At 40.2% G+C, this 41,346-nt stretch carries 48 protein-coding genes, 1 tRNA gene and 2 pseudogenes (1 of these 51 cut by a window edge); 19 read left to right on the forward strand and 32 right to left on the reverse strand.

Features of this window, described 5'->3' with window-relative positions; all coding sequences use genetic code 11:
- The 6 genes and pseudogenes from HYI04_RS05965 to HYI04_RS05990 form a co-directional block, all read left to right on the forward strand.
- A pseudogene (locus HYI04_RS05965) lies at positions 1-273 on the forward strand (2-dehydropantoate 2-reductase) (it extends 746 nt beyond the left edge of the window).
- 120 nt (positions 274-393) lie between these two features.
- On the forward strand, positions 394-1,350 hold the full coding sequence (locus tag HYI04_RS05970; protein WP_010326473.1) for a MoxR family ATPase: 957 nt from the start codon (positions 394-396) through the stop codon (positions 1,348-1,350).
- 16 nt (positions 1,351-1,366) lie between these two features.
- A complete protein-coding gene (locus tag HYI04_RS05975; protein ID WP_010326474.1) occupies positions 1,367-2,266 on the forward strand; it encodes a DUF58 domain-containing protein in 900 nt (299 codons plus the stop codon).
- Between the two features lie 10 nt (positions 2,267-2,276).
- Complete coding sequence (locus HYI04_RS05980) at positions 2,277-4,268, forward strand: DUF3488 and transglutaminase-like domain-containing protein (RefSeq protein ID WP_010326475.1); 1,992 nt, start codon at positions 2,277-2,279, stop codon at positions 4,266-4,268.
- Between the two features lie 43 nt (positions 4,269-4,311).
- Positions 4,312-4,388 (forward strand) — tRNA-Val (locus tag HYI04_RS05985).
- A 143-nt stretch (positions 4,389-4,531) separates the two neighbouring features.
- On the forward strand, positions 4,532-5,557 hold the full coding sequence (locus tag HYI04_RS05990) for a site-specific integrase (protein WP_010326476.1): 1,026 nt from the start codon (positions 4,532-4,534) through the stop codon (positions 5,555-5,557).
- 34 nt (positions 5,558-5,591) lie between these two features.
- Here the strand turns inward: HYI04_RS05990 and HYI04_RS05995 are convergent, their stop codons facing one another.
- The 3 genes and pseudogenes from HYI04_RS05995 to HYI04_RS06005 form a co-directional block, all read right to left on the reverse strand.
- The gene (locus tag HYI04_RS05995) at positions 5,592-5,870 is read right to left on the reverse strand and encodes an HTH domain-containing protein (protein WP_010326477.1); all 279 of its coding nucleotides are present in this window, start codon (positions 5,868-5,870) and stop codon (positions 5,592-5,594) included.
- A 75-nt stretch (positions 5,871-5,945) separates the two neighbouring features.
- A pseudogene (locus HYI04_RS06000) lies at positions 5,946-8,580 on the reverse strand (toprim domain-containing protein).
- A gap of 92 nt (positions 8,581-8,672) precedes the next feature.
- Entirely contained in the window at positions 8,673-8,864 is a 192-nt protein-coding gene (locus HYI04_RS06005; RefSeq protein WP_010326480.1) for a hypothetical protein, read from the reverse strand.
- A gap of 92 nt (positions 8,865-8,956) precedes the next feature.
- Here HYI04_RS06005 and HYI04_RS06010 point away from each other — a divergent pair, with 92 nt between their 5' ends.
- Both HYI04_RS06010 and HYI04_RS06015 read left to right on the forward strand, forming a co-directional pair.
- Entirely contained in the window at positions 8,957-9,298 is a 342-nt protein-coding gene (locus HYI04_RS06010; RefSeq protein ID WP_010326481.1) for a helix-turn-helix transcriptional regulator, read from the forward strand.
- Positions 9,299-9,318: 20 nt separating this feature from the next.
- Positions 9,319-10,257: a putative phage abortive infection protein gene (locus HYI04_RS06015; protein WP_058952068.1), complete on the forward strand. Its 939-nt coding sequence runs from the start codon at positions 9,319-9,321 to the stop codon at positions 10,255-10,257.
- Between the two features lie 13 nt (positions 10,258-10,270).
- Here HYI04_RS06015 and HYI04_RS06020 read toward each other — a convergent pair whose 3' ends face one another.
- Both HYI04_RS06020 and HYI04_RS06025 read right to left on the reverse strand, forming a co-directional pair.
- A complete protein-coding gene (locus HYI04_RS06020; RefSeq protein ID WP_010326483.1) occupies positions 10,271-10,486 on the reverse strand; it encodes a hypothetical protein in 216 nt (71 codons plus the stop codon).
- A 172-nt stretch (positions 10,487-10,658) separates the two neighbouring features.
- The gene (locus tag HYI04_RS06025; RefSeq protein WP_010326484.1) at positions 10,659-10,853 is read right to left on the reverse strand and encodes a hypothetical protein; all 195 of its coding nucleotides are present in this window, start codon (positions 10,851-10,853) and stop codon (positions 10,659-10,661) included.
- 315 nt (positions 10,854-11,168) lie between these two features.
- On the opposite strand from HYI04_RS06025, the gene HYI04_RS06030 reads away from it, so the two are divergent.
- The 5 genes from HYI04_RS06030 to HYI04_RS06050 all read left to right on the forward strand — a co-directional run bounded on the left by HYI04_RS06030 (position 11,169) and on the right by HYI04_RS06050 (position 15,053).
- Positions 11,169-12,209: a hypothetical protein gene (locus HYI04_RS06030; protein WP_058952067.1), complete on the forward strand. Its 1,041-nt coding sequence runs from the start codon at positions 11,169-11,171 to the stop codon at positions 12,207-12,209.
- A gap of 107 nt (positions 12,210-12,316) precedes the next feature.
- Entirely contained in the window at positions 12,317-13,348 is a 1,032-nt protein-coding gene (locus HYI04_RS16900; protein ID WP_010326487.1) for a CydX/CbdX family cytochrome bd oxidase small subunit, read from the forward strand.
- Between the two features lie 3 nt (positions 13,349-13,351).
- Positions 13,352-14,110, forward strand: coding sequence for a hypothetical protein (locus HYI04_RS06040; RefSeq protein ID WP_010326488.1), 759 nt, complete (start codon positions 13,352-13,354; stop codon positions 14,108-14,110).
- 13 nt (positions 14,111-14,123) lie between these two features.
- Positions 14,124-14,441 carry a hypothetical protein gene (locus tag HYI04_RS06045; protein WP_010326489.1) on the forward strand — a complete coding sequence of 106 codons (318 nt, stop codon included), beginning with the start codon at positions 14,124-14,126 and terminating at the stop codon, positions 14,439-14,441.
- Positions 14,442-14,780: 339 nt separating this feature from the next.
- Positions 14,781-15,053: a DUF4236 domain-containing protein gene (locus HYI04_RS06050; RefSeq protein WP_035330444.1), complete on the forward strand. Its 273-nt coding sequence runs from the start codon at positions 14,781-14,783 to the stop codon at positions 15,051-15,053.
- 479 nt (positions 15,054-15,532) lie between these two features.
- Here HYI04_RS06050 and HYI04_RS06055 read toward each other — a convergent pair whose 3' ends face one another.
- From HYI04_RS06055 to HYI04_RS06185, 27 genes are all read right to left on the reverse strand, one after another.
- A complete protein-coding gene (locus tag HYI04_RS06055; protein ID WP_155115398.1) occupies positions 15,533-15,694 on the reverse strand; it encodes a hypothetical protein in 162 nt (53 codons plus the stop codon).
- Entirely contained in the window at positions 15,691-15,891 is a 201-nt protein-coding gene (locus tag HYI04_RS06060) for a TraR/DksA C4-type zinc finger protein (protein ID WP_178896008.1), read from the reverse strand. The genes HYI04_RS06055 and HYI04_RS06060 overlap by 4 nt, the downstream gene beginning before the upstream one ends.
- A complete protein-coding gene (locus HYI04_RS06065) occupies positions 15,884-16,159 on the reverse strand; it encodes an ogr/Delta-like zinc finger family protein (RefSeq protein ID WP_081241753.1) in 276 nt (91 codons plus the stop codon). Before HYI04_RS06065 ends, HYI04_RS06060 begins: the two co-directional genes overlap by 8 nt.
- 142 nt (positions 16,160-16,301) lie before the next feature.
- On the reverse strand, positions 16,302-17,609 hold the full coding sequence (locus HYI04_RS06070) for a contractile injection system protein, VgrG/Pvc8 family (RefSeq protein ID WP_010326492.1): 1,308 nt from the start codon (positions 17,607-17,609) through the stop codon (positions 16,302-16,304).
- On the reverse strand, positions 17,606-18,046 hold the full coding sequence (locus tag HYI04_RS06075) for a phage tail protein (RefSeq protein WP_010326493.1): 441 nt from the start codon (positions 18,044-18,046) through the stop codon (positions 17,606-17,608). The genes HYI04_RS06070 and HYI04_RS06075 overlap by 4 nt, the downstream gene beginning before the upstream one ends.
- A 5-nt stretch (positions 18,047-18,051) precedes the next feature.
- Complete coding sequence (locus HYI04_RS06080; protein WP_256732932.1) at positions 18,052-20,583, reverse strand: phage tail tape measure protein; 2,532 nt, start codon at positions 20,581-20,583, stop codon at positions 18,052-18,054.
- A 59-nt stretch (positions 20,584-20,642) separates the two neighbouring features.
- Complete coding sequence (locus HYI04_RS06085; protein WP_081241752.1) at positions 20,643-20,759, reverse strand: GpE family phage tail protein; 117 nt, start codon at positions 20,757-20,759, stop codon at positions 20,643-20,645.
- 17 nt (positions 20,760-20,776) lie between these two features.
- On the reverse strand, positions 20,777-21,115 hold the full coding sequence (locus HYI04_RS06090) for a phage tail assembly protein (RefSeq protein WP_010326495.1): 339 nt from the start codon (positions 21,113-21,115) through the stop codon (positions 20,777-20,779).
- Positions 21,116-21,177: 62 nt separating this feature from the next.
- Complete coding sequence (locus HYI04_RS06095; RefSeq protein WP_010326496.1) at positions 21,178-21,693, reverse strand: phage major tail tube protein; 516 nt, start codon at positions 21,691-21,693, stop codon at positions 21,178-21,180.
- Positions 21,694-21,731: 38 nt separating this feature from the next.
- On the reverse strand, positions 21,732-22,907 hold the full coding sequence (locus HYI04_RS06100) for a phage tail sheath protein (protein WP_010326497.1): 1,176 nt from the start codon (positions 22,905-22,907) through the stop codon (positions 21,732-21,734).
- Positions 22,908-22,996: 89 nt separating this feature from the next.
- Positions 22,997-23,284 (reverse strand): hypothetical protein, encoded by a 288-nt coding sequence (locus HYI04_RS06105; RefSeq protein ID WP_010326498.1) that lies wholly within the window; start codon positions 23,282-23,284, stop codon positions 22,997-22,999.
- A gap of 10 nt (positions 23,285-23,294) precedes the next feature.
- Entirely contained in the window at positions 23,295-24,671 is a 1,377-nt protein-coding gene (locus HYI04_RS06110; RefSeq protein ID WP_010326499.1) for a phage tail protein, read from the reverse strand.
- A gap of 40 nt (positions 24,672-24,711) precedes the next feature.
- The gene (locus HYI04_RS06115; RefSeq protein WP_178896009.1) at positions 24,712-26,790 is read right to left on the reverse strand and encodes a hypothetical protein; all 2,079 of its coding nucleotides are present in this window, start codon (positions 26,788-26,790) and stop codon (positions 24,712-24,714) included.
- Complete coding sequence (locus tag HYI04_RS06120; protein ID WP_010326501.1) at positions 26,783-27,388, reverse strand: phage tail protein I; 606 nt, start codon at positions 27,386-27,388, stop codon at positions 26,783-26,785. The genes HYI04_RS06115 and HYI04_RS06120 overlap by 8 nt, the downstream gene beginning before the upstream one ends.
- Complete coding sequence (locus HYI04_RS06125) at positions 27,385-28,296, reverse strand: baseplate J/gp47 family protein (RefSeq protein WP_010326502.1); 912 nt, start codon at positions 28,294-28,296, stop codon at positions 27,385-27,387. Before HYI04_RS06125 ends, HYI04_RS06120 begins: the two co-directional genes overlap by 4 nt.
- Positions 28,293-28,637, reverse strand: a complete 345-nt coding sequence (locus HYI04_RS06130; RefSeq protein WP_010326503.1) for a GPW/gp25 family protein — start codon at positions 28,635-28,637, stop codon at positions 28,293-28,295. Before HYI04_RS06130 ends, HYI04_RS06125 begins: the two co-directional genes overlap by 4 nt.
- Complete coding sequence (locus tag HYI04_RS06135; protein ID WP_010326504.1) at positions 28,634-29,263, reverse strand: phage baseplate assembly protein V; 630 nt, start codon at positions 29,261-29,263, stop codon at positions 28,634-28,636. The genes HYI04_RS06130 and HYI04_RS06135 overlap by 4 nt, the downstream gene beginning before the upstream one ends.
- A gap of 94 nt (positions 29,264-29,357) precedes the next feature.
- On the reverse strand, positions 29,358-29,798 hold the full coding sequence (locus HYI04_RS06140) for a phage virion morphogenesis protein (protein ID WP_010326505.1): 441 nt from the start codon (positions 29,796-29,798) through the stop codon (positions 29,358-29,360).
- Between the two features lie 10 nt (positions 29,799-29,808).
- Positions 29,809-30,336 carry a phage tail protein gene (locus tag HYI04_RS06145; RefSeq protein WP_010326506.1) on the reverse strand — a complete coding sequence of 176 codons (528 nt, stop codon included), beginning with the start codon at positions 30,334-30,336 and terminating at the stop codon, positions 29,809-29,811.
- The gene (locus tag HYI04_RS06150) at positions 30,333-31,187 is read right to left on the reverse strand and encodes an N-acetylmuramidase family protein (protein WP_010326507.1); all 855 of its coding nucleotides are present in this window, start codon (positions 31,185-31,187) and stop codon (positions 30,333-30,335) included. Before HYI04_RS06150 ends, HYI04_RS06145 begins: the two co-directional genes overlap by 4 nt.
- Positions 31,184-31,456, reverse strand: a complete 273-nt coding sequence (locus tag HYI04_RS06155; RefSeq protein WP_010326508.1) for a phage holin family protein — start codon at positions 31,454-31,456, stop codon at positions 31,184-31,186. Before HYI04_RS06155 ends, HYI04_RS06150 begins: the two co-directional genes overlap by 4 nt.
- Positions 31,453-31,812 (reverse strand): putative holin, encoded by a 360-nt coding sequence (locus HYI04_RS06160; RefSeq protein ID WP_010326509.1) that lies wholly within the window; start codon positions 31,810-31,812, stop codon positions 31,453-31,455. The genes HYI04_RS06155 and HYI04_RS06160 overlap by 4 nt, the downstream gene beginning before the upstream one ends.
- Before the next feature lie 2 nt (positions 31,813-31,814).
- Positions 31,815-32,024 carry a tail protein X gene (locus tag HYI04_RS06165; protein ID WP_010326510.1) on the reverse strand — a complete coding sequence of 70 codons (210 nt, stop codon included), beginning with the start codon at positions 32,022-32,024 and terminating at the stop codon, positions 31,815-31,817.
- Positions 32,021-32,473 (reverse strand): head completion/stabilization protein, encoded by a 453-nt coding sequence (locus tag HYI04_RS06170; protein ID WP_010326511.1) that lies wholly within the window; start codon positions 32,471-32,473, stop codon positions 32,021-32,023. Before HYI04_RS06170 ends, HYI04_RS06165 begins: the two co-directional genes overlap by 4 nt.
- A gap of 95 nt (positions 32,474-32,568) precedes the next feature.
- Positions 32,569-33,252 (reverse strand): phage terminase small subunit, encoded by a 684-nt coding sequence (gene gpM, locus HYI04_RS06175; RefSeq protein ID WP_010326512.1) that lies wholly within the window; start codon positions 33,250-33,252, stop codon positions 32,569-32,571.
- A gap of 7 nt (positions 33,253-33,259) precedes the next feature.
- Positions 33,260-34,270, reverse strand: a complete 1,011-nt coding sequence (locus HYI04_RS06180; RefSeq protein WP_010326513.1) for a phage major capsid protein, P2 family — start codon at positions 34,268-34,270, stop codon at positions 33,260-33,262.
- A gap of 17 nt (positions 34,271-34,287) precedes the next feature.
- Positions 34,288-35,109 (reverse strand): GPO family capsid scaffolding protein, encoded by an 822-nt coding sequence (locus tag HYI04_RS06185; protein WP_010326514.1) that lies wholly within the window; start codon positions 35,107-35,109, stop codon positions 34,288-34,290.
- A gap of 220 nt (positions 35,110-35,329) precedes the next feature.
- Here HYI04_RS06185 and HYI04_RS06190 point away from each other — a divergent pair, with 220 nt between their 5' ends.
- From HYI04_RS06190 to HYI04_RS06215, 6 genes are all read left to right on the forward strand, one after another.
- Positions 35,330-35,509, forward strand: coding sequence for a hypothetical protein (locus tag HYI04_RS06190; RefSeq protein WP_029574996.1), 180 nt, complete (start codon positions 35,330-35,332; stop codon positions 35,507-35,509).
- A 209-nt stretch (positions 35,510-35,718) separates the two neighbouring features.
- Positions 35,719-37,503: a terminase large subunit domain-containing protein gene (locus tag HYI04_RS06195; protein WP_058952066.1), complete on the forward strand. Its 1,785-nt coding sequence runs from the start codon at positions 35,719-35,721 to the stop codon at positions 37,501-37,503.
- Positions 37,503-38,510 (forward strand): phage portal protein, encoded by a 1,008-nt coding sequence (locus HYI04_RS06200; RefSeq protein WP_010326516.1) that lies wholly within the window; start codon positions 37,503-37,505, stop codon positions 38,508-38,510. The genes HYI04_RS06195 and HYI04_RS06200 overlap by 1 nt, the downstream gene beginning before the upstream one ends.
- Before the next feature lie 249 nt (positions 38,511-38,759).
- Positions 38,760-38,921, forward strand: a complete 162-nt coding sequence (locus HYI04_RS06205) for a hypothetical protein (protein ID WP_155115399.1) — start codon at positions 38,760-38,762, stop codon at positions 38,919-38,921.
- A gap of 2 nt (positions 38,922-38,923) precedes the next feature.
- Positions 38,924-39,385: a type II toxin-antitoxin system YafO family toxin gene (locus HYI04_RS06210; RefSeq protein ID WP_010326517.1), complete on the forward strand. Its 462-nt coding sequence runs from the start codon at positions 38,924-38,926 to the stop codon at positions 39,383-39,385.
- A gap of 90 nt (positions 39,386-39,475) precedes the next feature.
- Entirely contained in the window at positions 39,476-41,041 is a 1,566-nt protein-coding gene (locus HYI04_RS06215) for a putative phage abortive infection protein (protein ID WP_010326518.1), read from the forward strand.
- The last annotated feature ends 305 nt before the right edge of the window (positions 41,042-41,346 follow it).

Consider the following 41,346-nt stretch of genomic DNA (forward strand, 5'->3'; position numbering starts at 1 on the left):
CCCAATCCATTATTTAAATTATTAAGTCGTAAAATGTTGGCAATCGATCCACTAGCCCGGTCGTCTATGCAAGATGATTTAATTGCAGGTCGCCCCACAGAGGTCGACTGGATTAATGGTGAGGTTTTAAAACTTGCAGAGCAATGTGGTAGACAGGCTCCAATCAATGCACGACTCATAGAATTGATTAAGCAAGCAGAGAAATCATCTCTATCATTTTCAATGAGCGCAGATGCTGTAAAAGATCAGTTGAAATCGGCATCGAAACAATAGCTTGAGGTGAGGTAAGTCATTCATACGCAAATCATTGAATATTTATAAGGATCATCTTTGAGTATGGTTGAAAAACCTGTATGTTAAACCTTGATTTATATTTTGATTGGGGAGAATAAGGTGCTTTGGGGAAAAGAGAAAACGGTAGAAACGTTGCAATATGACATGCTCGATGAATCACAGTTAAGTATTTTTTATCCAAAAATCCAAGAATTCCTCAATCAAGTTAATCAAATCGTTTTAGATAAAAATCAACAAACCCAATTAGCCTTATGCAGCCTTTTAGCTGGTGGGCATATCTTATTTGAAGACTTGCCTGGTTTAGGCAAAACCACATTGGCCAGTAGCTTGGCCCATTTGGCTGGTCTTCAATTTAAACGGATTCAGTTTACCAATGACATGCTGGCAAGCGATGTGATTGGGGTGAATATGTTTAACCAAAAAGAACATCTGTTTGAGTTTAAGCAAGGGCCAATTTTTACTCAAATTTTACTCGCAGATGAAATTAACCGCTGTAGTCCGAAAACGCAGAGTGCGCTCTTAGAGGCGATGGAAGAGGGTGTGGTGACAATCGATGCAAGTCGTTATGTACTACCGCAGCCTTTTTGGGTAATTGCAACGCAAAACCCACTTTTTCAAAGTGGAACTTATGCACTACCAGAGTCACAGCTCGACCGTTTTCTTATGCGTTTATCTTTGGGTTATCCATCCCGTCAGGCAGAAAAGGCTTTATTGCAGCAACAATCCCGTCATGACTTGATTCAGCAGTTGATGACTGTATTTTCTGAACAAGACATTCTTGCCTTACAAACTTTGGTGCCACAGATTTATTTGTCTGAGGAAGTCTTGGATTATATTTTAGATTTGGTGGCTGAGACTCGTAAAGGTCGACATGGGTTATCTACACGTGGCGTACTGGCTTTGAAGAAAGCAGCACAAGCCTATGCTCTGGTTAAAGCCCGTGCATTTGTTACACCCGATGATGTACAGGCTGTATTTGTCGCAGTGACCGCGCATCGTATTGGGCTGGGTGAAGCTGAAACTGAGCAGCTTATGAAGCAAGTCAAAGTTCACTAATAGGATAAGCTGACGCATGCTGTGGCAAAACTGGATCAATAAACGCTTTAAATTTAAGGCTGAAAAACAACTGACCCAAAAAGATGTACTGGTGTTTATTTATCAGCAAGGATATGTATATGTGGTGCTGATTTTAATCACCTTTATTGCTGGGGTGAATTATGCCAATAACTTAATTTTAGCGTTTTGTTTTTTAATCAGTGCCGTGCTGTGTATGAGTTTTTATTTGACCTTTAAACAGCTACATGGGTTAAGTGTTGATCTTGTATTGCCTGAAATAGGGCAGGTTGAGAGTGCATTGCAATTACAAATGCATTTCAAACAACAGCATTCACAGCCTCGATACCTTTGGCTCGCTTATGCTGATCATATAGAACAGTTGTTTATTCAAGATACCCATCAGGTGGTCGATTTAAATTTTTTTCCAAAAGAGCGCGGACAGTTTAGTTTTCCCGAGATTAAAATTTACTCGACTTATCCATTTGGTCTCGTTCGTGCATGGAGTTATTTTTTTATCCAAGCACCTGTGTGGATAGCGCCTAAAGCTAAGTCTTTAGCGGCAGAAAATAAACAGCAACAGCACGGTTTTGAACCGGACATGGATGAATTTCGAGAATTACGAAATTTTAAAGAGGGCGACTCTTTACAGGCGGTTTCATGGAAACAAGTGGCACAAGGACAAGGTTTATTTATTAAAGTCTTTGAGCAACATCAGGATCAACACAGTTTAGACATTCACTATGCACATATGCCGAGTCCTTCGCATGAAGAAAAGTTAAGCTTGATGATGGGCTTGGTTGAACAATGTGAGCAGTTGCAGTATGCCTATGCACTGTATTTCCCCCATACTGAACTAGCCAAAGGGATAGGACGAGAACAATACCTTCAAGCCAAATTACTTTTGGCGCAGGCATAGCGAGAACAGTATGCATTCTTCTATTCGTATTGCCATTGTACTGACACTAAGTTTGATTTGGATCACACAACTAAGTTTTAGTCCTGTGCTATTGAGTGTCATTTTCGCCATTTGTATCGGCTGTCTATGGTATTTCATGAAATCCACGGGCAACCATTTCCCGAAATGGGCAATTTACATTTTGACCCTTGTTGTTCTAGCGGTCACTTTTTGGAGCTATCAAAGCTTTTTAGGGGTAGAAGCGGGCGTAGCTGTTTTAAGCATCTTTCTCTTTGCGAAAGCCTTAGAAACAAAAACGCAGCGTGATGTGATCATTTTGTTTAACTTTGCTTTATTTGTTGCGGCGAGTATGTTTTTATATAGTCAGTCATTTATGACGGCTGCCATGGTTTTGCTGTGTTTATTGAGTTGTTTGTTGGGGCTGTATCGAGTGCAAACCCATGCTTTTGCATCTGAAAACTCGAATCGTATGGCATTAAGGCAAGATGCAAAACACGTCATTAAATTTGTAGGTCTCGCACTGCCTTTTTTTGTGCTGCTGTTTATCTTTTTTCCGCGTTTACCCCCACTTTGGCATATTCCCATTCCTGAAAATAAAGCAGTGACAGGCATGAGTGACAGTATGTCACCTGGAGATATTGCGCAATTATCCCAGTCCAGTCATTTGGCTTTTCGTATTATTGGTGATGTCACTCAGCTCCCAAATCGTTCAGAGCTTTATTGGCGCGCGATGGTCTTAGATCAATATGATGGGCAAAAGTGGACCAGTAGTTTTATTAATCAACAAAGTATTTCGGATGATACATTAACGCAAATCTCTACATCCAAAAAATGGAACTATCAATATTTACCCGCTGATGTCGCGATTCCGTGGATTATGGCATTGGAATATTCACAACCCTTAGAGCGACGTTATCAGCTACGTCAGGATTGGAGTATTCAGGCTTATCGTCAAGTGCAGCGTGTGGAACCTATTGCATTGCAATGGATGGGAAATGTTCAATTTTCCCAAAGTGAATTATCTAAGATACAACGAAGCATAAACTTAAAAGCGCCTGAGCACATGGACTTGAAAGCGCAGCAATTGGCACAACAGCTGCTTAAGCAAAGTAACGAGAACCCGAAACGTTATATCCAAAATGTTTTGCAATGGTATCGCAACAATGGTTTTAGCTATACCTTGCAACCAGGTTTGTTGGGGCAGCATCGTATTGATGAATTTTTGTTTCAATCCAAACAAGGTTTTTGTGAACATTATGCTTCTAGCTTCGTGATGCTGATGCGTTATGCAGGAATTCCAGCACGTATTGTGGTTGGGTATCAAGGTGGTCAGCCTTCACCAAATGCAAAAAGTTGGGAAGTTCGACAGTTAGATGCGCATGCATGGACGGAAGTCTTTGTGGATGGGCGCTGGAAACGCTATGACCCAACAGCCATGATTGCACCGCAGCGTATTGAACAGGGTATGCAAGATTTAATGAGCCAAGATGCCAGTGTTTGGGGTGAGAGTAGTCGATGGAATGTACAGCGCTATTCGGTATTAAACAAAATCCGCATTTGGAGTGACTATGCAAGTTACCAATGGCAAAGTAAGGTGGTTGGCTATAATGCAGAGGCTCAACGAGGTTGGTTGCAGAAGCTAGGACTCCAATCCACTTATTCATTGGTATTGCTGATTATTATTAGCATTGGTGGGTTAGTTTTACTGTACTGGTGGGTTATATTTTGCCGTAAACGTGCTCAAACTTCTGAATATGACATTGTCATTCAATCTTTTTCTCGAAGCTTAACAACTGAGCAGCGTAAACAAGATGCCGAAACGGTAAACAAATGGTTGTTGCGTTTAGCTCAAGACGTTAAACCTGAACAGCAAGTTTTATTTAAGCAGGCGGCTGATTATTATCAGCAAATGCGTTATTCCAATAGGTTGAATTCAAAAAATATTCAACAATTTAAACGAGTGCTTAAAACTTGTGCATCTGCTTTAAAAAACAAGAAATAGCGCTTGTCATACTTTTTAAAAGTGAATATTATGCTTTTACTTCAGGTGTATAGCTCAGTTGGTTAGAGCGCTACGTTGACATCGTAGAGGTCTCCAGTTCGAGTCTGGATATACCTACCAAGATATACAAAGGGTTTACAAGCAATTTCAACGACTTGTAGGCCCTTTTTTTATGGTTTGAATTTTGTTGTTTTCCCTAGATATTTCAAAAAATAGTAGAAATAATTAATAAACTTCCCCAGAAATGCACCAAGATTTCCCCAATGAAAATCCCAAAGCCCGTAAAAAGAGGCGATGTTTACCGTATTCAAATCCAAATTGATGGAAAAAGAATCTCCTGTACCCGTGACACTATTAAAGAATGTGAGCATTGGGCTGCGACAAAATTTTTAGAGTCAAAAATTGCTACGAAAGAAGTAGAGCAAGGGATAAAGCCTAAATTTACCTTTAGAGAGTTGGTCGATCATTATTATGAGCACGTTGGCCAGTTTAGGGAGTCCAAGAGTTCAAGGAATTGGATTAAAGGACAGGTTAGTACCTTTGATGAGAAATTTGGCTTTCTGTCTGGTACATCGGTACATGATATTTCTCCCAAGCAATTAACCAACTGGCGTAATCGACGTTTGACTCAAGTTGGGGCAAATACTGTTTTAAAAGAGATCTCTTTTTATAGCGCAATTTTTACCTATGCTCAGAAAGAGCTATTTCTACTCGATGACAATCAATGGATGCTCATTACCAAGCCGAAGAAACCTAAGGCCAGATCTCGACGGATCCATCCGTCTGAAGTTGCACTGGTGCTGAAAGCACTAGATTATGAAGTCGGTGATACACCGGTTTTACCGCAGCACTATGTTGCTTGGGGTTTCTTATTTGCCTTAGAAACTGCCTTACGTCGTGGTGAGCTGATTTCACTAGAAAAGAAGGATGTGCATGAACGTCATATTCATCTGCCTAAAACAAAAAATGGTGAACCGCGCAATGTACCTTTGTCTGAAGAAGCCAGGGCACTACTCGATTTAATTAAACATGATGGAAAGAAAGTTATTCCACAGACTGAAAATGCCTTTCGGTTGATGTGGGAAAAGAGAAAAGCAGCGATTGGTCTGAATGGTTTGCACTTTCATGATACGCGCCATGAGGCGATTACGCGTATGGTACGGGTGCGTAAATTGCCAGTAGAGATTTTAGCGAAAATTACTGGCCATAAGAAAATTGAAGTCTTGGTAAATACTTACTACAACCCAAATGCTGAAGATTTGGTGGAAGCATTTAATCGAGAAAATTAAACCCGCACAAGGCGGGTATTTTTAATTCTTTTACTTAGTTTTTTCTACGGTTATGGGTGCGTGTGTTCTTGGTGAGCATGGCATCTGCCATTTCTGGATCGTATAAATGTTTCCCACAAGTTCCCTGGTTAATAGTGGCCAGTTTGGTTCTAACGGTCGTGTTAGATAAACCATACTTTTTAGCAAGTTCTGATGCCGACACGAGTTTACGTTTACCCAAATTTAATGCAGTCACTTTGCCACCAAAAAGCTTTTGCCCCAATAAAATTTCAGGTGCTCGGTCGGCTTCAACCGTAATCACATACTCAGCCATTTATGCCTCCCTGTTTTTCTATTGCGTGAAATTGTGCATGAGTTAAGTCTATAGATTTACTGTTGTTTTGTATTTTCATGAGTTTGGGCTTCCTGAAATGGCAGGATTTTGGAATATCCAACAACGAACGGTATGTTCGCGTAAGGTTTTGTCCTCCAGGGCATTCTTAACTTCATCTGCTGGATAACGGTGGCTTTTAACTACTCGGCTCTTGTCGACAAATTTATAGCGTCGGCTGGCGGTTAAAAGATTCTTCATTTCTTTAATGTCTGGGAGCTGCTGATAGTTCTTCGCAGCGACTTTGTAGACTTCGTTCAAGTTGATGGCAATTTGATGTGCGTCATGGTCAAAATGGTTAATAGAAAACTCGGTAGACCGGCTTGAATTGAGGTATTCGTAAACGTCCCAAAATTGCTCCACCAATGGATGGTCACCATTGAGCTGTTTCACACGTTCATGCGCCATATCGAGTAGCATGTCTTGGGCTGCACAGACTTCTTCAAGGTCAATGACGTCATGCAAAATGTGTTTGGCCACAGCATCTATGAGTGCCGAAACCTGTGCATGGCAAAGGGCAATACGTGTATGGGTAATGCCATTGTTATGAAACTCTTTTTCGGTTTGCTCTAGTTTTTCGGCATAGGTTTTAAGAAAGGCGTCCTCATGACGGAGGCAATGGGTCATGTAGGTGCAAAGTACGTGTCAGAATTGCTTCAGATGCCTGAATAGCGGTGTTTTGGCTAATCATGATTGCACCACGAAACGGAGGCTCATAGGTCTCATTTCCTGCGGTTTTTAAGCCTTTTGAGCGAATTGCACGGCCGTTATAGGCGTCTTTTAATTCATCCCATGAAAACTTAGGCTTACCCACAGAATTACCGTTTTGGTCGTTACGGTCGCCCTCAATGAGTACGACAGGTAAGTTTGAGATTTGAGCAAAGTTACGATACACCGCAACATTGGTCGATTTGTTTGCATCGAAACCTTCATAGTCTGGTCGACCTGAAAGTTTCCACATAAATTCGATTAAACGTGACTTACCTGCACCCGCTTCACCGACGATTTCTATAAAGGGGAAAGAGCTGTGCATAGTGCGGATTTGCTCGGCAAAATATGAGCCTGTCCACCATGCTAAAGCGACCAGACCTTTGGCACCACGCACGCGGTAGAAGTCTTTCCACCATGTCGGTTTAAATGTGGACTTTGGGTTTAACTGAACATTTGGACTGTTGGCCAAGGTTTTTAATTCGATACGTCCGACTTTGTAGAAGTCATGGTCATTTATGTCGATGACATGTCCTTTATAAACCGCGTGTTTGTTGAAAATATAGGCCTGATATTCTTTGCTGTAGCCAATAAAGTCGATGGTTTTAACTTCACGTAAACGCTCGGTTTGATTTTTCATGAAGGTGAGTAGTTGATGGTCATTCCCCGTCCACCATGCACCTACCTGGACCGACAATAAACGCGGGGCAAACTTACCCCGTGCGGAAATTTGGTCTGCGGTAAAGGTCGCTTTGGCCTCGCTCTCCGGGTTTAAAATTTGGAAGTAGTACCAGGACTCATCGGTTATTTCATTCCGCTGAAAATACAGAGGGTTGAGCTGTCGATTACAGATTTCGGAAACCGCAGCACACTGCTGGAGTGCGAGCTCTCGTTTTTGGTTATCGAGAAGTAAATCGCGCTCTGGATCTGCCTCGATGCGTTCCAGTTCTTTAGTGTATTTGTCCATGTCGAGATTAAACCAGTACAAGCGGAAGTTATGAATAAACCAAAAGGTTTTTCTACGAGCATCTTTATAGTTATAGATGAGTAGACCTGCTTGCTCAGGTGATTCAGCTATGTGCAGTTCGCCATAATGTTTGTACTGGTCACGGTATTCGGAGTGCAGTTGGTCGCGTTGGTAGAGGTCGTTCCAGTCTAACTGACCAGATGGCAGGGCTGCGGTGGAGTTCCACTTTTCCTGTAATGCACGGAGGTGAAACTTCTTAATGGCTTTTTTGCCCGCTTTGTCGTTATCAAAAGCCCAACGTAGGCGCGGTCGGTCTTTTTTAAGTTCGATACAACGGTCGGTAATTTGCTTGAGAATGAGGCTTGGATAGTTTGAGGTCGAAAGCGTAGCAATACTTGGTTGTTTGCTAAAACTCAGGGCAATTGCGTTAAAAATACCTTCTGTAATCCAAATAGACTGTGCATTACACAGGGTGTCGAGCTGTTCTAACGTCCATGCATGTCCTTCGTACTTACCAATAAAGTTTGCTTTTTGACGTCCGAAGCGCTCTGGACGGTCGATAAAGCGTTCCCAATAAATACCACTTGCCAGTTTAAAGCGAATGGTTGCGGTGACTTCGTTTGGGTATTTGAGGTCGTTTCTAAAGAGTTCCTGCGTGTACAGACCTTTGAGCATGTTTGGGTCGAAACCACGGGCATGGAGTAGGTAGGCATCTGCTGCGGCATTTGGATTTTCTTTGGTACGCGGAAAGTCTTTTGACCAGTCTTTAAAAAGGTCTTCGCAGATTTCTTTGACGTGTTCTTCATATCCGCATTTGTTTAAGCGGGCGCACTTGACCACACGCGGGTTGACTGCATGTGTGTAGAGTTCTTTTTTACCGCAGTTCGGGCAGATGCCTTGACGATACCATTCTCCAACGCGTTTAAAGCTGAAGAGCTGATTCAGTTTTTCGTCTATGAGAACGTGAATATTTGACATTTAGACCCACTAAAATTTAACGGCTTAACTGTTTGAGTTTGTGTATTTTTTTGCATTTTTGTAGCAATGCGATGTTTATTAAAATGCTTTCATTACAATTGCGCATCGCTTGGAGGGTCTTGTAGTTCGGGATGATGTTTCACCATAAAGTCACGGATATAGATGGCAATTTTGGTGTCATTTTCGAATGCAATTTTCTTGAGGGCTTTTAACTGTTTTTTCGTCCAACGCACTTGGGTTAGTTCGGTGTGTTTTGGTTTTGTTTGAATGTTTGTTGAAGTCATGCGAAAATCACCATAAATCGTACTTAGATACTTAGTGTTTCTAAATTTAGTACTATTTATGATGCTTTATAAGTGCTTTTTTAGGAAAAAGTATGAAAAATGATGATTTAAATACTCGCGGTACACGTTTGCGAGATGAACGGAAGCGTTTGGGGATACAAACTCAAGAAGAACTTGCGGAAATACTTGGGGTAAAAAAGAACTCTATTGGACGTTTTGAGAAGCACAATGAGCCGCTGAATACTGACTATTTAGACAAGCTCGAAGCTCACGGGTTTAATATTCATTTTATTTTATGGGGTGAACAACCTGTAAAAAGTGGGGAGCTCTCTGAGGCTGAAGTAAAGCTAATAGAGCTGTACCGTCAGACGCGTGAAGAAATGCGTGGGGGATTAGTTTCACTTATTGAAACTTATGCGAATCAATTTAAATAATTTTTAAATCACTAATAAATATGTCAATAATTTTACAAGTATCTGCGTGGGTAATTTTAGCAGTTGGTTTTTTTGCACTGGGTCATAAGTTTTTTCCAAATTTAAAAAATTGGTTTACTACAGGAAAAGTTAGCTATGTTTGGTTAATTTCAATCACTTTAGGTTTGTTTGTATTGCTGACATATCCAATTTTTTTCAATTGGTGGGCAGTAAATTTCTGGAATGTTCCTGAAAATGAACTTACAGATTTTACTAAATTAGGACCACTTGGTGATATTTATGGAAGTTTGAATACAATAGTTTCATCTATTGCATTATGTGCAATTGCATTCACTACTTATCTTCAAGTTATTTCCTTAAAGGAAACAAGAAAAATTACTACTGAGCAAATGGATGAATCTAGAAATGCAATTTTTGCGACTAAATTTTATGCATTACTTAACTACAAAGATGAGAAGTTAAAAACACTAAGTGTAAAGAGAGATGGGATTGAATATTTTGGATGTCAAATTTTTGATTTTTATTTTTGTTACTTTGATAACCTCTTTAAAAAAGAGTGGAAGGAATTAACTACATATATTGAGCAGGATATATATTCCCACATAAGAAAGTGTGATTTAGAAGTAAACGATGGAAAAGAATTTTCTGATTGGTATGCACATTTTTTACAAATAGCTAATTTAATTGATTTTATTAATACAAGCGATTTAACAGAGAAAGATAAAGACTTTTATTTTAATGTATTACGCTCGTCAATGACGATGAGAGAGCAAATAACTTTATTTTGGATTGCACCTGTAACACCTCAAGTTTACGCTAAGTTAAAAAATGGCAGAATATTTAATCTATTTTTTAACAAAAAACTCGTTCACTATGGAATACAGTTTTACCAAGATAAAAATTTTGAATCTTTTAATTGGCAAAAAGTATTCGATGAAAAAAAAGAAACCCTAGCCTAAGCTAGGGTTTTCCTCATTTATTCTTTACCGCCTTTGAGATTTGGGCGACTTGATAGTGAAGTGTGTTGAATAGAGCCGTTAATTCTTCACCCGTGAGTGGGTGGTCTAAATGCATTTTTGTGAGTGCGGAAAGCATTAGTTCTAAGTTTTCAATTGGGAATTTAACTTCTTCCAGTATTTGTTCGGCAGTCATGTCTTTATGGCTGTTAATTTCTATTGTTGAGTGCATTGCTCCCCCTGTCTATTGATCATGGGTATATTTTCTAAAATATCTTTAACAAAATATAGGGTAGTGCGACTTTCAGTGTCGCACTACTTACTGATTTTATGACGTTTTTAGTACGACTTTAGGCGAAGCCTTGAGCTTGGTTTAGTCGTGTTTTGGGTGGGTACACTCATGATCAGCTCCCCATAAATAAAATAGAAAAGGTCATGACAGCCATGCTTAGAAATACTGTGGCATCGACAAAGTTTTTGAGGAGTTTTTGCTGTTTGAGTTTTCTTTGACGCTCGAGATATGCCTCTAGGTCATAGATAGGGGAATGTTCTTTTACTTTTTTTGAAGTGTGCGAATGCATTGAAGCGAATGTTTTCATTGGCTTGTTCCTGTTAGTCAAGTTTTAAACCTGACACCAACACTTTCCACGGTATTGGTGACAGACTGAATAGGGGTGGAAATACCGTACTAACAGGTAACGGCCAGCCGAAGCTGCCCTATCCAGCCTGCCATAAAAGGCACAGCCGAATTTTACGCAAAAAAATAGCCGCATGGGCGGACTTTTTACGCCTGTTAGTGTTTTTAGGTTTCCACGCCTAACCACAGATTTTGCTGTGGTAAATTTAGAGTAGCTTAGATACTATATGCGCGTCAATACTTTATAAAAAATTGTGATTTGGGTGGGGGTTTGGGGATGGGTGAGGAATTAAATTTAAGCTGTCATAATGATACTGAACGCTTCAATAAAATAAAGTCAGAACTTTCATCTTTGAAAGATTTAATATCTAAAACACTAGATAAAGTTTGTGTTCCTATTGATCAAGCAGGATATTTTGAAAAATTATTAATAGATATAGACGAGAAATTTAATGAAATTTTTGATTATATTGAAAGACTTAATGTAATTTCAAAAACACTTGAGATTGAAATTGAAAATCTTATTTCCTTAAGTGGAGAGGAGATAAAAAATATAAGTGATTTTAATCATTTTAAGGCTTTCATTCTTGAATTTAAAGTCAAAATTTTAGTTTTAGCTAGAAGTGTTTTGAAAGACTTTCAAATTCAGACATATAAGGATTATAAGGGGAAGTCAGAAGAGCTTGTTGACGTGTTAAAGTCAAAAGAGGAGATGCTAAGTCTTAAAATTAATCATCTTAATACATTGATAGATGATCAGAAAAATATTAAAGTCCATAAAATTTTTGAAGATGATTCAACAAAATTTAGATTAATAGCACGCTTCTATGAATTTGCATTTTATTCAATAGTGGGTGTATTGATACTCTATTTTTTAGGCTTAACATTTTATGTAAATAATTTTAATTTTTTATTTATTGAAGCCGATTTTCCAGAAAAAATTCATGGCAAACTTTCGCCAGAGTTTTATATTCAAAAAGTATCCCTGCTAGTACTTTCTACAACACTTGCGGCATTTCTTTTAAAACGTTCGTTTATGAACCGTCGTTTGGCTGATGATGCCTACCGCACAGCTAAAGAGTTAGATGCACTTCCACGATATATGGAAGGTATGCCTGAAGAAATGAAAGAAAAAATTCGCTTTGACCTTGCTTATAAGTACTTTGGTAATAGTATTCACCACGAAAGTTATACAGGTGGTGAGAACTTGATGCATGAAAACATTAAAGCTAATACAGACTTTATTAAAGCAGTGAAGGATTTGTCGCCAAAGGCAGAAGCACCAAAGGATGATAAATCACCGAAAGATGCGGCTTGATATTTTATATTTAGTGTTTGTAACTGATTTTATTATAGAAAAATTTTTAGCTTAGATGCTATACGAACTTCAATATTTTAAAGAATGTGACTTAAGTTGAATTTAACATGATAATAGATGAACCAATAAAGAATTTAATTCGTAATACTAGTAGCGATAATCAGAAACTAATAGAAAGAATTAAAGATGATAATATGAAGATAAAATCAAAAATTACTGTTGAAATTGAAAAGGTGATAGATTACTTAGAGGAATTAAAAGACGGTAAGCATATTGATTATCAAGCCAGTGATAAATATCCTGATTTGTTTGATCTTAATAAACACTTGATAGGTGGATGCGTCAGGCAAGCCGCAAGGTTAAAAAGTATAATTGAAAGTATTGAAACAGATAGTGAAAACTTAGATTATTTATTTTCAATATCCCTTCCTTTAAAAACTGTAATCAAGGAGTATGATGAGGAAAATTACTATTTAATGCCAAATGATTTGGCTGTAACGAATGCTAGTTTATTTTCTATGGAATCATTTATCACAGCATTAAAACGTGAAAAAGATAATTACAGTCGAGTAATAACAGATGAAATTAGAAATATAATATTACATGCTGATGATGAAATAAGTAGATTTCGTCGTATTAGAAATATAGCAGATAATGCGAAAACTGAGAATATTTATGATCAAGCTGTTACTAAATATCGTGGTTTAGAAAAAGATTATAGATGGTATTTCTATTGGGCACTTGGACTAACGGTAGCAATTTCGTTAGGGACATTTTTTCTAAAAAAAGTATTAATTCCAGCTTTTCTTGGAAATGTTGAGTTTTGGGTACTTAAGGCTTCAATAATAGTAGTCGGAGTTACTTTAATTACTTATTTTTTAAAGCAATCTACTCATTATCAGCGTCTTGCAGACCAAAACTACCAAACCCAAGTAGAGCTACAAGCATATCCAAGTTTTATGGAAAGCATACCAACTGAAGAGGCCGCTTCGGTACGTAAAGAACTTGCGCTGAAATACTTCGGTCGTGAAATAGATGGAGCTGCTCATAAAGATATGAGTAACCTGATCTCTGACCAATTGAAAAGCACAACAGAAATGGTGAAAGCTGCAACTGATGTGTTGAAAGTTAAGGGGTAAGGTATGGCTGCGAATGTTGATGCTAAAGTAGATTTTACTGCTATTCTGAGTGAAATCATGAAAAGTGAATATGGTTTAGTTTTCATTTGCTCATTACTTTTTATAATTGTTCTAGCTGCATTTTTATACATGTTTGGCAAGTCAGGAATAATTTCACACTTTAAAGTCTACTCTGAATATAGTAATAAAAAATATCTGAGAGAAATTGAGCAAAAAGAAGACCTTTTGAATGATGAAGCATTAAGCGAATTTAAAGGCGATATGGAATACCATATCAAAGTTTCTAAACTTGAAAACTTCTTAAAATTTAAGAACAAAGATATAGATTTACTGAAATATATTATTTCATGCAGGGATTCTCAAAGAGCAATTCGTCTGTACAAAAAAGGCTGTGAGTATTTAGAAAAAGATAAAGAGACAAAAACATATAAGTTAAAACCTAAATATACGAAAGAGAGTATAGAACTCCAAGAAAAGAGAACTCCTTATATGTACTTTGGTATAAATGGTATAGGTGGCCTACCAATTTTTTTAAACCTTATTTCTAGTTTATTTCCAGAGCTTATTTCTTTTAATTTTAATGTACTTGAAAGCATTTCTTTCTTTATAGTCTTTTTTATCATATCGCTAGTGTATACATTCAGAACTTTGAAACCATTTGCCGCGCTTTACTTTTTAGAGATAGAAAAAATAGATGAAAGTCAGCAAGAAAGAAATATTGCTAAGAATCCTGTCTTAGTTAAAGAAAATAAGGTTGGATAAGGAGCGGTAAAATATGATTTACGCTTTGATGTTTGGCTTAGGTATTTGGTGTGCGATCCCAGTACTTATGATTTGGTATTTGCTACTACCGAAAACTTACTTCCTGACTTTTAATGGTGAGACACCTTCACGGATGTCTATTTTTACACACCATTTCTTGTCGATCCTTACGCTGTTTATGATTCTCGGTTTAGGCATCGAAACGGCAGTTAAGTATCCTGAAGGCACGATCGCGCCAGTATTCTTCTTATTGTCCATTATTTTAACACTCATATTTTGCGTGTACTTTGGGCGCAATAAAATCAATTTGGGTGATAAGAGAAGAGTATAAAAATAAACGTGAACTGAGTCGGAATTAGACTAAAGAGGGTTAAACAATTTGTATTTTTGTAGATAAAAATAAGTAGCTTAGATACTATTCCCTTGCATTTAAAATTAATAATTAGGGGGAAGTATCATGAGAAATATATCTAAAAAAATCTGTCTAGGTTTAATCCTTTCTGTGGGGTTTGCTTCTATCGCAGATGCAGGGCGTGGACGCCAACCATGCTCAGGTTCTAAGGGTGGAGTTAAACACTGTACCGCAGAAGGAAAATTTATGTGTAGAGATGGTTCAGTTAGCCAGTCTAAAAAGAGATGCACAGGAAGATAATTCTTAAGGAGAATTATGATGGGTTTTAATTTTAGAAAAAGTTTTAAAATTGCACCTGGCGTAAAACTTAATGTATCCAAAAAAGGAATCAGTAGTGTTTCTTTAGGTGGAAAGAGTGCAAGGGTAAATTTAGGAAAGAAAGGAACTAGGACTACAGTCGGTATTCCTAAAACGGGTCTTTCATATTCTTCATATTCGCAGTATGTTCGAAGCAAACCTAAAAGTAAAAGCTCTGTTCATTGGATTTGGATTGGAATTATTGTTTTCTTTATTTTGATTTGGATTTTCTAAAAGCTCTTTACGAGCTTTTAGTTTTATAGATGTAGGAAATATTCTTGGGTAGATAATTCTAAAGTCACCACCATCTTAGTGCCGTAATAATATACGAACACCGCCAGATGATCATACATAAGATAATCAGAAAACTAACTTTCCAGTAGCCATATTTTTCCATGATGACCTCTAAACTTTTAACGATTAATGCTATACTTTCAGACATGATTTGATCCTTAGTTGGTGTAAGGCTTGAATACAGAAACCTCAAAGACTGTGAATCTTTGGGGTTTTGCTTTGTCTGGTGAGTCTATTTTTGAAAGAAGCATTTTTCACGGACTTCAATTTGTTAGAGGGGATAATACAAATTGACTTTTCTTATTTTGGAAATGAGCTTTCAAGTTGAAAACTTGCATTTAATTTATGAAATATAAGAAATAAATACTGATAGAAATACAGCCAATCATAATGCCCATGAGAAAAGGGTAGATCCACATTTAGATCTCCCTTGCTCGCACTTTATCAATACAACGTTCAATCATGCTGTGCTCTTGTTTTAGCAAGCTTTGCATACGAATGTATTGATAGTCCAAAATCATCCATAAAAGAACCAAAGCCACCACAAACAAAACAATAAAAATAATTCCAAAATGAATCATCGGTATAAACTCCGCTTTAACTCTAAATTACTCTGGCAAGCAACACACAAAGCCACTGCACCATACTTTTGACGTTCTGGTGGAATGTCATTCCCACATTCTTCACACTCAGAAAGTGAAGGCTGTGAATAGTCCTTAGGTTGGATACGAACCTGTTCTAGCTGGCGTTGTTGAGCGATATCTATAATATCAGCCATGACGACTCCGAAGCTGGCGTGCGTCATGGTTAATGATGTTTCTTGCAAGCGCACATTGTGAAAGAGGAAGCTTGATAGCGGGGTTAGGTGTAGCTGATGGGGAAATCGTGGCAGCCCATTCCAAATGAGCCCGACCAGTCCAACCACATTCAAGGTTTTGGCACTGTCCATAAAGTGTTTTTAAAAGCGGATTTTCAACTTGAGAATGCCGAATAATCACTTTAGATCCGCAGTGCGGACAAGCATTCTGATTTCTTGTATTTGCCATACGTGACCTGTTCTCGGTTTATCGTACTTATTGTATAATAAAAGTATTATATATGGTGATTTAATGTTGATTTATGTACGAAATATCGTTATTTTAATTAGACCCTCTTGATAGCTGCTCAGTGAATAACTGGCAGCTTTTTTTATTTTTCGCCTTTGGCTTTTTGAATACGAGCCCACTCCCGATTTAATGCCACTTGAGCCGTCTTTTTACTCTTATAAGTGCGTACCAATATCAAAGGCTGGCTTTGGTCACCTACCGTCATAAGCTGAGGTTTAGGCTTTGCCGAATACCATGTTTTTACACCAGTATAGGTTTTATAGTTTTTCGCTTTTCTTTGCCCTGAACCTGTCTTGGTCTTTTTCTCTTGCTCAATTTTAGTCGTGTCATCAAACAGTATGGAAACATCGTCAGCATTAGGCAGTTGTACCTCTAGCTCTATACGTGTGGTATAGCCTGAAGATTCGTTTAAGTCATGGGTAATGGTTTTGCCTAGCCAAACGATTTCATCGATCTGAGCCTTTAAACCCACAAATGAAAACTCTTGCTCCGGGAGTAAATCGGGTCGACCTTTGGCCAAGGTATAAGACAAAGATTGCTCAGCCCGTTTACATCGTTTTAATTCAGCTAAAGCGGCCAGTTCGGCTGTTTTCTTGTCACGGTGAATAAAGCGAATTTCTTTAGGGTTATCCGTATGACTACCGACAATCACATACAGCTTTTCACCCTTTTTCGGGCTGTGATAATAGGCTTTTACACACTCCACTTTGTCATGACTTTGCCCATAAGAATATGAGTGTTGGTCACCGTCAGATCTGACCAGTTCAACTGCAGGTAGGTCGAGCCCTGAACTGGTCTGTGCCTCACCAATGGGAAGTAAAAGAAGGGTATTGTTTTTGACTGTTGCAATCGCATCGTGTTCATCGGCTATGCGGGTCATGATATTGGCATCGGAGTCATTCTGGTCGATATGTGAAACCTTACGACTGCTTAAACTGCTGTGTACCATCACTTTTAAACCATAGTCAAAGGCCAATGCCTGGAAAATTTCTGCTATGGTCTGTTGGTGGAACGATCGCTCTCGCTTTTGACGAAATGCTTCTGCAAGGTCGGTACTTTCAGCCGATATTCTCAGAACATCTGGGGCACCAGAATGTGAACCGCCCGTGACCAAATAAGACCCTTTATACATCAGGCCCGTGTCCGACCAACCGAGCCAAACTTTCATTTCTGCACCGACAGAAGGAATTTCGAGCGCGTTGTCACTGTCGTCTAAAGTGAGGTCGACACTATCTGCCACCATTCCTCGGTTGTCTTGCAAACTCAGTCCAACGAGACGCGATGCCAAAGTCGATGAAATATCAATATCATTCACGGTAATGCGGTAAATAGCATGCGGATAGTTATTGAGGCTTGTATATTGCTCAGTGTTAGAGGGCATAAAACTCATAAAATGAGACCCCCAAGACTTAACAATGCCTGACCTGTAGCACCCAACAGTTTCTTGGTAGTGTCTTCGGTGATGATTAAAGAGACGCTAAACGTAATTTTTCGGGTACCGCCATTATGGAAAAAGTTGGAACGGGTTTCCTGAACGTCCTTAATAATCACCAACCCATAAATCTTTCCAGTCCCTTCAATTAAAATGTACTGCTTACCTGTGTCACCCATGTTGCGTAGCATATCGAGCGAGTTTTGGTAGCCCGTAATTTCAGGATAAATTACACCGGATAAATTGATGGTTTCTTCATCTTTTCCAGTGAACTGATAGGCAGGGGTATTGCCCACACGGCTGTTACTTGGATGTCGCCAAGCCGTTGAGCGCTGTAGCTCTTGATAAGATGCGGTCGAGAGTTGAAATACGAATAAACCAAGTGCCATCATCATGTGTCTTACTCCCGATCTGTCAACATACGACGGATCAGCGCACTGCGTTCCCGATCGCGCTGGGCTAAAGCTTGGCGTACTTCATTGGCAGCGTTGTGTAAAACACCTTTACCGCTGTTGTCGATGTGAATCTGAATATTGTCGCTATTATGAATCGTGATATTCCTATGGTTTTGAATAGGCGTTGCTCTCTGAAATTTGGGTGCATTTTGATTCCAAGCATCGTGGCCACTCATCGATTTTGATGGTTGGGTATTTCCCTTTGAGGCGCTTGCACCTATCAAAGGTTGTTTGGTGCCTGAGCCCACTGTTGGCATAGCACTATCAAAGACGCCAAGCGTTTGCCGATACTGACTCTGTAGGGCAGGTGTGCGGTTATTCAGTCCTACACCTATACCATCGACAATATGACCGCCCATGCCTGCCATGACACGGCTCGGAGAGTGAATATCCATTTTCTTCCGCATAAAGTCGGGCATGAAATTGGTGACTTGTGACCAAATACTTTGCAGCCCAGGGAACATTGATTTAATTCCGTTGATTAAACCTTTCACCAACATGCTACCAAAGCCAGTGAATTTAGCGGGAAGCTCTATGCCAAACCAAGAAAGGACTTTGGCAAATATAGAATAGAACAAACCTAATGGTGACCAGTTTAGGATGAGTGCACTTACACCTAAAATCCCACCACTAAAAGCGGTTTTGATGGTTGACCAAACGTATTTAAAGAAACCTGAAATTGGCTCCCAATTGCGGTAGATGAGATAGGCAGCACCTGCTACCGCAGCGACTACCCCTAAAATAACTAAACCGACAGGGGAGAAAATTGCACCTAAGGCACCAAAACCAATCCCTAAAGCGCCGAATGTCATTTTTAAAATAGCTAACGGCCCTAGCAAGGTCACAATACCCAGCACAAGCGCTGATATACCACCCAGTAAAACAATGCCTGCGACTGCCACTTTGGTGAGGGTTGCAGCAAGTGCTGGATTTTCTTTTGCCCAGTTACGGACGTCATTGGTAAACGTACGTACTTTGAGGATTAAACTATTTAGTGGTGGCAGTAGGACGTTACCGATATCGATACCTAATGCAGCCACGCCATTTTTTAATAATTTGATATTGTTCGCCGACGTTGCTGCACGTGCTGCATACTCTTTTTCCATGGAGCCGGCATACTGGCTTTTATCTGCTACCAAGCCCAGATTCTTCTCAAGGGCGCTCATGTTGGTGAGCAGCGGTGCGATCGCACTCAATGACTCTTTACCAAATAAATCTGAAAGAACGGAAGCCTGTTTGTATTTGTCTAAGGCAGCAATCTGCTTTAACACCATGAGAGTCGTCCCGTTGGCATCTTTTTGCATGTCTTTTGCGACTTTGCCATAGTCCAAACCAAGCTCTTTATAGGCTGAGATTTGCCCCTTAGTTGCAGACTCGCCCGCAACCAAGGCCAACATAGTATTTTTAATACCAGTCGCAGCAATTTCCTCTTGAATACCCATACCTCGTAAGGTCGCACCTAACGCGGCAATACTAGAGGCAGCAAAGCCTCCGACTTCACCAAGGGGTCCAATCCTTTGTACAATTTCTAAAATGCCTTTGGCTGCTGCTGGGGTATTGTTGCCTAAGTAGTTAATTTGGTCGGCTAGGGTGGTTACTTGTGCCTGTGACATCCGAAAAGCTGTTCGTAGTTCAGCCATCGACTGACCAGATTCTTCAGCCGAAATATCGAAGGCTACACCCATTTTTACAGCCGTTTCAGCAAAGGTGGTGAGCTCCTTACTTGCAATACCGGACTGCGCACCAGCGGCGACAATCGCAGCAATGTCCTTGGCTGCCATAGGCAAACGAGTCGACATTTCAACAATTTCATTATTAATGGATTTGAACTCAGCTTCGGTACCGTTAAAGACCTTTTTGACATCGGCTAGAGAGGACTCATAATCGATGGCCAGTTTTACGGGCACAGTCATGGCTGCCGTGCCAACACCTGCCACCATTAAGCCTTTTTTGGCGAAGTCTGAACCTTTTTGTAGGATGGCTTGGGTTTTGGCAAAACGCTCTTGCGCCTTACTGTTTTTATCCAAGGCATCACGACGTTTATTCAACTCCATGGTGGTGAGGTGGATTTTATTTTTAAGCGCACTTTCTTCGTCAGTGAGCTGTTCTACACCTCTGGATAGTTTGTCGACATTGAGTCCAGCTTTTTGCAAAGTTTGGATATGGTTTTGCAATTCGTTACGTTGGGTGGTTTCAGTACTCTTGAGCCGGCGAATCCCTTGTTCGAGGTTTTTAATTTTGTTGAGTTGAGTCTCGGTTAAGGTGTTACCGTTTTTCTGTAAGCTTTGTAGTTGCTTTAATTCACTCCGATACTCTGCCGTTTTATTGGCTGTAGCCTCTAAGGCAGTTTGCGTTTCCTTATAGCGGTTGATATGGCCTTGTTGATCCTGAAGCGCTTTAAGCTCAGTACGCGTTTTTTTAAAGGCGGTACCGAGGTTCTGTGAGCCACCAATAATCGCCTTCATGGGGCCAGACATATTGTCCTTTGCGTCAAAAAAAACGCGTAAATTTAAGGTCGACATTGGTGGGAATACCTTCACTCGTTGGTTTGATTACGCTCTAAAGCTTTTTGGTGCCACATAAATAATTCGCTGAGGCTCATTTCTGCGAAGTCGCGTGGTGACCAGTGGAAGACCAAAGCTATGTTGGCCATGACATCGGGAATACTGTCTATAATTGGATATCGGTCGCTGCACGTTGCGACTTCGGCATCAAAAAATAGATGATGTGACCTGCAATTTGACCAAGATCAACTGGGTCTAAAAGGGGCATTGCTTCACGTGGGATTTGTGGCCATACACATTTGGGAATGATTTGGCAGAGTGCATTTACATCGGAACGGTAAATGTCCTGGAGGGAGAGTCCAGAAAGTGCGACCGTACCTGGCTTACGAATCATAATTTCCGAAATGGTTTGTCCACCAACTTGAATTGGTGTTTCAAGGGTGTATTGGGCTTCGTTTGGGTTTTTGATTACTTCGAGGTTTTCTGCTTGTTGTTGCATATTCATCGCGTTTGAATTCCTAAGTTTAAAAAAGACCTACTGCATAAAATTGTGCAGTAGGTCGGGCATTACAGACCGCAGGCTTTACGCTGTGCTTCTAAACGATCGACACCGTTGACGATTTCTTTCATGGCCAAAGTATCGATTTCAATTTCTTTATTGCCGTTGACCGTAAGCTTGTAATAGGTCCATTTGGTTTTAATGGTTTGTTCAGTGTCATCACCAGGCTTTTGGGTACCCATACTGATTTCTTCATGACGACCACGAATCACAACTTCGACAGGAGTGACTGCACCTGTGTCGTCTTGTTGATATGCACCAGCGAAGCGTAGTAAGACGCCAGAGGCAGAGGTAATGCCGAACTGACGTAGTGATGTCAGATTGAGACCTCCGATTTTCCATTCAAAATCGATAGAGTCTTCAGACATACCTTGGTCGATGGCAACAGGGCCATTCATACCACCACCTCGCCAGTTCTCGAAGTTACGTCCTAAGGTTGGAAGCGTACATTCCGCAACTTCACCGACCAATGATTCAGCATCATTGAATAGGTTCATGTTTTTAAGTTTGTTTGGTAATCCCATGTGTGTTTACTCAAATAGGGGGAGGACAAATCACAGCTTTATGCTGTGATTCGTGCGCCAAAATCTGCGAGGTAGTCGTCTGTGATCATTTGGTAGAAGCCAAGATCTTCAAGTGGTGGAACTGGACCGTAGTCATAAGAGAGGCGGAATTTTCCTGCTTTTAAATTTTCTACAGGGTTCTTTGTCTCGTCATACCAAGCTTCACCACCCATGAGGTAGCCGTTATTGGTTAGGTCACTGAGTTTGGCGCGAATGCCCTCAATGAGGTCGCTGGCCAGTGATGGATGAAGTGGTTTATCGACTGCCCACATATGCGCTTCAGCAACCGTGTCAGCAATGATTTGAGCCGTGCGTGTGTAGTTCTCGAAAGGAAATAGTCCTTCCGCGTCGCAGGTACGAGAGCCCCAAAAGCGAAAGCCATCTTCACGAATGAGCGTAGTAATGCCATTTGAGTTGAGATAGTCGGCATCTGTGCCAGTTTGCTGTAGATCCCACCAGACATCTTTACTAATACCAACAACACCACTGACCGCGACATTGGAAATAACTTTGTGCCAACCTGTTAAATTGTCAATTTTGGCACGTAGCCCCAGTGCATAAGCTACAGGGGAGATAGCTTCATTTTGCGAAGTCTCGGTATTGAAATGAATGAACTGAGGCCAGATCAGCATGAGTTCTCGTGCAGCAAACGATTCACGATAAGCCACAACTTCTTCTTTGGTTCCGCAGCCATAAGCATAGGCATAAGCGAAAGCACGTAGCTTTTGTGCAGTGCTCGCCAGTGCTGTCGTTACTGCTTGGGTATCAAGTCCTGGTGCACCAATTAAACGAGGAGTCACACCCAGTTTTGCTTTTGCCGTGAGTAGGGCTTTTAAGCCTGTGTATTGACCTGAAGCTGTTGTAGTTCCAATGACAAGTGAACTTTGTTCTGCTTCTGTCTCAGCGCTATCCACACGGACAACTACAACCGTTGTATTGGTTTGGTCGACGATCGCTTGTAGCGACGACTTTAAGGTACCTAACTTTCCTGCTTTACCAATCACGCTTTGGATATTGGTGATGAGGATAGGTGTATTGAGTGGAAAGGAGGTAGCATCCGCATCTGAAGCGGTTGCAATCAAACCGATAATACTGGTGGCCACTGTACGGATCGAACGCGTACCGTTATTGACCTCTGCAACACGGACACCGTGGTGATATTCATCTAATGCCATAGGGCAACCTTTTGTTGATGTTCTAGTTCATCAAAAGGCTTACATACAAAACCCCACGTTTTAAGCGCGAGGTTTTGTAAGAGGGTATGCTACAAATTGGAGTTTATTAAAGACAGAACATCAGGATTGTTTTTCAAAAATTCAGCCAGTTTTTCTTCTGGTGTTTCCACTTGCTGAACTTCAGGCTTTTGGATCAGTTCCCATTTGAAACCATTCCAACGTGGCCATTGTTCTTCAGACCATTCAGAAGGTGGTGCTATCTCGACACAACCTGCAGGGATAGCAAATACACCAGGTTCAAGTGGTGACTCATTGGCTATTGTCTCTCCAACAAATAAACCTGAATAATTGGTTTGATACACGGTAATCTGATTCATGTTTCATTCCTTAATAGCGGATACAGGCAAGCCATGCGATGTTACGTGGTCTGTTTTCATTTGCAGTGGGTACAACACGCGATGCATCAAATGTTGCTGTGAGTAAGCCCCAATTTTCACCTGTTGAAATTCTTCCAGCCGCTTTTTCACTTAGAGAAAAAGCGCCAGTATATGAAGATGCGGGCACTCTTGCACCTGACCCACCAGGTGTGTCACCTGTAATGTTTCGAATTGCATCACCTTGTTTGCTGCCGATTAAACGACCAACATCAATACCACGTCCATCATCTGCATAACGTGGAAACTCTGCACGTGCATCAGGCACGTTAAAAGTATTTACGCCATCGCCAGCACCATAATAAATACCGATTGCAGCAAATAGATCTGCATAAGCAGTCCGAGAATAAGCTGCACCATTACATTTTAATAATCGGTAACCAGTCGGGATATTTTGTGAAGCCAAAGTGATAACAGTACCAGGTGGACAGTCATTGTATCTCGCCTCATCCGAACTCATGACACCTAAGTTCTGGCGTGCTAAAGGTTTATTTAAGATGTCGGAAAGGTTATTTTTTTGAGCCAAAGGATAAGGTGCAGCTCCTAAAGGTTCATTTTGAACAATCAGGATTTTGGCCCCAGCATAAGCCTTACCCAAAGTAATTTGCGTATTTGAGGTTGCAAGCCAACCATTGGCACCAACTTTGTTGGTAATACGTTCGCCATTAATGTACACCGCTGCACCACGGGTAGTCGTGCTAGTGAGATCTACAATAGTTTGGTTAGCAACTAGCGATTGCTCTTCTTCAACTGTATTAACAAAGACGTCCGCATTAGAAGCATCATCCCACTCTATGTCTCCTTCAATGTTCGATTTTTTCTTCAGAACTTGACCAATCGTTCCACCCGGGAAAAAATATGCTGTTGTCAAAGTATTCATGATCCAACTGTGTGTCGCAGTAACCACGTTGGGATCAATTTTTAACTCAATACTGTCACTGTTACTCACAACAAATGGAATGCGATATGCAGAGTCACTGAATGCACCATCACTTAAAGATGGTTTATGTACTTCAGGTGTATTACCAATCATGAGCATATTGCCATTTCTGTCAAATACAGCAATTTCACGAACGACAAAACTCGTTGTTTCAACGGGAATAATTAACTCTGCAGTGAATAAATTTTCATTTTCTGGATCTTGGTATATTCGGTTGACTGGTGCACGAAACCGTTCACGTTTTAATTGTTTCATCGTCGGATTGGGTATGATTTCATTACCGTTTCCATCACCAACAGCCATATGGGTGATTTCAATTTTTGAACCCGTAGCCTCGGCACTTGCTAATAGCTGCAGACCTATTGTTGTATGAATAGTTTTATATAACATTCTAAAAATTCTCCAATCTTATAATTCCACAATGTTCAGGTCATGCAGGATAATTTGGTGTTTCGGGTTTCGGAGGGCGAGTTGGATTGACTGGTAATCCAGGAATAGGAGTACCTGTAATTTCACTTTGTCTTGTTTGACTCATATAAGCTTTATCTGCAAGCCAAAACCGTTTAAGCGTGTCTTCTGGCAGTACAACTAAGCCATCTCGCATGATTTGGTTATATACCCAGATATATTGCTTTGCGACGTTGTACTCTTTACCAAGATAGGCACTACCCATAATGGCTTGCCAAACCTTAGGGCCATCATTGATTAAGTCATATTCAGGGTTTACTAGCTTTCCTAAGAAATTATCAGGAACAAATCCTGCTAAGTAATGTACTAAGTCCGCTGGATATCCCAATTCATCAATTGCTGAGGTAAATCCCCGAAGCGCTTTATTAAACTCTCCGACGATCAACCAATCGTATGTTTCAGTTTGAATGAAATCCAAATTCGGATAACGATAATGTTCAATTGGATAATTCATGATTGAAGCAATGCCACTACCTTCACCTAAGATGCTTGGTAAAAAGAAAAGTGTGGAGACCTGAGCCTTAGGATAATAATCCCTGACTACTGCGCGTATGCGACGCACGGAGTTGCCCAGCTCCTCTTGCAAGAAAAGCAAATATTCTTGTTCTGTCGCCCCTGAAACATCACTCATCCGATCGGCAATTTCTGGTGCATACAAACCTGTTTCGTTATTAAATTTAACCTTTGTTGGATAGTCATAAATACACGGTTTATCATTGGGATTAATCCACCACCACGGCTCACCTACTTGCATGTAAGGAGTATGACCTTCATTATTTAAAATGCCTGCAAACTCGATAAAGACTTGTTGTAGCCAATTCATTGCTTCAGGAATACAGGGACTCAGCAAATAACTAGGGGGTTCATAACCTGTATATGCATAATTGTTATCCCAATCCCGCTGCGTCCAACTAAGCTCTGCTGCTTCACTATAAATCTCGTATGAAATAGAAAAAATCATTTTCATGAAATGTTTATGTGCTGCACGGGCAAAATGGGTATGCCAAATTGTTGCTTCTCGGTTCAAGTAAGAGTCGAATTGGTCGTCACCCGGACCGCGTCTGACGATAAACCGCTGTTGTTCTATATCCCAACGGGAATCATAAAAATGAGACATTCCACAATAGTGATTAATAAAACCTCGATAACCTAAGTCATAGCAGTTTTTTATCAAGCGAGCTGGGTTCACATTGTAGCTATCGTCATAGCCAGTACACATGCCTAAAGTATGTTGTGGAATACTTAAAGATTTACGCTTATACGTGCTATTGCTTCCAGTACATCGAATCTTGCTAACATGCAATTCACCTTGTTGTGGTCGCTCCAAAGGATCACTTAACTCAGCATTAAATCCATGGGTTAAACATCCAATAAAGATACGGTGAATGTCTTCTTTCGGAAATGGAATGTTCTGCTCATAACCACTGACTACAGTGTTCCAATCAATCGTGATATCGGCATGGGTTGCTGTTAAAGTTACTGGATCAGCAAGATTTGCTAATCGTAAATAGTAAGGTGATTGGCCTGTTTCGCTATCGTCATTAACAATAATCGTCATGACTAACCCGAGATGTTCATTATCAATTGCAGGCACATCACCTGAAGTATCGATAGAAAAAGATAAAGTACAGTTTCTAAAATCACCTTTTGTTTCATAGGCCAAATATGGGTGCATCGCTTGATCTTCACTAAAGAAAATAGCTGCAGCGAAATCGTTTTGACGTCGTGAAGTAAAATAGACATCAAAAGCATCTTCAGCCTCACCCACAAGGCAGAAGGACATACTTCGTGGCCCATCAATTGTCCAGCAGTCGGCGGAAAAACGAGGGATGGTACTTTCAATGATATGAAAAGCTTCTTGAGTGGAATCTTGGCCTAAATAGTTGCTTATCTCTGTTATTTGATCTTTCAAAAAAAGAGTTCGATTTCCTAGTGCTTTTGCTTGTTCATTCATGTTGCCATTAATGCCGCCCAAAGCTAATTCATTTTTTTCAAGTAAACGAATTGGGGACCACTCTGATTTACTGATTATTTCACTCACTTAAATTGACTCCATTTAATCTATAACTGCCGTCGAGTAACCAAGTACCATCTAAATACAATCCACCTGCGGCCTGAGCGAACTCAATTTCTTGGCCAGTAATAACGGCCGCTGCTGTGTAAATACTCGAAGTACTTTCAAGAACGAGTGATATTCCAGTAAGGTGAGAACGTAAATTTTTATAAGTACGGACAACTTTCGTTAACTCTTTAAAATCAAACTTACTGATATTATTTTGACTAGTCTTAATAAAAATATTGAATGTATAAGGCTTACCTTGTGGCACCATGTTGAACCATTCTTGTACGACAATTGGAAACCCCAATGAATTAAGCGCGCCATCTAACGATCCAATCGTACCTTTAATACTATGGTTCTTCAGGGAGGTTTGTATGACTTGCCGCTTTTGAATTTCGGTCCAATCTTTATTCCATACATCAACTGAACGTTCCCATGCTAACCATGGCAAAACTTCAACTGGTGCATTCAGTGGATCATTAAAGCTGCGTATATTTACTTCAATATTTGAAACACGTGAAAATGCACTTTCAAAATTCATTTCAAATTTAGTGGAGTTTGGGGGCAGTAATTTACTCATGTGTCCACCTTTGAAATATTAATGCTGGTGCAATACGCAACTTGGCCGATTGAAGTATCGATATTGCTTGCAGGTGAAATCAAATTGACACGGCTGACACCTGCTTGGTGGAGTGCTTGGTAAATCCCAGACAATGAAACGCCATCATTAAATGAATGGACTTTTTGGATATATTCTTCTGTGGCTTTATAGCAACTGTTCAAAACGATAGTTTCATCTGGACCTTCATCAATATAAATTTCTGCTTCAATGATGTAATTGATAATAGATGCCGAATAAATAATAGGACGATCTGTCAAAGGGCGAACTGATTTAGCATTCAAAGCTGTATTCACAACATTTAAAAGGTCTTCTGATGCAGTACCATTGCCTTCAGTAGAAAGCACATAGATATTACAAATACCCATTGGGTTTTGGTTTTCATCTAATGGCGCATAAGGATAAATGTCTTTAACCCGTACATCGGCGTTGAGGCCATGGAAAATGTATGAACCTTCACTACCAGCAGTAGTTTGGCCTTCAGGTGCAAGTTGCACACGCTTACGGAGTGATGCATCAGTTTCGTATATAGCTTTTGTTGTTGAGGTTTCAGCAGTAATTAATTGGCGTTTTAGATTTTTTTCAGCAGCTTTATGTTCAAGGTCTATTCCTGAAGAATATGCAAGTAATACGGCTTTAGCCGAATCATTGACATGCTGACGTACAATCATTTCTCGAAATGCAAAGACTTCTGCTAGTTTGTAAGCAGGATCAGATTCACGAAGTCGTGTATAAGAAATACCAAGGGCATCCATACGACGATAATATTCTTGTAGTCCAGCATCTAAAATTGTTTCGTAGTTTATTTGCTCTACAACTGTTGGTTCAGGTAGTTGAGATAGATCAATTGCATTAGTCGATTGAGTCATGTTGAAGCGCCCATTGTTAATGGAATTGATAATTTATTGATGTCTGAAGAACCAACAATTTGCATTTCTAGATCCAATTGGAAACGGCTATTTTCTGCCTTAGAAAAATGAGCATTGATCAGTTTGATTCGGTCTTCCCAAGTCAAAATGGCTGTAGCACTTGCGGCCATCACTTGAAGGCGGACAGCATCATTAAAGGGTTGATCGAGCAATTTAAAAATCATAGAACCGTATTCACGACGCATCACTCGGCTGCCAATGGGCGTAAATAAAATGTCTTGAATGGATTGTTTAATGTGAGGAATGACCTCGAGGCTTTGACCAGTTTCACGTGACATCATGCTTTTGACACTCCTGTATCTGATCCACCAGATTGAACCCCACTATGCTTGTGGTTTTTAAGACTAATGCTTCCGGCATTCACATCAGATTCTGTACTGAAGTTGCCAGTAGAGTGACTGCTACCTTGGATCAATTGGCTGCCACCTACTGTATTATTTCCAGTCATGGCAGTACTGCCATTGACCTGTAAATTACCGTTAATGGAGGTATCGCCATTGATCGTGATACCTCCAGATGCAGTAAGAATGGCCGTTCCTCCATTGGGGAGGATGGCTTGTAATGAATGATTAGCAGTGTCATAGCTGATCATGGCCCCATCCTCATAGACTCTTAATTTAATATTTGGGTTCAATGATGGAGTCGGAAAAGATTCATTGTTTAAACCAACCAAAACAATGCCGAGGGCAAGCTCACCAGTTGGGCTGAAGACGACACATTCCTCATTGATGCTAGGTAAGTCATGACTTAGGTCTGCACCTGCGCGTAAATTAAATAGACGTAATTCATCGGTCACGATATCGCCGAGGTCGACTGTGACGGTATGAAAAGGTTTAGCAGGGGTAACGCTTTTAATTCGTCCTAAACGGATCAAATTTTCTAAGCGGCGATGGATTTCAGCACTCATGTGCCTACTTTGCGTTAAGGGTTCAAAGCTTGCATTAATGGCAATTTGTAAGAGGGGATATTACAAATAGAGAGACTTCATTTTGCTCTAAGATTTAGGGCTTTAAATGCCTCATGACTGAGTCTTCAATCATTTGAATATCAGTTGGAGCAAACCCCAACAATTCACGTTTGGGATAGGTAATGGATGGCCCATTTTTACTGACACGGGCACGTAAACCATCTTGGTGGATACGAGCTACAAAAACGACATTACTCAGAAAACCAACGCTTACCATCTCGGCATTTGAAAAATTTCTAAAATAACGCTGCGATCGGAGTTTGGTGAACATTTTACGACGAATTCTTTTGCCTTCGCGTAAACGTCTCGGAGCAAAGCTTGAGCCATCTGGGCCAACTTGTGCCGCAATACGTTGCTGTTGGCTTTTTCTTAAATCTGCTCCAACCTTTTTATTCAGCTTCGTCATTTCAGCATCGCTGAGTTTATTCAGCATCGGCGTTAGGTATTTGACCAAATCGTCTAAGTTATCACGCATGGCTTGACCCTTATGGTTTCTTCGCTAAAGGCATTTCGAGTGCGACTATATTTAAAGTTTCAACACTGGTCCACGTTGCTAAGAGGTTGCCTTGATCATCTAGCAATTCGCATTCGGTTGCAGGTGAAGCGGGTTGGTACTGAGGTTCTTCGGGATAAGAAAAGTTGTAGCCACCATGCTCTTGCAGTTGAATAATCACACGTTCTGTCAGTTCTAATTCAAACATGACATCGACTTTATCGTTATCAATAAATTCAGCCTCGAACTTCACAGCATCTTTGTTTTTATCTAAATTGGCGAGTAACTCTGATTGGTGTACGCGAATCCATTGAAACAGTAAGAAGGCAATCAGGTCAGCATCACCTGTAAAGTCTTGAATGACAAACTTCACAGGTGAAATACTTTCCATGCCGTAGCCATTTGCAAGCGTAGTACGATAACGACCGCTTTCAATATGCATGCTGAGCTTATCTGGGTTGTCCTGGAGGAACTTCAGATGACTCACCAAATGTTCGCGCAGACTAATCGGCTTTTTCATGCAGTTTTTCTCTGGTAGTTTGGATCGAGGCGATTCATCACTCGAAGGAACTTGCTGTCATAGCCCAGCTTTTTATAGTTGCGACCGTTATATAAGCTAAAGACTGCATCCCAATTCTCTTGGCGTAATGCTTCTAGCAAAGTCCATTTTTTCCCAGCGACCGTTCCCGACTTAAATTCACAAAAGCGGAGAAAGGCTTCAAACTGTAGGCTTTCACTTTGATAATGCTGCTCTACAAATTCCTGAACAGAGGAATAACCGAGGTCTTTCCAGTTTTCGCCCATCAATTGAAAGCGCCCCCATGAAGCCGACATCAGAGCAGAGTCTTCATCAATTTGCTTTGCTAAAGCTAACCGTGTGTATTCGGCAGCATTGCCGTGGTACCCACCTGTTTGGGTATTTATCACATTGGGATATTGGCTCATCATTTTGTCTGCAAAAGCTTTGCCACGTTTCTGGCTGAGGTAGAAATACATACGGTGACGTTCAAACAGAATCTTCGGTCGACCATCAGGCAAATACCCTTCGCCTTGTGTTTCAACTTCGGCAATCGCACGAATCACAATTTCAGGGACATCAAGCCGTTTTGCACCAATCGTTAAGTCCGCATCTTTTAGATGTTTAGATAGGTCCAGACCTTTGAGGGCATTCAATGTGGTATTCCCGACAATGCCATCCACTTTAATGTCCATCTTCTTCTGGAATTGAATCACGGCATATTCAGTACTTTCACCAAAGTGGCCATCGATAGATAGAGGTTTATTATTTTTACCTTTCATGCCATTTTTAATCAGAAGTTGCTGTAGCTCAGAAACGGCTGAACCCTTAGCTCCAAATTTAAGTAGCTTCATGATGGACTCCAAATTAGTTTGGCCACATTTCCTCTGCTGCGAAGCACGATGACAGCAAGAAGCAGTGCAAAGATGGCATCCCATAGGGTGACGGGATCTTTAAAGAAGAGAATGTGAACCGACTGCCCAAGAAAAGAGGCAATAAGCAATGTTGCCAGCCATGAGTAACCACGATGGAAAGCGGTTTCTTTAGGGCTATAACAAGCAATGCGGATACCGCAAATCAGATAGGCCAAAACAGCGATAAATTGAAATAAGAATTCGATCATGAGGCACCTCCACCTCTAAAAGTCTTCCAAATGTCAGACAGTTTGGATGTCTTCACCCAATCAACTGCTTTAATCAAAATGAAAAGTGAAAATGTGGATGCAATAAGCGCTGCTGTCGCATCGCTGGTGATAAAAGTTCGGCTGGTAATTTCAGATGCAAGCAAATAGCCAATACCCGTTGAAAGCAGCATCGTGCGTAAGCGCTGCCAAGCAGATAAATCTTTTTCATAGGTGGCAATAAATGCTGCACCTAAAACAGCGCCGAGTAGGGCATTACCATTAATAAAAGGCAGGATGGAAACGGCACTTAAACTGATAGCTGTTGCCGTTGTGGTTGTCGTGGTAGGTTCAGGCATGCTTAATCCCATAAATTAATTGTTTTTGTCATCTGCTGTTGGGCGGGGATATCAGGCAAAACAACCTCAGTGCCAAGCACCAGTATTGGACCTTGTTCAGCCAAAGCCGGGTTGCTTTCCAACACTGTCTCAGTAACACCAGCGGTTCGACCGTAATAGCGCCAGCAGATCAGATCAATCGTGTCCCCCTGAACGGACTTCACTGTTTTCATATCAATTCCACGGTACAGCGACTGGTACCAAGCAAGTCACGAATCGCCCAACGCAAGTTACGTCGATGTTCATCAATGGTCGGTGACAATTCTTCAGCCCGTTTCTGGCCATCACCTGTGCTGTCATAGCTTCGATATTTTTCATTAATGTCCGCTGCGATCGCAGAATGAATTGCACGTAAATACAGAAGTTCAGTATTGGGCTTTCCATCGATGGTCGAAGTTGCGAGCTCACTTAGTGCCGATGCTTTAAATTTGAGCGAGCGTAGTTGCTCATTGATTTCTAACATGGCTGCAATCGCGGCATCTTTTAGACGAGGGTTGGAAATGCTGCCATCTAAACGCACAGATTCCCGGATCAGATTCAATTGAAGATTGGGAAAGAACCCATCATTGCTAATCGACTCATCTGGCATGGTTGTAGGTGCATTAAAGCTAAAACCAGTCATAGTCATATCCTAGGTGGTCGGTGGATGATGGTTCAGAACAACAACTTAAAAGTTTTGTCATCCCCATCATGCCGACCAGGTGCGGGGGGCACAGGTTAAGAAGATGCAGCAGCTTGCTGTTCTTCTAATTGTTTGGCCAAGAGCTTTTCAGCACGATCAAGGTCTTGTTTACAGCCGACGTTGTCTTTCTTGGCAATCGCTTTTTTCATGTACTCAATTGCAGGTACATAATTGTCTTCAGACAGAAAAACTTTCCCAATTGCGCAGTACAACTTGGCGCGAATAGGATCATGTAAGTCAAAACCTTCAGTAAGTTTTTCAGCATCAAGCAAAGTATTTAAATCAAATACTTCGCTTGCTTTCAGCTTGGTCAATGCAGCATTAGCAATTTCTTCAGCCACAATACTTGGAGTGTCCCGGCTAAAAGAGTCAGGCATATCTAATCCGTGTTCTAAAGCAAACACAGCAATCTTTAAGCCTTCATGGAACATGCCAGCATCAAAACACCACAGCATGATGGTGGTGACAACTTCGTCGTCCACCTTTTGATTGGCCGCCAAAATACCTTCGACATAAGGTTGGTATTTTGGAATCAGTTTGCCTTTAGCTTCAGCACGGCTTTCATCTGATTTGATATGTGAAAGCAGTGATTTATCATTTTTCAGTTCCGCCAACTGGAGTTGATAGATCGATGCATCATGGCGGGTTGCTCCAAAGGCATCCGCCTTGGCAGATTTCTCTGCCAAAACGCGAAGAAAGTGGTTACGTGCGTGATTCATTTGTCACCTACAGAACTTCGATGTTTTCAACCAAAGCCACTTTTTCATAGGCTTCGATCACGTAGTCTTCGTTGCTCGATTGATAGTCTGCAACACGGTTTTTCTCAGGTTCTTCACGAATGAAGCGACGTTTGCCACCTTCTTGGTAGTAAATTGACAAATTGTCGAGAGAGGTGATCAGGAACGTGTTATCTGGGAAGAAGGGAACGCGAACGGCAGGTAAGCCACCAATTTGCTTTTGACCTACCAAAACCTGACCTGCAAGCGTGTTTTGGTTGTCTTGATCTTGGTTCAAAATGGCAAAGTTCTTATCGTTCAATAGAGAACGACCGCAGATCACTACTAGATCCGTCGCATCCTGGTGAACTTCATCAATCAAGCTATCAACAGCTTGCTTCACTAAGGCATCCAAGTTTTTATAGTCACCTGTAGAGCCCACAGTAATTTTGCCTGAGCCTTGTACGACCTCGGTCATATTGCGTTCAGGGCTGCGGGTACGAATTTTATATAGCCAGCCTTCGTTTACATCTTGCAGCAATGGATTGGTGTTGCGGTTGGTGGTTGTTGCGATGCTTGTACCGTTCCAGCCAATCATAATGCGGTCTAAGCCAATCGCTTTGGCACAAGCACCTGCCCATTTTTCAGGGAAGTCGGCAAACTTTGCCCAGGCATCGATTTTTGAATAGAGTAAGGCAATGTCGAAGTCTGTTTTTTGACAGGCATAGGTGTTAGCCGTTAGACCTGTCGGATCGGATGGATTACGTTTGGCATCACCTGTGGTATCAGTACGACCAGCAATGGTGCTATTTACAGAAAGACCAATGGCTTGACCAGTTGCCTCAACCACTTCAATGACATTGATACGACCTAAAAACTCGCTTGATAGCTGAATTTTTTCTTCCAACTTTTGTGCCGGTGTTGGTGCAACAGTGAACTGAACCGCTGCACTGTCGACTTCGTTAATGCGGGCAACTTCGCCCATGTAGTGATTAAACTTTTTTCGTGTATCGTTACGCATGATTAAGAAATTCCGTATTAGTAAACGACAGCAGCATTACTGCCTGAATGCCCAGTGCTTTCAGGTCGTTTGTTATGATTTGGGTCAGGTTGATGATTGAATGAGTCTGAAAGGGTGCTGTGTTTTTGCTCAAGTTCGCTATATTGGGTTTTCAGCTCGTTTAGTTCCTGCTGCATTTTTGAGAAAGCCGTACTTTGCTTGCCAAAGGTTTCTGCAATTTGCTCGAGTACTTTTTTGACTTCGGTAAAGTTCAGTTTGGCTTCTGCGCCTTGTTGTTCAATTTGCGGGGAGAATAGGTCACTGAACTTCTGAACCATTCCAGCAAATAAGCCTTTGCTGTCGTCTTCAAACTCGATTTGAGTTTCTGCAGCAATGGAAAAGGCATTCTTCTCAGAGTTTTCACCAAACTTAGCAACCATGCTGGAAAAGCTGAGTTTTTCAGTACCGATAGAAGCAGGGGAATCAGTCACTGCTAGGCCTACTAAATAGGCTTCGCCTTTACCTTGGAAATTCGGGTCAATTTCGATACTGGTGAAAATCTTCTGACGCTTTTTGTTCATTTCGACCAAGTCAGAAGTTGCGTCAATTTGTGCAAACAATGCCAGCTTCTTCTCACCGTTCATGTCGACTTCTTCGGCTTTGACTGCAAGCACATCGCCATAAGCACGGAAGGAAGAATCGGGCATTACACCACGTAGGTGCTCAACCCAAATACGCGCGCCATATACAGACTGGTTGTAGTTTTTTGCAGCTTGTTCAATCCAAGAGCGTTCAATCACGCGCTTATCAATGGTTTCTCCTTCGACTGCAACACGAAAGAACTTTGATTTATTTGTCATGGTGTTTTAACCGTTCAGAAATTTGCTCATCAAATAATGAGCATCATTGAAAGTCCGACGGCATTAGTAAATAAATCTGCTTTGTAAGAGGGGATGCTACAAATCACAAGGAATGATCTGAGGTAGGAAAACTGAATAATAGGCACAAAAGCAAAAAGCCAAGAACGGCAATTCTTGGCTTTTTTATTTCCAACCCTTAGATCAAGTAAGGATCAAAAATATGAGAGATAACAATACTAAATTTTTAGTTAAGTTTCTAGGAGCGACAATGGAAGCTATGAACTTAAAACCAGAAAGTTTTGTGAAAATATTCTGGAATCTTGCATTAATTGCTATAGCTCTAATGGCGACAAGAACACTTTTAAATATAATTTCATTTTATGTAGGCCTACCTCAATGATGGAAAAACAATCTAAAAATAAGGAATTACGTACTTGGACTTATGTTGTCATATCCTACGTTTTAATTGGAATTTTGATTACTCAAGCTGCACCAATCCTTTTAGCACTTTCTAACCTTATCCAAGTTCTTAAATAAAGCCCTTTGTAAGAGGGGATCATACAAAAGCTAAATCAAGCTTTGTACAAAGTGCATTGCTTTAATTGGCGCATGAATACATTTGACACCGAACGCTTCGAGCTAACATTTGATAACCGAGTAAAGGCAAAGTTCCTTTACTGGATGGGTTGGCGTATCAGCAGCATTGCGGAATACCTACAGGAAAATGAAAAAACCGTTCATTCATGGAAAGCCCGTGACGAATGGGACAAAGAAGCACCTGAAGGAATTGCTGCACAGGCACTCGAAGCCCGTTTGTGTACCTTGTATTTGCTCGAGAAAAAAACACCAGGGGATTTCAAAGAAATCGACCTATTAGAACGTCAAAAAGACAAATATAGCCGACGCGAAAAATACCTCAGTGATGGCGGTAATGAAGCCGACATCAATCCCAAAATTCAAAACCGTAATGCCAAACCGAAAAAGATGCCTAAGCGAAACTTGATTACGCAGGCCATGATTGAAAAGGTTCAGGCAGATTTTGATGAGGGATTATTTGACTATCAACGTACTTGGTTCAAAGCCAAAAATCAGCGCTCACGCAATATCTTAAAAAGTCGTCAAATTGGCGCGACGTATTACTTTGGGCGAGAAGCTTTCGTTGATGCGATCACAGGCGGAGGTAATCAGATTTTTCTTTCTGCTTCCAAAGCACAGGCACACGTTTTTAAATCCTATATTAAGTCCTTTGCTGCTGAGTCGATTGATCTTGATCTACAGGGCGATCCAATCGTCCTGAACTTTGAAGAAGGTCCACCTTCAGAACTAATATTTTTAGGTACCAATGCCAAAACAGCTCAGGGCTTCCACGGCAATTTTTACTTCGATGAATACTTTTGGGTACATGGTTTTCAGACCTTACAGAAAGTTGCCTCTGGTATGGCTATGCACAAACGCTGGCGCAAAACCTATTTCTCTACGCCATCATCAAAAAGCCACGAAGCTTTTAACTTTTGGACAGGGGAAATCTTTAACAAGGGCAGACCTAAAGATAAACGACTGAATATTGATGTCAGCCATGAAGCCTTAAAAGATGGTCGACTCTGTGAAGACAAAATTTGGCGACAGATTGTCACTATTTTAGATGCTGAACGCGGCGGTTGTGACCTATTCGATATTGATGAATTACGCTTTGAGTATTCGGCAGAAAGTTTTGCCAACTTGCTCATGTGTATGTTCATGGATGATGGACATTCGGTCTTTCCACTTTCAGTTATGCAGCCGTGCATGGTGGACTCATGGGTACTGTGGGACAGAGACTTTAAACCTTTAGCCCTTCGGCCATTTGGTTATCAGGAAGTATGGGTCGGTTATGACCCTGCTGAATCGGGTGACACAGCGGGTTTAGTGGTGATTGCACCACCATCGATTAATTATTCAAAATTCCGCCTACTGGAACGTCATCAATTTAAAGGTATGGACTTTCAGGCGCAGGCGGCTTACATCAAAAAAGTTTGTGAAAACTACCGTGTGACCTACATTGGTTTAGACACCACAGGCATGGGGACAGGGGTTGCCCAATTGGTACGCCAGTTCTTCCCAGCACTAACCACTTTTAGCTATTCGGTAGAGGTTAAAACAATGTTGGTACTGAAAGCCATGGATGTGGTTCATCAAGGTCGTTTTGAGTTTGATGCAGGCTGGACCGATGTCGCACAAAGCTTTATGGCCATCAAAAAGACCATGACAGGCTCAGGTCGCCAATTCACTTTTGAAGCTACACGTTCAGAAGAAGTAGGGCATGCCGACCTTGCTTGGGCGTGCATGCATGTCTTTGCAAATGAACCACTGGAAGGGCGTAACGTCCACAATACTGCTGCAATGGAAATATTCTAATGTCTGAAACTCAAAACTTGCCTGCTGTGGCGCAAAACAATGCGATTCAAGCCTTTACCTTTGGTGACCCTGAACCTGTCATGAATACGCATGATTACATGAGTATGTTTCAGGTGTATTGGAATGGGACTTACTATGAGCCGCCAGTGAGTCTTGAGGGCTTGGCAAAGTCTTTCCGTTCTACACCTTATTTGTCGACCGCTATTATTTATAAGCGCAATCAGTTGGTTTCTGCATTTAAGCCGAATAAGTTGATGTCTTCCAAAGCCTTTGAGCAGTTGGTCATGGACTTTTTGGTGTTTGGTATGGGCTATGTGGAAGCAGTAAAGAGTCGTTCAAACCAAGTGGTGCAGGTGACTACGCCTTTGGCCAAATACATGCGACGTAAACAAGACCCGAAAGAATTTTTAATGATTACAGAAAACTGGAAGTACCACCATTTTGAGCGTGATTCAGTTTTTCAGGTACGTGAGTGCGATATAAATCAGGAAGTGTATGGCACACCTGAATATTTGGCAGCTTTGCAGTCTGCTTGGTTAAATGAGTCTGCGACTTTGTTCCGTCGTAAGTACTATAACAATGGTTCTCATGCTGGGTTTATTTTGTACCTGACCGATCCGCAGCAGAATGAAGACGATGTAAATAATTTACGTCAGGCACTTAAAGACAGTAAAGGACCAGGGAACTTTAGAAATCTGTTTTTGTACTCACCCAGTGGTAAGCCCGATGGTATTAAGTTAATACCCGTGTCGGAAGTGGCAGCGAAGGATGAGTTTGCACATATTAAGTCTATTACTCGGGATGACATATTGGCGGCTATGCGTACACCACCTCAGTTACTAGGCATTATTCCCAATAATACGGGTGGTTTTGGCTCTATTACGGAAGCGCAAGAAGTTCATTGGAATGCGGAGATAGAACCTCTCATGCAAAGAATTGCAAACCCGATTAATGAGTGGTTGGGTTTAAATGTGATACAATTTTCTAAATTAGGTGTAAAAAAATAAGAAATGTCATTTCGGCAATTGTGGGTACTTAGATACTCTGGTATAATCCATGAACTACATGGCGATTATTTAGATAATCGCCATGTAGTTCATGGAGTTTTTCTTTTTTTAGATAGATAAGAAATAGTATAAGTTTTGTAAAAACAATTGAACAAAAAATGCTACTTAGATACTATGCTTGGAAGTTCTTAAGAACTTCCAAGCATAGTATCTTATATGCCCATCATTTATTAAAAAAGGAGGTCTGTTATGAACACTATGGTAGTACCTCGTCCAGCCGAAAAACGTACCAACCGTCGTGAAATGTCACCAGAACGTTTAGCTACGTTAGTAAATACTGCTGAACAAGCAGCTCAACGTGGTACAGAACGTATGGAAAAAGTGAGACAGTCTGTTAGTCTTCGAGGCTAAGATTGTCTCAATTTGTATTTGCATATCACTCAAAATTTAATAATGACTCAGATTTCAAAGAAGTTTTTGAGGAGTTTTGCTATTACAAAGAAAATAGTGAACCTCATGAACACCCATCACCTAGACGTCATGCACAAGAAACCTACGAAAGTTTATCTCCTTTGTTTGGGCGTGATCGTTTCGATAAAAAATACCCTGAAGCTAGTAATCAGAATATTCAACACTTGCACGTAAAGCAACCTCATTCTAAGTGGGACTTTCTTGATGGTTCTGCGAAAACCCAATGGGAATGCACCAGCGATAGCTATTTAGTTTATTCTTATTTCGAGCATAACGGTATACATCATTATTTTGTGCTTGAGTTTTATAAATCAGAAAGTCATGCTCAATATGAGCAGGATGTTCAAATTTTTATTCATGAAGCAGAGCAGTACCGATTGACTCAAATTAATTTGACTGCCTAAATCACTTAAAAATATTAATTAAAAATAGATAGATACTGCGTATCAAATTATACTTGTGGCTTGAATCGACTTGCTTGCTAATAATTTGATATGAACCAACTTGATAAAAAAGACAATGCTGATTTAGACAAAATTGATAGAGATATCAATTTCCATCGAATCATGGTTTTTCTGATTCTTATTACAGCTATATTTTTTTATATGATTTTTATTAATCTTAAAGTTACTGAATCTGCTCAAAGTTGGGGACCAGTAGGCGATTTCTTTGGGGGCATTCTTAACCCAATTTTTGCATTATTTGCCTTTTACTGGCTGACATATTCAGTTCGACTACAAATTAAAGAGTTAAAAGAAACACGAGTAGAGTTGGCTAAAGCGACTAAAGCTCAAGAAGAGTCAGCAAAACATCAAGAAGAAATTGCTAGGCTTGAAAGTGAAAACGTAAAAACTCAAGTTGAGATTTTAGAGTTAAATAAAGATACATTGAAGAGTCAGCAAGATGCAGCAATTGCACAACAACAACAAATTGCACTTCAAAATTTTGAAAGCCTTTTTTTCCAGTTGTTAAAAGCAAAAACTGATATTACGAATGATATTAGATATTTTAGAACAGCTAAAGGACATCAGGAAGCAGAATTATTTGTTGGAAAAGAAGCCATAAAATATGGTATAGAAGGATTCAAACAATCTCAAACCTCTATGGCTTGGGAAGAATACTATCGGCATAACCTCTTAGATTACATGGGTAGTTATTTTCGAATTTGCTATCAAATTACAAAATTAATTGATAATACAGATGATCTTAATGGTCATACTGATACTGAACACTACTCTAAAAAGAGAAAAGAATATTTTGATATCTTTAGAGCAACATTGACACAATATGAGCTTGAAGTATTTTTCTTTAATTGCTTAGGGAAATATGGCAAGGATAATTTTAAGAGTTTAGTTGAAAAATATGGGATATTTGAACATATTCTTTTTGAAAACAATGTTTATGATCATAAGGCTATAAATAAAATATCTAGATTCGCGTATAAATATAATGGAATTGCTTTCGAAGATAGTGATGCATATAAATCTTATTTTGATGAGTTAAGTCGAATTAAATTTGGTTTGAGTGAGAAGGATTTTAATAGTATTTGTATAAAACTAAAAGATGTAAAGTTCATTTTAAATTTAAACTCAATTAGAGTTGCTGCATCAATTAATTCACTAATTTCTTGGAAGATGAATGAATTAATTTTCACGGAAAATAACATTGAAATTATTAAGGAAAAATCTATTTCATATTATAAAAAAATTAATGAAATTAAAGATTATGAGGGGTATATAAAAGAGTATAAGAGTATGATTGAGTATGTTGAAAATTATTTTAAGGTGGAGGGAAGAGAGCCAGTATATTATGAAAAAGTTAGATGTAATTCAGCTTCAATTTACTCACTATCTGATTTGGATTCAAGTATAGACGTTTGCAAAGAACATATCGAGCAAAAAAATAACTACTTAGGAATGATTGATTCATTCTTGGAGGAGCTTAGAAAAAATGAATATACGGAAACCGTACTAACAGTTATTAAATACAACATTGATTACTTAGAATATTGTAAATATATGAATAACAATGAAGAAAAACAACAAAAGAAAAGTGCCTAAGAGGCACTTTTCTTTTGCTAAAATCGAAGTTTTACCCCTCAATCATATGCACATACTTATACCACTCATCCATTAGATCATTTGATTGATTTTCAGTAGGGTAGTAATGGTTTTTGCAATCTTTATAGTGGCGATATTTAGAATTTATTGACTCAGCAGGTGATAAATTTTGATACTCAAAGAGGTGGTCCCACTTGTTTGAACAACTAAAAGCGTATTTATAAGTGATATTCCGCTCTAGTTAAGCCACCTTGTTTTGTTGGGGTAGCTGATCATAGTAAAACTCATTTGGTGTCATTTTGTCT

The sequence above is a fragment of the Acinetobacter sp. SwsAc2 genome (assembly GCF_013391465.1).
Taxonomy (GTDB): domain Bacteria; phylum Pseudomonadota; class Gammaproteobacteria; order Pseudomonadales; family Moraxellaceae; genus Acinetobacter; species Acinetobacter johnsonii.

Excerpts from the sequence above, each read along its gene's own strand:
- HYI04_RS06125 (WP_010326502.1), bottom strand. The coding sequence starts at position 28,296 with ATGACTCAATCGACTAATGCAATTGATCTATCTCAACTACCTGAACCA.
- HYI04_RS06100 (WP_010326497.1), bottom strand. The coding sequence starts at position 22,907 with ATGGCATTAGATGAATATCACCACGGTGTCCGTGTTGCAGAGGTCAAT.
- HYI04_RS06020 (WP_010326483.1), bottom strand. The coding sequence starts at position 10,486 with ATGCACTCAACAATAGAAATTAACAGCCATAAAGACATGACTGCCGAA.
- HYI04_RS05975 (WP_010326474.1), top strand. The coding sequence starts at position 1,367 with ATGCTGTGGCAAAACTGGATCAATAAACGCTTTAAATTTAAGGCTGAA.
- HYI04_RS06205 (WP_155115399.1), top strand. The coding sequence starts at position 38,760 with ATGAACACTATGGTAGTACCTCGTCCAGCCGAAAAACGTACCAACCGT.
- HYI04_RS06170 (WP_010326511.1), bottom strand. The coding sequence starts at position 32,473 with ATGACTGGTTTTAGCTTTAATGCACCTACAACCATGCCAGATGAGTCG.
- HYI04_RS05990 (WP_010326476.1), top strand. The coding sequence starts at position 4,532 with ATGAAAATCCCAAAGCCCGTAAAAAGAGGCGATGTTTACCGTATTCAA.
- HYI04_RS06055 (WP_155115398.1), bottom strand. The coding sequence starts at position 15,694 with ATGATTCATTTTGGAATTATTTTTATTGTTTTGTTTGTGGTGGCTTTG.
- HYI04_RS06015 (WP_058952068.1), top strand. The coding sequence starts at position 9,319 with ATGTCAATAATTTTACAAGTATCTGCGTGGGTAATTTTAGCAGTTGGT.
- HYI04_RS06045 (WP_010326489.1), top strand. The coding sequence starts at position 14,124 with ATGATTTACGCTTTGATGTTTGGCTTAGGTATTTGGTGTGCGATCCCA.
- HYI04_RS06135 (WP_010326504.1), bottom strand. The coding sequence starts at position 29,263 with ATGAGTGCTGAAATCCATCGCCGCTTAGAAAATTTGATCCGTTTAGGA.
- HYI04_RS06150 (WP_010326507.1), bottom strand. The coding sequence starts at position 31,187 with ATGAAGCTACTTAAATTTGGAGCTAAGGGTTCAGCCGTTTCTGAGCTA.
- HYI04_RS06075 (WP_010326493.1), bottom strand. The coding sequence starts at position 18,046 with ATGATGATGGCACTTGGTTTATTCGTATTTCAACTCTCGACCGCATCT.
- HYI04_RS16900 (WP_010326487.1), top strand. The coding sequence starts at position 12,317 with ATGATAATAGATGAACCAATAAAGAATTTAATTCGTAATACTAGTAGC.
- HYI04_RS06155 (WP_010326508.1), bottom strand. The coding sequence starts at position 31,456 with ATGATCGAATTCTTATTTCAATTTATCGCTGTTTTGGCCTATCTGATT.
- HYI04_RS06050 (WP_035330444.1), top strand. The coding sequence starts at position 14,781 with ATGGGTTTTAATTTTAGAAAAAGTTTTAAAATTGCACCTGGCGTAAAA.
- HYI04_RS06130 (WP_010326503.1), bottom strand. The coding sequence starts at position 28,637 with ATGATGTCACGTGAAACTGGTCAAAGCCTCGAGGTCATTCCTCACATT.
- HYI04_RS06080 (WP_256732932.1), bottom strand. The coding sequence starts at position 20,583 with ATGTCTGGCCCCATGAAGGCGATTATTGGTGGCTCACAGAACCTCGGT.
- HYI04_RS06165 (WP_010326510.1), bottom strand. The coding sequence starts at position 32,024 with ATGAAAACAGTGAAGTCCGTTCAGGGGGACACGATTGATCTGATCTGC.
- HYI04_RS06110 (WP_010326499.1), bottom strand. The coding sequence starts at position 24,671 with ATGTTATATAAAACTATTCATACAACAATAGGTCTGCAGCTATTAGCA.
- HYI04_RS06090 (WP_010326495.1), bottom strand. The coding sequence starts at position 21,115 with ATGAATATGCAACAACAAGCAGAAAACCTCGAAGTAATCAAAAACCCA.
- HYI04_RS05980 (WP_010326475.1), top strand. The coding sequence starts at position 2,277 with ATGCATTCTTCTATTCGTATTGCCATTGTACTGACACTAAGTTTGATT.
- HYI04_RS06065 (WP_081241753.1), bottom strand. The coding sequence starts at position 16,159 with ATGGCAAATACAAGAAATCAGAATGCTTGTCCGCACTGCGGATCTAAA.
- HYI04_RS05995 (WP_010326477.1), bottom strand. The coding sequence starts at position 5,870 with ATGGCTGAGTATGTGATTACGGTTGAAGCCGACCGAGCACCTGAAATT.
- HYI04_RS06105 (WP_010326498.1), bottom strand. The coding sequence starts at position 23,284 with ATGAATCAGATTACCGTGTATCAAACCAATTATTCAGGTTTATTTGTT.
- HYI04_RS06195 (WP_058952066.1), top strand. The coding sequence starts at position 35,719 with ATGAATACATTTGACACCGAACGCTTCGAGCTAACATTTGATAACCGA.
- HYI04_RS06185 (WP_010326514.1), bottom strand. The coding sequence starts at position 35,109 with ATGACAAATAAATCAAAGTTCTTTCGTGTTGCAGTCGAAGGAGAAACC.
- HYI04_RS06030 (WP_058952067.1), top strand. The coding sequence starts at position 11,169 with ATGGGTGAGGAATTAAATTTAAGCTGTCATAATGATACTGAACGCTTC.
- HYI04_RS06140 (WP_010326505.1), bottom strand. The coding sequence starts at position 29,798 with ATGCGTGATAACTTAGACGATTTGGTCAAATACCTAACGCCGATGCTG.
- HYI04_RS06040 (WP_010326488.1), top strand. The coding sequence starts at position 13,352 with ATGGCTGCGAATGTTGATGCTAAAGTAGATTTTACTGCTATTCTGAGT.
- HYI04_RS06145 (WP_010326506.1), bottom strand. The coding sequence starts at position 30,336 with ATGAAAAAGCCGATTAGTCTGCGCGAACATTTGGTGAGTCATCTGAAG.
- gpM (WP_010326512.1), bottom strand. The coding sequence starts at position 33,252 with ATGAATCACGCACGTAACCACTTTCTTCGCGTTTTGGCAGAGAAATCT.
- HYI04_RS06180 (WP_010326513.1), bottom strand. The coding sequence starts at position 34,270 with ATGCGTAACGATACACGAAAAAAGTTTAATCACTACATGGGCGAAGTT.
- HYI04_RS06160 (WP_010326509.1), bottom strand. The coding sequence starts at position 31,812 with ATGCCTGAACCTACCACGACAACCACAACGGCAACAGCTATCAGTTTA.
- HYI04_RS06190 (WP_029574996.1), top strand. The coding sequence starts at position 35,330 with ATGAGAGATAACAATACTAAATTTTTAGTTAAGTTTCTAGGAGCGACA.
- HYI04_RS06025 (WP_010326484.1), bottom strand. The coding sequence starts at position 10,853 with ATGAAAACATTCGCTTCAATGCATTCGCACACTTCAAAAAAAGTAAAA.
- HYI04_RS06060 (WP_178896008.1), bottom strand. The coding sequence starts at position 15,891 with ATGGCTGATATTATAGATATCGCTCAACAACGCCAGCTAGAACAGGTT.
- HYI04_RS06010 (WP_010326481.1), top strand. The coding sequence starts at position 8,957 with ATGAAAAATGATGATTTAAATACTCGCGGTACACGTTTGCGAGATGAA.
- HYI04_RS06095 (WP_010326496.1), bottom strand. The coding sequence starts at position 21,693 with ATGGGATTACCAAACAAACTTAAAAACATGAACCTATTCAATGATGCT.
- HYI04_RS06085 (WP_081241752.1), bottom strand. The coding sequence starts at position 20,759 with ATGGCCAACATAGCTTTGGTCTTCCACTGGTCACCACGCGACTTCGCA.
- HYI04_RS06005 (WP_010326480.1), bottom strand. The coding sequence starts at position 8,864 with ATGACTTCAACAAACATTCAAACAAAACCAAAACACACCGAACTAACC.
- HYI04_RS06070 (WP_010326492.1), bottom strand. The coding sequence starts at position 17,609 with ATGAGTTTTATGCCCTCTAACACTGAGCAATATACAAGCCTCAATAAC.
- HYI04_RS06215 (WP_010326518.1), top strand. The coding sequence starts at position 39,476 with ATGAACCAACTTGATAAAAAAGACAATGCTGATTTAGACAAAATTGAT.
- HYI04_RS06120 (WP_010326501.1), bottom strand. The coding sequence starts at position 27,388 with ATGAGTAAATTACTGCCCCCAAACTCCACTAAATTTGAAATGAATTTT.
- HYI04_RS06200 (WP_010326516.1), top strand. The coding sequence starts at position 37,503 with ATGTCTGAAACTCAAAACTTGCCTGCTGTGGCGCAAAACAATGCGATT.